General features: G+C 67.7%; 52 protein-coding genes and 1 tRNA gene (1 of these 53 cut by a window edge). 25 read left to right on the top strand and 28 right to left on the bottom strand.

The window, feature by feature from the left end; genetic code table 11:
- The 4 genes from RLN94_RS02235 to RLN94_RS02220 all read right to left on the bottom strand — a co-directional run.
- Positions 1–231: the start of a serine/threonine protein kinase gene (locus tag RLN94_RS02235; protein WP_350130518.1), read on the bottom strand. The gene continues 810 nt to the left of window position 1, outside the view; the window shows 231 of its 1,041 coding nt (coding positions 1–231); it begins with the start codon at positions 229–231; its stop codon lies off the left edge, out of view.
- Positions 232–456: 225 nt separating this feature from the next.
- Complete coding sequence (locus tag RLN94_RS02230; protein WP_350130516.1) at positions 457–1,308, bottom strand: alpha-1,2-fucosyltransferase; 852 nt, start codon at positions 1,306–1,308, stop codon at positions 457–459.
- Complete coding sequence (locus RLN94_RS02225) at positions 1,305–2,060, bottom strand: glycosyltransferase family 25 protein (RefSeq protein ID WP_350130514.1); 756 nt, start codon at positions 2,058–2,060, stop codon at positions 1,305–1,307. The genes RLN94_RS02230 and RLN94_RS02225 overlap by 4 nt, the downstream gene beginning before the upstream one ends.
- A gap of 10 nt (positions 2,061–2,070) precedes the next feature.
- Positions 2,071–3,513, bottom strand: coding sequence for an aldehyde dehydrogenase family protein (locus RLN94_RS02220; protein ID WP_350130512.1), 1,443 nt, complete (start codon positions 3,511–3,513; stop codon positions 2,071–2,073).
- Positions 3,514–3,685: 172 nt separating this feature from the next.
- Here RLN94_RS02220 and RLN94_RS02215 point away from each other — a divergent pair, with 172 nt between their 5' ends.
- The 7 genes from RLN94_RS02215 to RLN94_RS02185 all read left to right on the top strand — a co-directional run bounded on the left by RLN94_RS02215 (position 3,686) and on the right by RLN94_RS02185 (position 12,206).
- Positions 3,686–4,339, top strand: a complete 654-nt coding sequence (locus RLN94_RS02215; protein WP_350130510.1) for a peroxiredoxin — start codon at positions 3,686–3,688, stop codon at positions 4,337–4,339.
- Between the two features lie 243 nt (positions 4,340–4,582).
- On the top strand, positions 4,583–5,776 hold the full coding sequence (locus tag RLN94_RS02210) for a class I SAM-dependent methyltransferase (protein ID WP_350130508.1): 1,194 nt from the start codon (positions 4,583–4,585) through the stop codon (positions 5,774–5,776).
- 90 nt (positions 5,777–5,866) lie between these two features.
- Entirely contained in the window at positions 5,867–7,501 is a 1,635-nt protein-coding gene (locus tag RLN94_RS02205; RefSeq protein WP_350130506.1) for an MFS transporter, read from the top strand.
- Between the two features lie 42 nt (positions 7,502–7,543).
- Entirely contained in the window at positions 7,544–8,305 is a 762-nt protein-coding gene (gene modA, locus RLN94_RS02200) for a molybdate ABC transporter substrate-binding protein (RefSeq protein ID WP_350158574.1), read from the top strand.
- A 5-nt stretch (positions 8,306–8,310) separates the two neighbouring features.
- A complete protein-coding gene (gene modB, locus RLN94_RS02195; RefSeq protein ID WP_350130502.1) occupies positions 8,311–9,003 on the top strand; it encodes a molybdate ABC transporter permease subunit in 693 nt (230 codons plus the stop codon).
- Positions 9,000–10,082, top strand: a complete 1,083-nt coding sequence (modC, locus tag RLN94_RS02190) for a molybdenum ABC transporter ATP-binding protein (RefSeq protein ID WP_350130500.1) — start codon at positions 9,000–9,002, stop codon at positions 10,080–10,082. Before modB ends, modC begins: the two co-directional genes overlap by 4 nt.
- A gap of 213 nt (positions 10,083–10,295) precedes the next feature.
- A complete protein-coding gene (locus RLN94_RS02185) occupies positions 10,296–12,206 on the top strand; it encodes an elongation factor G (RefSeq protein ID WP_350130498.1) in 1,911 nt (636 codons plus the stop codon).
- Between the two features lie 51 nt (positions 12,207–12,257).
- On the opposite strand, the gene hisA is transcribed toward RLN94_RS02185, so the two are convergent.
- A complete protein-coding gene (hisA, locus tag RLN94_RS02180; RefSeq protein WP_350130496.1) occupies positions 12,258–12,980 on the bottom strand; it encodes a 1-(5-phosphoribosyl)-5-[(5-phosphoribosylamino)methylideneamino]imidazole-4-carboxamide isomerase in 723 nt (240 codons plus the stop codon).
- 136 nt (positions 12,981–13,116) lie between these two features.
- Between hisA and RLN94_RS02175 the strand changes: the two genes are divergently transcribed.
- On the top strand, positions 13,117–13,509 hold the full coding sequence (locus RLN94_RS02175; RefSeq protein WP_350130494.1) for a DUF2147 domain-containing protein: 393 nt from the start codon (positions 13,117–13,119) through the stop codon (positions 13,507–13,509).
- A 148-nt stretch (positions 13,510–13,657) separates the two neighbouring features.
- Here the strand turns inward: RLN94_RS02175 and hisH are convergent, their stop codons facing one another.
- From hisH to RLN94_RS02140, 7 genes are all read right to left on the bottom strand, one after another.
- Positions 13,658–14,296, bottom strand: coding sequence for an imidazole glycerol phosphate synthase subunit HisH (hisH, locus tag RLN94_RS02170; protein WP_350130492.1), 639 nt, complete (start codon positions 14,294–14,296; stop codon positions 13,658–13,660).
- A gap of 4 nt (positions 14,297–14,300) precedes the next feature.
- Complete coding sequence (gene hisB / locus RLN94_RS02165) at positions 14,301–14,888, bottom strand: imidazoleglycerol-phosphate dehydratase HisB (protein ID WP_350130490.1); 588 nt, start codon at positions 14,886–14,888, stop codon at positions 14,301–14,303.
- Between the two features lie 78 nt (positions 14,889–14,966).
- Positions 14,967–15,974, bottom strand: a complete 1,008-nt coding sequence (locus RLN94_RS02160; RefSeq protein ID WP_350130489.1) for an LLM class flavin-dependent oxidoreductase — start codon at positions 15,972–15,974, stop codon at positions 14,967–14,969.
- A gap of 131 nt (positions 15,975–16,105) precedes the next feature.
- Positions 16,106–16,180, bottom strand: a tRNA-Gly gene (locus tag RLN94_RS02155).
- 95 nt (positions 16,181–16,275) lie between these two features.
- A complete protein-coding gene (locus tag RLN94_RS02150) occupies positions 16,276–16,665 on the bottom strand; it encodes an MAPEG family protein (RefSeq protein WP_350130487.1) in 390 nt (129 codons plus the stop codon).
- 69 nt (positions 16,666–16,734) lie between these two features.
- On the bottom strand, positions 16,735–20,178 hold the full coding sequence (locus RLN94_RS02145) for a pyruvate carboxylase (RefSeq protein ID WP_350130485.1): 3,444 nt from the start codon (positions 20,176–20,178) through the stop codon (positions 16,735–16,737).
- A 211-nt stretch (positions 20,179–20,389) separates the two neighbouring features.
- Positions 20,390–21,571 carry an alpha-hydroxy acid oxidase gene (locus RLN94_RS02140; RefSeq protein ID WP_350130483.1) on the bottom strand — a complete coding sequence of 394 codons (1,182 nt, stop codon included), beginning with the start codon at positions 21,569–21,571 and terminating at the stop codon, positions 20,390–20,392.
- 659 nt (positions 21,572–22,230) lie between these two features.
- Here RLN94_RS02140 and RLN94_RS02135 point away from each other — a divergent pair.
- Positions 22,231–24,576 carry an ATP-dependent helicase gene (locus tag RLN94_RS02135; RefSeq protein ID WP_350130480.1) on the top strand — a complete coding sequence of 782 codons (2,346 nt, stop codon included), beginning with the start codon at positions 22,231–22,233 and terminating at the stop codon, positions 24,574–24,576.
- Positions 24,577–24,869: 293 nt separating this feature from the next.
- Here the strand turns inward: RLN94_RS02135 and RLN94_RS02130 are convergent, their stop codons facing one another.
- The 3 genes from RLN94_RS02130 to yghU all read right to left on the bottom strand — a co-directional run bounded on the left by RLN94_RS02130 (position 24,870) and on the right by yghU (position 26,972).
- Complete coding sequence (locus tag RLN94_RS02130) at positions 24,870–25,121, bottom strand: DUF7218 family protein (protein WP_350130478.1); 252 nt, start codon at positions 25,119–25,121, stop codon at positions 24,870–24,872.
- Between the two features lie 124 nt (positions 25,122–25,245).
- The gene (locus RLN94_RS02125) at positions 25,246–25,956 is read right to left on the bottom strand and encodes an NYN domain-containing protein (protein ID WP_350130476.1); all 711 of its coding nucleotides are present in this window, start codon (positions 25,954–25,956) and stop codon (positions 25,246–25,248) included.
- A gap of 146 nt (positions 25,957–26,102) precedes the next feature.
- Entirely contained in the window at positions 26,103–26,972 is an 870-nt protein-coding gene (gene yghU / locus RLN94_RS02120; RefSeq protein WP_350130474.1) for a glutathione-dependent disulfide-bond oxidoreductase, read from the bottom strand.
- Positions 26,973–27,214: 242 nt separating this feature from the next.
- Here yghU and RLN94_RS02115 point away from each other — a divergent pair, with 242 nt between their 5' ends.
- The gene (locus RLN94_RS02115; RefSeq protein WP_350130472.1) at positions 27,215–27,580 is read left to right on the top strand and encodes a hypothetical protein; all 366 of its coding nucleotides are present in this window, start codon (positions 27,215–27,217) and stop codon (positions 27,578–27,580) included.
- A gap of 149 nt (positions 27,581–27,729) precedes the next feature.
- Positions 27,730–28,068 (top strand): hypothetical protein, encoded by a 339-nt coding sequence (locus RLN94_RS02110; RefSeq protein ID WP_350130470.1) that lies wholly within the window; start codon positions 27,730–27,732, stop codon positions 28,066–28,068.
- 76 nt (positions 28,069–28,144) lie between these two features.
- Here the strand turns inward: RLN94_RS02110 and RLN94_RS02105 are convergent, their stop codons facing one another.
- Positions 28,145–29,257, bottom strand: coding sequence for an S-(hydroxymethyl)glutathione dehydrogenase/class III alcohol dehydrogenase (locus tag RLN94_RS02105; RefSeq protein ID WP_350130468.1), 1,113 nt, complete (start codon positions 29,255–29,257; stop codon positions 28,145–28,147).
- Between the two features lie 133 nt (positions 29,258–29,390).
- Here RLN94_RS02105 and RLN94_RS02100 point away from each other — a divergent pair, with 133 nt between their 5' ends.
- Positions 29,391–29,648 (top strand): I78 family peptidase inhibitor, encoded by a 258-nt coding sequence (locus RLN94_RS02100; protein ID WP_350130466.1) that lies wholly within the window; start codon positions 29,391–29,393, stop codon positions 29,646–29,648.
- Between the two features lie 194 nt (positions 29,649–29,842).
- A complete protein-coding gene (locus RLN94_RS02095) occupies positions 29,843–31,498 on the top strand; it encodes a Y-family DNA polymerase (protein WP_350130464.1) in 1,656 nt (551 codons plus the stop codon).
- 10 nt (positions 31,499–31,508) lie between these two features.
- Here the strand turns inward: RLN94_RS02095 and RLN94_RS02090 are convergent, their stop codons facing one another.
- Positions 31,509–32,378 (bottom strand): DMT family transporter, encoded by an 870-nt coding sequence (locus RLN94_RS02090; protein ID WP_350130462.1) that lies wholly within the window; start codon positions 32,376–32,378, stop codon positions 31,509–31,511.
- An 11-nt stretch (positions 32,379–32,389) separates the two neighbouring features.
- Entirely contained in the window at positions 32,390–33,067 is a 678-nt protein-coding gene (mnmC2, locus tag RLN94_RS02085; RefSeq protein ID WP_350130460.1) for a tRNA (5-methylaminomethyl-2-thiouridine)(34)-methyltransferase MnmC2, read from the bottom strand.
- Positions 33,068–33,151: 84 nt separating this feature from the next.
- Here mnmC2 and RLN94_RS02080 point away from each other — a divergent pair, with 84 nt between their 5' ends.
- The 5 genes from RLN94_RS02080 to gbd all read left to right on the top strand — a co-directional run bounded on the left by RLN94_RS02080 (position 33,152) and on the right by gbd (position 37,235).
- Positions 33,152–34,189, top strand: coding sequence for an NAD(P)/FAD-dependent oxidoreductase (locus tag RLN94_RS02080; protein WP_350130458.1), 1,038 nt, complete (start codon positions 33,152–33,154; stop codon positions 34,187–34,189).
- 11 nt (positions 34,190–34,200) lie between these two features.
- Entirely contained in the window at positions 34,201–34,797 is a 597-nt protein-coding gene (locus RLN94_RS02075; protein ID WP_350130456.1) for a hypothetical protein, read from the top strand.
- A 102-nt stretch (positions 34,798–34,899) separates the two neighbouring features.
- Entirely contained in the window at positions 34,900–35,565 is a 666-nt protein-coding gene (locus tag RLN94_RS02070; protein ID WP_350130454.1) for a helix-turn-helix domain-containing protein, read from the top strand.
- Entirely contained in the window at positions 35,562–36,047 is a 486-nt protein-coding gene (locus RLN94_RS02065) for a cupin domain-containing protein (RefSeq protein ID WP_350130452.1), read from the top strand. The genes RLN94_RS02070 and RLN94_RS02065 overlap by 4 nt, the downstream gene beginning before the upstream one ends.
- A 57-nt stretch (positions 36,048–36,104) precedes the next feature.
- Positions 36,105–37,235, top strand: coding sequence for a 4-hydroxybutyrate dehydrogenase (gene gbd, locus RLN94_RS02060; protein ID WP_350130450.1), 1,131 nt, complete (start codon positions 36,105–36,107; stop codon positions 37,233–37,235).
- Between the two features lie 6 nt (positions 37,236–37,241).
- Here the strand turns inward: gbd and RLN94_RS02055 are convergent, their stop codons facing one another.
- A complete protein-coding gene (locus RLN94_RS02055; protein WP_350130448.1) occupies positions 37,242–38,033 on the bottom strand; it encodes an HTD2 family dehydratase in 792 nt (263 codons plus the stop codon).
- Between the two features lie 46 nt (positions 38,034–38,079).
- Here RLN94_RS02055 and RLN94_RS02050 point away from each other — a divergent pair, with 46 nt between their 5' ends.
- Positions 38,080–38,478: a VOC family protein gene (locus RLN94_RS02050; RefSeq protein ID WP_502949435.1), complete on the top strand. Its 399-nt coding sequence runs from the start codon at positions 38,080–38,082 to the stop codon at positions 38,476–38,478.
- Here the strand turns inward: RLN94_RS02050 and amrA are convergent.
- Positions 38,469–39,806 carry an AmmeMemoRadiSam system protein A gene (gene amrA, locus RLN94_RS02045; RefSeq protein ID WP_350130444.1) on the bottom strand — a complete coding sequence of 446 codons (1,338 nt, stop codon included), beginning with the start codon at positions 39,804–39,806 and terminating at the stop codon, positions 38,469–38,471. The two genes, RLN94_RS02050 and amrA, sit on opposite strands and share 10 nt — an antisense overlap.
- A gap of 95 nt (positions 39,807–39,901) precedes the next feature.
- Between amrA and amrS the strand changes: the two genes are divergently transcribed.
- Positions 39,902–40,969 carry an AmmeMemoRadiSam system radical SAM enzyme gene (gene amrS / locus RLN94_RS02040; RefSeq protein WP_350130442.1) on the top strand — a complete coding sequence of 356 codons (1,068 nt, stop codon included), beginning with the start codon at positions 39,902–39,904 and terminating at the stop codon, positions 40,967–40,969.
- Here the strand turns inward: amrS and RLN94_RS02035 are convergent.
- Positions 40,966–41,505, bottom strand: a complete 540-nt coding sequence (locus tag RLN94_RS02035; RefSeq protein WP_350130440.1) for an NADPH-dependent FMN reductase — start codon at positions 41,503–41,505, stop codon at positions 40,966–40,968. The two genes, amrS and RLN94_RS02035, sit on opposite strands and share 4 nt — an antisense overlap.
- Positions 41,506–41,679: 174 nt before the next feature.
- Positions 41,680–42,585 carry a LysR family transcriptional regulator gene (locus RLN94_RS02030; protein WP_350130438.1) on the bottom strand — a complete coding sequence of 302 codons (906 nt, stop codon included), beginning with the start codon at positions 42,583–42,585 and terminating at the stop codon, positions 41,680–41,682.
- 195 nt (positions 42,586–42,780) lie between these two features.
- Between RLN94_RS02030 and RLN94_RS02025 the strand changes: the two genes are divergently transcribed.
- Positions 42,781–43,224 carry a DUF4399 domain-containing protein gene (locus RLN94_RS02025; RefSeq protein ID WP_350130436.1) on the top strand — a complete coding sequence of 148 codons (444 nt, stop codon included), beginning with the start codon at positions 42,781–42,783 and terminating at the stop codon, positions 43,222–43,224.
- Positions 43,225–43,233: 9 nt separating this feature from the next.
- On the opposite strand, the gene RLN94_RS02020 is transcribed toward RLN94_RS02025, so the two are convergent.
- The 3 genes from RLN94_RS02020 to RLN94_RS02010 all read right to left on the bottom strand — a co-directional run bounded on the left by RLN94_RS02020 (position 43,234) and on the right by RLN94_RS02010 (position 48,363).
- Positions 43,234–45,261 carry an FAD-dependent oxidoreductase gene (locus RLN94_RS02020; RefSeq protein WP_350130434.1) on the bottom strand — a complete coding sequence of 676 codons (2,028 nt, stop codon included), beginning with the start codon at positions 45,259–45,261 and terminating at the stop codon, positions 43,234–43,236.
- 199 nt (positions 45,262–45,460) lie between these two features.
- The gene (locus RLN94_RS02015) at positions 45,461–47,494 is read right to left on the bottom strand and encodes an oxidoreductase (RefSeq protein WP_350130432.1); all 2,034 of its coding nucleotides are present in this window, start codon (positions 47,492–47,494) and stop codon (positions 45,461–45,463) included.
- 5 nt (positions 47,495–47,499) lie between these two features.
- A complete protein-coding gene (locus tag RLN94_RS02010; RefSeq protein WP_350130430.1) occupies positions 47,500–48,363 on the bottom strand; it encodes a branched-chain amino acid aminotransferase in 864 nt (287 codons plus the stop codon).
- Between the two features lie 170 nt (positions 48,364–48,533).
- On the opposite strand from RLN94_RS02010, the gene RLN94_RS02005 reads away from it, so the two are divergent.
- From RLN94_RS02005 to map, 3 genes are all read left to right on the top strand, one after another.
- Positions 48,534–49,457, top strand: coding sequence for an endonuclease/exonuclease/phosphatase family protein (locus RLN94_RS02005; protein ID WP_350130428.1), 924 nt, complete (start codon positions 48,534–48,536; stop codon positions 49,455–49,457).
- A 73-nt stretch (positions 49,458–49,530) separates the two neighbouring features.
- Positions 49,531–49,833: a DnaJ family domain-containing protein gene (locus tag RLN94_RS02000; protein ID WP_350130426.1), complete on the top strand. Its 303-nt coding sequence runs from the start codon at positions 49,531–49,533 to the stop codon at positions 49,831–49,833.
- Between the two features lie 39 nt (positions 49,834–49,872).
- Positions 49,873–50,622 carry a type I methionyl aminopeptidase gene (map, locus tag RLN94_RS01995; protein WP_350130424.1) on the top strand — a complete coding sequence of 250 codons (750 nt, stop codon included), beginning with the start codon at positions 49,873–49,875 and terminating at the stop codon, positions 50,620–50,622.
- Between the two features lie 39 nt (positions 50,623–50,661).
- On the opposite strand, the gene RLN94_RS01990 is transcribed toward map, so the two are convergent.
- The 3 genes from RLN94_RS01990 to RLN94_RS01980 form a co-directional block, all read right to left on the bottom strand.
- Positions 50,662–51,693 (bottom strand): agmatine deiminase family protein, encoded by a 1,032-nt coding sequence (locus RLN94_RS01990; protein ID WP_350159075.1) that lies wholly within the window; start codon positions 51,691–51,693, stop codon positions 50,662–50,664.
- A gap of 80 nt (positions 51,694–51,773) precedes the next feature.
- Positions 51,774–53,126 (bottom strand): ParB N-terminal domain-containing protein, encoded by a 1,353-nt coding sequence (locus RLN94_RS01985; protein ID WP_350130420.1) that lies wholly within the window; start codon positions 53,124–53,126, stop codon positions 51,774–51,776.
- Between the two features lie 48 nt (positions 53,127–53,174).
- The gene (locus tag RLN94_RS01980; RefSeq protein ID WP_350130418.1) at positions 53,175–53,660 is read right to left on the bottom strand and encodes a VOC family protein; all 486 of its coding nucleotides are present in this window, start codon (positions 53,658–53,660) and stop codon (positions 53,175–53,177) included.
- A gap of 199 nt (positions 53,661–53,859) precedes the next feature.
- Here RLN94_RS01980 and RLN94_RS01975 point away from each other — a divergent pair, with 199 nt between their 5' ends.
- On the top strand, positions 53,860–54,939 hold the full coding sequence (locus tag RLN94_RS01975; protein WP_350130416.1) for a PLP-dependent cysteine synthase family protein: 1,080 nt from the start codon (positions 53,860–53,862) through the stop codon (positions 54,937–54,939).
- The last annotated feature ends 160 nt before the right edge of the window (positions 54,940–55,099 follow it).

The raw sequence follows: 55,099 nt of genomic DNA, 5'->3' as shown, positions 1-55,099 counted from the left end.
GACGGGGCAGCCTTCGATGCCCTGCACCGCACGAAGGCCGCGGATTTCGCGGCGGGCGAGGGCCCAGGCGATGGGTTTCGCCCAGAGCGGCACGCCGTCGAGCTTGCGCAGGACCACGGGGAAATCCTCGATGTCTTCGAGGGTGCCCGAGACGGTTTCCGAAAAGACATCGCGCTTGTGCACGGTGTCGGGGCGGAAACGGGCCTGCGATATGTCGGGGGTGGGGCTCATGCTGGGGGGTTTAGAGATTTTTGGTGGCGTGGGAAAGCGTGCTCGCCAGCCCTTGCGGGCTGTCTCGCGTTTGGTGGGTGTGGCGCGAGGTCCCGGGTCAAGCCCGGGACGGGGAGGGATTGGGGGGCGAGGTCCCGGGTCGGGCCCGGGACGGGGAGAAGAGGGGCGCGAGGTTCCGGGGCAAGGCGCGCCCCGGGCTTGACCCGGGGCCTCTGGCGGGAGGGTTCAGAGGCGGACCCAGTCGGGCGGGCAGAGGTCGGCGTTGCCGGGTTTGCCGGGGGCGAACCAGTTCTTCGGTGCGATGACGGTCTTGGAGGGATTGTCGTTGAGCCATGCGCCCCACCACGAGAAGGTGGAATTGGCGATGATGTTGTGGTCGCAGAGCGATTGCAGGTGCATGTCGAAATGGCCCTTCGTCTCGTCATTGATGTCGACGACGATGGTGTCCTGCCCAAGGGAGAGGTTGTCGCGCGCCCAGGCGGGATCATTCGAGAAGACGAAGCAGGTGAGGGGCTGGCCCAGCTTTTGCGTCAGGTGGTCGACGGCGGCGCTGTAATATTCCGGCGGGCAGGCAGCGAAGCCGCCACCCGAGAGGTAGTCGCCGCGGCGGACATGGACCGAGACGGCGACGGGGGCGGCGACGATGCTGTCGGCCATGTCGGCATTGGCGGCGTCGAGCGGGGTGGTCAGTTTCAGGTCATGGCGCAGGCGCTCGGCGGAGGCGCCGAAATAGCGGGGCGATTGCCAGTAGCCGTGCAGGTAGGTGTTGTCGGGGAGGTCGAAGAAATCCTCGTTGAAGCCGAGATCGCCCTCGCGGTGGAAGCGGGGATTACGGCCGAACCAGCGCCAGAGGGCGTAGCGCGGAAGGCTGTCCATCTTGGTGGGGGGCAGGCTGGCGGCCTCGATGAAGCGGGTGTTTTCGTAATGCGGGAAGCAGTCGCCACGGGTCTCGTCCCACAGCACCATGTAACGGCGGTCGAGGGCGAGGTCGGTGCCGAGATGGTCGGCGAGCGCGCGGCCGGCGGCGTATTGGAACATCTGGTTCCCGGCGCCGCCGAAGAGACGGGTGACGATCATTCCGTGCCCTCCGGCAAGGGCGCCGCGCTTTGCTGCGCGTGGCGGGCGAGGGCGCGGCGGTAGCGGAAGCGGGCGGCTTCGCGCCAGAGCTTCTCGGTGAGGGATTTGCGGCCGCCCTGAATGGTGGAGCCGTCGAGCTGGTCGGCGATGGTGCGGATGCCCGCCGGGTGGATGGCGGCGGGGCGCAGGCCGGTCTGCCAGTGGCATTGCAGGAAGGCGTCGATCGGGCGGTCGATGACGTCGCTGGCGTCGAGCAGGCGGCGGGCGGCGTCGCGGCTGACGAGCTGGGCCGAGGTGCGGAGCTGGGGAATGTCGGCGAGGGTCAGGCGGCAGGGGCCGGACTGGTCGAGCAGGCGGGGGCTGTCCTTGGGGGGCCTGTCCTGAAGCTGGATGTAGCCGCAGGCGGCGATATTGGCGGTGGCGAGGGCCAGGGCGCGCGGGAAGGTGGCGGGGTCGAGCGTCACGTCATCCTCGAGGATGAGGGCATGATCGAGGTCGCGGCGGAGGATCTCGGCCCAGATCTGCCGGTGGCTGAGGAAACAGCCGATCTCGCCCGGTTTGAGGGGGAAGGGGTAGGCGGGCGCGAAAAGCCGCGTGCCGGTTTCGGCGGCGATGTCGGCCGGATCGCGCGCCGCGCCGTCGACGGCTGCCCAGAGTTCACCGGGCAGGCCGCAATCTTCCTTGAGCGCATGCGCATTGTCCCGCCGTTTCCGCGCGCGGGTCAGGTGCAGGACAAAGGCATGCGCCTGCATCGATCCGCGCTCAGGCGTCCGGGGTCCACCCGGAGACGGCCTTGACCTCGAGGAAATCCTCGATGCCCCATTTGCCGCCTTCGCGCCCGTTGCCCGACTGTTTCATGCCGCCGAAGGGGGCGCCCATGCCGCGCGACTGGCCGTTCATCTCGACCATGCCGGAACGCAGGGCGCGGGCCACGCGGTTGGCGCGGGCGCTGTCCTGGGTCTGGACGTAGTTGGTGAGGCCATAGGGGGTGTCGTTGGCGATGCGGATGCCGTCTTCTTCCGAGTCGAAGGGCATGATCGACAGGACCGGGCCGAAGATCTCCTCGCGCGCGATGGTCATGTCGTTGTTGACGTCGGCAAAGACCGTGGGGCGGACGAAGAAGCCGCGGTTGAGGCCATCGGGGCGGCCGGTGCCGCCGGCGACGAGGCGGGCGCCTTCGTCGATGCCCTTCTGGATGAGATCCTGGATCTTGTTGAACTGGGTCTCGTTGACCACGGGGCCGATGTGGCGGCCTTCCTCGTGCGAGGAACCGACGGTGATCTTGTTCGCGACTTCCGCGGCGGTTTCGACGGCCTGGTCGTAGACCTCGCGCTGGACGAGCATCCGGGTGGGGGCGTTGCAGGACTGGCCGGAGTTGTTCATGCAGTGCAGCACGCCGCGCTTGACGGCTTTCTCGTCGGCGTCGGCGAAGATCAGGTTGGCGCCCTTGCCGCCCAGCTCGAGGCTGACGCGCTTGAGGGTGTCGGCGGCGGCCTTGGAGATGAGCTTGCCGGCGCGCGAGGAGCCGGTGAAGGAGATCATGTCGATATCCGGGTGCGCCGACATCTGCGAACCGACGCCTGCGCCGTCGCCGTTGACGAGGTTGAAGACGCCCTTGGGCAGGCCGGCCTCGTCGATCATTTCGGCGAAGAGCATGGAGGAGAGGGGGGATTCCTCGGAGGGCTTGAGCACCATGGTGCAGCCGGCGATGAGGCCCGCGATGACCTTGAGCGTGACCTGGTTCATCGGCCAGTTCCACGGCGTGATCATGCCGACGACGCCGATGGGCTCGTGGATGATCCGGTCATTGGGAGCGTGGTCGCCCAGCGGTTCGTCGAAGTGGAAGGTCTTGGCGGTTTCGAGGAAGGCCTTGATGTGGCCGATGCCGGCGCCGACCTGCTGTTGGCGGGAGAGGTCGATGGGGGCGCCCATCTCGAGGCTGATCGCCTTGGCCATGTCCTCGGACCGGGCCTTGTAGGCCTGGTAGAGCTTCTCGACATAGGCGATGCGCTCGGCCGGGGGCGTGGCCATCCAGGCGGGGAAGGCGGCCTTGGCGGCGGCGACCGCGGCGTCGGTGTCGGCCTGACCGCCGAGGCTGATGATGGCGCAGGGATCCTCGGTGGAGGGGTCGATGACGTTGTGGTCTTTCCCGTCTTTCGGGTCGACCCAGGCCCCGTCGATGTAGAACTGGCGTTTCTCGATCATGGTCTCAGGCTCCGTTCCTTCAGAATGGCGGACGGCCGGAGCAGCGCACGCCCCGGCCGGATTCGGCGTTACATTGTCACCGGCGCATGGCCGCTGCAAGGGAGAGGGCTTCAAATTCGCCGGACAGAGCGTATCTTGCTGGCGAATCCCGAAGCTCGAAAAGGAGATCACCATGGGACTTCGCATCAACGACACGATCCCCGACCTGATGGTCGAAACCGACCAGGGTACCTTCTCGCTGCATGAATGGATCGGCGACAGCTGGGCCATCCTGTTCTCGCATCCGAAGGATTTCACGCCGGTCTGCACCACCGAGTTCGGCGCCGTGGCACGGCTGACCGATGAGTGGGAGAAGCGCGGCTGCAAGGTGATCGGCGTGTCGGTGGACGGCGTCGAGGACCACAAGAAGTGGAAGGGCGATATCGAGAAGGTGGGCGGCGCCAAGGCCGGCTTTCCGATCATCGCCGATGCGGGGCTCGAGGTGTCGAAGGCCTTCGACATGCTGCCCGCCGAGGCCTACCTGCCCGACGGACGCACGCCCGCCGACAGCGCCACGGTACGCAGCGTCTTCATCATCGGGCCGGACAAGCAGCTCAAGCTGAGCATGACCTACCCGATGACCGTGGGCCGCAATTTCGGCGAGGTGATGCGGGCGCTCGACGCGCTGCAGATCAGCACGGGCAAGGGCGTAGCCACCCCCGCCGACTGGCAGGTGGGCGAGGACGTGATCATCCCGCCGTCGGTAAACGACGAGGACGCCAGGGCCAAGTTCGGTGAATTCGAGGCGGTGCTGCCCTACCTGCGGAAGACCAAGCTGCCGGGCTGAGCCTGGCTTCGGAGCCCGCGCCAAGGCGGGCGGGGCCCGGAGGCGATGTCTTCGCCTCCGGATATCCGAAGGCTCCCGCCCGCATCCCTTTTCGTACAATCTCGAGGGACCGGATGGTTCCGGCCGGAAGACGCGCGGGCCGGGCGCTGTCTTGACGTGGTCGGGGGTGAGGCATGGATGTCTTTGCATCCATGCACCGAACCGGCCTATCCTGTGGCAAAGCTTGGATAATCCGGGGGGCAGATGAGCAAGGTCAGGGAACAGTACGAGGCGTTTCCTTATCCCGAGAGGGACCCGGAGGAGGAGCGCAGGCGGCTGATCACCGGCTCGCCCTCGCTGCCGCAGGAGATCGACCATTTCGTCTTTGGCGGGCAGAGGGACTGGTCGCGGCCCCTGCGGGTTCTGGTGGCCGGGGGCGGGACGGGTGACGGCCTGATCCAGTTGACCGCTTTGCTGACGCAGTATGGCAAGCCCTACGAGGCGGTTTACGTGGACCTGTCGGAGGCCTCGCGCCGGGTGGCGGAGGCACGGGCCGAAGTGCGGGGGCTGAAGAATATCCGCTTCGTCACCGGGAGCCTGCTGGACGCCGCCGAGTACGGCGAATTCGATTACATCGACTGTTGCGGGGTGTTGCATCACCTGCCGGAGGCGGAGGCGGGTTTCGAGGCGTTGCGGGCCGCGCTGGCGCCCGGGGGCGGGATGGGGTTCATGGTCTATGCGCCCTATGGCCGGTCGGGGGTCTACCCGTTGCAGGCGGCGTTCGGGACGCTTTACGGCGACCTGCCGCCGGGGGAGCGGATCGCCAAGGCGCGGGAAGTATACGAGCGGCTGCCGGAGGGGCATCCGTTCAAAGCGAACCGGAACGTCAACGATCACAAGAGCGGGGATGCTGGGTTTTACGACCTGCTGCTGCACACGCAGGACCGGGCCTATGACGTGCCCGATCTGCTGGACGTGCTGGAGCGGACGGGCTGGGCGCTGAGCGGGTTCACGGTGTCGGCTTTGTATGATCCGAGCCGGCTGGCGGAGGTGCCGGAGGGGCTGGACAAGGCGGCGCGGATGGCGCTGGCCGAGCAGTTGCTGGGCACGATCCGGACGCATACGGGCTATGCCGTGCCGAAGGCCGAGGCGCGGGGACCGGCCAGCGGCCGGAACCGGGCGCTGGTGCCGCAGATCAAGGGCGTGCAGGCGGCGCAACTGGCCCGGGCCGTGGCGCAGGGGCAGACGGTGACGCTGGGCTCGGACGGGCTGACCGAAGCGCTGGTGCTGCCGAAGGAGGCGGCGCCGCTGATCGGGGCGGTGGACGGGCGGCGGACCCTTTCGGAGATCGCCCAAGCCTGCCGAGCCGATCCGATCGGGTTCGGGGCGCTTTGGGGGAAGGTCGAGGCGAAGCTGATCCCCTGGGGAATGCTGCTTTATTCCTCGGTGCTGCGGTAAGGAGCTGCGGTCACGCGCTCGTGCGGGAGTGTTTGTTGATAGGGCCGGGGGTGGGCCCTTAGGCTGACCGGATCGACAGAAGGAGAGCCGATGACGGACAGCAGGGCGCGCAAGGGCTGGATCGACGCCATCATTTTCGACCTCGGCCGACAGGTGCGATGGTCATTCCTGCCGCCGCTGATGGTCTATTTCGCGTACGGGTTCACCGGGCTGACGGCGATCGTGGGCACCTTCTTCGTCAAGGATTATCTCGACCTGTCGGCCGCCTACCTGGCGGGGCTCGCCTTCTGGGCGGGGTTGCCCTGGGCGCTGAAGATGCCGCTGGGGCACCTGGTGGACATCATCTGGAAGTGGAAATGGCTGCTGGTCTGGATCGGGGCCGGGTTGCTGGCGGTGAGTGTCTTCATCATGTACCTCGTGCTGACCGAGCGCGAGATGATGGTGGCGGTGATGCCGCTGAGCTCGTGGTACGTGACCAGTTTCCTGCTGGCGCCTTGCGGCGTGGTGCTGCAGGACGCGGTGGCCGATGCCATGTCGGTCGAGGCGGTGCCCAAGGTCGACGAGGCGGGCAACCCGATCTCGGACGAGGACGAGAAGGCGATGCATGTGACCATGCAGACGCTGGGGCGCTTCGCGCTGATTTCCGGCACGGTCGTGGTGGCGGCGCTCAACATCTACATGTTCCGGGATATCGGCGGGCTGAGCCCGGCGGCCAAGGCGGAGATCTACGCGGATATTTACTTGGCCGCGCTGGCGATCCCGGTGATCTCGGTCTCGGGCGTGGTGCTGGCCGGGGTGCAGAAGGCGGTGAAGAGGCGGCGGCTGGAACGGCAGGGGCTGGCGCGCGAGGAGGTCGAGGCGGCCTTTGCCCGGCCCGACGAGGAGACCACGCCCAATATGTGGTACTTCATCGGCGGCGGTGCCTTCGTGGCGCTGACGCTGATCTTCGGGCTGGGGCAGGTGCCCTACGGGCAGGAGATGATTTTTGCCGGGTCGCTGATCATCGTGATCCTGCTGATGCGGCAGTTGGTGGCGGTCCTGCCGGAAGCGCAGGCGAGGACGCTGATCGGGACGGCGGTGATCATCTTCGCCTTCCGCGCCGTGCCGAGGCCGGGCGACGGGGTGACATGGTTCAATATCGACGTGCTGGGCTTCGACCAGCAGTTCCTGTCGGTGCTGTCGCTGATCACCTCGGTGCTGACGCTGGCGGGGATGGTGGTGCTGCGGCCGCTGATGGCGCATCGGTCGATCGTCTATATCGTGGTGCTGCTGGCGCTGGCGGCGGGGGTGCTGACCCTGCCGAATATCGGGCTGTATTACGGGATACAGGACGTGACCGCGCCGCTGACTGGCGGGGTGGTGGACGCGCGGTTCATCGCGATCCTCGATACGGCGATCGAGTCGCCGCTGGGGCAGATCGCGATGATCCCGATGCTGGCGTGGATCGCGAAGAACGCGCCGGGGGACCTGAAGGCCACGTTCTTCGCGGTGATGGCGTCGTTCACCAACCTGGCGCTGTCGGCGAGCACGCTGGGGACCAAGTATCTCAACCGGGTCTACACCATCCGGCGCGAGGTGACGGACCCGGAGAGCGGGGCGGTGACCGTGCAACAGGATTACTCGGAGCTCGGCTGGTTGCTGATCACGGTGGCGGTGGTGACGGTGGTCGTGCCGCTGGTGGTGGTGGCGGTGATCCAGCGGAGCCGGCTCAGAAGCGTGGATTAGCGCTTGCGGACGGACCCGTGGTGTCAATACTCCGTCGGCATGATGGGATTGTTGAGACAATACGTGGGACTTGCGCTGGCGGCCCTGCTGGCGGGGCCGGTGGCGGCGGACGAGATCACGGTTTTCGCGGCGGCGAGCCTGAAGACCGCGCTGGACGAGGTGGCCGACGGGTTCGAGGCGGCGGCCGGGCACGAGGTGACGGTGTCCTATGCCGGGTCGTCGGCGCTGGCGCGGCAGATCGAGCTGGGGGCGCCGGCGGATGTGTTCATCTCGGCCAATCCCGACTGGATGGACCGGCTGGAGGAAGCCGGGACGATCGAGCCGGAAACGCGGATCGACCTGCTGGGCAACCGGATCGTTCTGATCGCCCATGGGCAGGGGGAGCCGGTGGAGATCGGGGCCGGCATGGACCTTGGCGCGATGCTGGGCGAGGGGCGGCTGGCGATGGCGCTGGTCGATGCGGTGCCGGCGGGGATCTATGGCAAGGCGGCGCTGGAGAGCCTTGGGCAGTGGCAGGCGGTCGAGGGCCGTGTCGTGCAGTCCGACAACGTGCGTGCCGCGCTGAAGCTGGTGGCGATCGGCGAGGCGCCGATGGGCGTGGTCTATGCCACCGATGCGGCGGCGGAGGCGGGCGTGAGCGTGCTGGGTGAGTTCCCCGAGGACAGCCACCCGCCTATCGTCTATCCGGCGGCGGCGATGAACGGCCGGGTCGGGCCGATGGTGGCCGAGTTCCTGGGCTACCTGCAAAGCGGCGCGGCGCGCGAGGTGTTCGAGCGGCACGGGTTCACCGTGCTGGCGGACTGACCGGCATGGCATGGCTTGGCCCCGAGGAGTGGCAGGCGGTGGCGCTGTCGCTGAAGGTGTCGTTCTGGGCGACGCTGGTGGCGCTGCCGCTGGGTATCTTCACCGCCTATGCGCTGGCGCGGTGGCGGTTTCCGGGCAAGCAGGTGGTCAACGGGCTGGTGCATCTGCCGCTGATCCTGCCGCCGGTGGTGACGGGGTACCTGCTTTTGCTGACCTTTGGCACGACGGGGCCGGTGGGGGGCTTGCTGGAACAGGTGGGGATCGTCTTTGCCTTCCGCTGGACCGGGGCGGCGCTGGCGGCCGGGGTGATGGCCTTTCCGCTGATGGTGCGGGCGATAAGGCTGTCGATCGAGGCGGTGGACCCGAAGCTGGAGGAGGCGGCGGCGACACTGGGGGCGCCGAGGGCGTGGGTGTTCGTGACGGTGACCTTGCCGCTCATCCTGCCGGGGGTTCTGGCCGGGGCGATATTGGCGTTCGCCAAGGCGATGGGGGAGTTCGGGGCGACGATTACGTTTGTTTCCAACATTCCGGGGCAGACGCAGACGCTGCCATCGGCGGTCTATGCCTTCCTGCAGGTGCCCGGCGGCGAGGGGCCCGCGATGCGGCTGGTGATCGTGTCGGTGGTGATCGCGATGGGCGCGCTGTTGTTGTCCGAAGTGGTGGCGCGGCGCGCGGCGGCACGGGTGGCGGGCGGATGACGCTGGCGGTGGATATCGGGCATACGCTGGGCGGGTTCCGGCTGGACGTGGCGTTCGAGGCGCCGCCGGGGGTGACGGTGCTGTTCGGGCGGTCGGGGTCGGGGAAGACCTCCGTGGTCAATGCCGTGGCGGGGTTGTTGAAGCCCGATCGGGGCCGGGTGACGGTGGACGGCGCGGTGCTGGTCGATACGGACGCAGGCCGGTGGCTGCCGCCGCATCGGCGCAGGCTGGGCTATATCTTCCAGGAGGGGCGGCTGTTCCCGCACATGACGGTGAAGCAGAACCTGTCCTACGGCCGGTGGTTCGCCGGGGATGGCGCGACCGAGAGCATGGATCACGTGATCGACATGCTGGGGATCGGGCATTTGCTGTCGCGGCGGCCGGGGGGCCTGTCGGGCGGCGAGAAGCAGCGGGTGGCGATCGGGCGGGCCTTGCTGGCGGGTCCGCGGCTGTTGCTGGCGGACGAGCCTTTGGCGGCGCTGGACGAGGGGCGGAAGGCGGAGATCCTGCCATACTTTGAAAGGCTGCGCGACGAGGTATCGGTGCCGATCCTCTATGTCAGCCACTCGGCGGCGGAGGTGGCGCGGCTGGCGACCACGGTGGTGGTCTTGCAGGACGGCAGGGTCGTGCGGCAGGGGCCGGCGGGCGAGGTGCTGAGCGATCCGGAGGTGATGCCGACGGGCGTGCGGGGCGCCGGGGCGCTGCTGGTGGCGAAGGTGGCACGGCATCACGAGGATGGGCTGACGGAGCTGGAGGCGGGGGGTGCTGCGCTGTTCCTGCCGCGGATCGCGCAGGAGGCGGGTCGCGAGGTGCGGGTGCGCGTGGCGGCGCATGACGTGATCCTGTCGCGGGAGAAGCCGGTGGGGCTGTCGGCGCTGAATCTGTTGCCGGGGGTTGTCTCGGCGATAAGGGCCGGGGAGGGGCCGGGGATGCTGGTGTCGCTGGACACGCCCGCCGGCATGGTGCTGGCGCGGGTGACGCGGCGCTCGGCACAGGCGCTGGGGATCGAACCCGGGGCGGAGTGCTACGCGGTCATCAAGACGGTGGCGATTGCGCCCGAGGATGTGGGCGGGCTTTGACCGGCAGGGCGGGCGCCGCACAGATTTCTTGACGCGTGCCGCCGCGATGGCCGACAGTGGCAGGACCGAGACCGTCGAAACAGGGGCCGACTGCCATGTCAGGCCGTGACCGGCGGGAAGGGCAGATTGCAGGCGAGACAGGGTCGCGGTGGCGATGGCCACCTCTCCTTTGTTCGGGCAGCGCAACGCTGGCTTGAAACAGGGAGGAACATCATGCGGGTCTTTACGGTTCTCGGACCATCGCAATCCGGTAAATCGACATTGGTGGAGGGGCTGATCGGGCTGGAGGAGCAGCGCGCGCAGGTGCTCGACATTCCCGGCGTGGCGAAGGTGAGCCAGTTCGGTTTCATGGGCGATGACTGGACGGCGGTGGATATCGCGGGCGGCGCGGAAAACCTGTCGACGGCGGGGCCCGCGCTGGCGGGGAGCGATGCGGCGGTGCTCTGCGTCGGGGCCGATCCCGAGGCCGCGGTGCTGGCGGCCCCCTATTTCCGGGTGATCGAAGAAGCAGGGGTTCCCTGCTTTCTTTTTGTGAACCGGGTCGATGCGGCGGCGGGCCGGATGAGCGAGGTGATCGCGTCGTTGCAGGTCTATTGCCGGCACGGGATTGCGTTGCGGCAGGTGCCCATTCGTGTGGATGGGCAGATCGTGGGGGCCGTGGACCTGATATCAGAACGGGCCTGGCAGTACCAGGAGGGCAAGCCCTCGGCGCTGGTGGAAATCCCCGACAGCGTGGCCAGCCGCGAGCAGGAGGCGCGGGAGCATTTACTGGAGGCGCTGGCGGATTTCGATGACGGGCTGATGGAGCAGCTGATCGAGGACAAGCAGCCGCTGACCGAGGATGTCTATCACACGGCGACGAGCGTGTTGCAGCATCACGATCTGGTGCCCGCGCTGATGGGCTCGGCCGAGCATCGCAACGGGATGCTGCGGCTGATGAAGTCGCTGCGGCACGAGGCCCCGGGGGTCGAGGTGGCCTGCGAGCGGCTGTCGGAGGGCGCGAAGCCGGTGGCCGTGGGGCTGCTGGCTGATCACGTGAAGCACCTGGGCAAGACGGTGATGATACGGGCGCTGGGCGATGGCGTGGGCAATGGCAAGAGCCTTGGGGGCAAGGCGGTGGGGAGCATCACCGGGCTCGATGCAAAGTCGCCCCTGCCGGAGCTGGCGCCGGGGGAGGTGGGGCTGACGATGAAGTCGGATCACCTGAAGGCGGGGGAGGTTTACGAGGCCGGCGCGGCGCATCCGTTGCCGGCGTGGGCCAGCGCGCATGAGCCGGGGTACCGGCGGCTGATCGAGCCCGCGCATGAGCGGGATGAGGCAAGGCTGTCCTCGGCGCTGGAGCGGTTGTCGGAAATCGATACCGGGATACGGGTCGAGCAGGATGCGCAGTCGGGTCATGCCGTGCTCTGCGGGCAGGGGCCGCAGCATTTCCGGCGGCTGGCCGCGAAGCTGGCGGACGGGTTCGGGATCGAGGTGACGGAGCATCACGTGCCCCCCGCCTATCGCGAGACGATCCGCAAGCCGGTCTCGTGCCATCACCGGCACCGGAAACAGTCGGGCGGGGCGGGGCAGTTCGCCGACGTGGTGATCGACGTGGCACCGCTGGCCCGCGGCGGGGGGGAAACCTTCGACGAGGTGGTGAAGGGCGGCGCCGTGCCGCGCAACTATATCCCGGCGGTGGAGGCCGGGGTGCGCGATGCGCTGAGCGAGGGGCCGAACGGGTATCCCGTGGTCGATGTGAGCGTGACGCTGAAGGACGGCAAGCACCATTCGGTCGACAGTTCCGACTTTGCCTTTCGCACCGCGGGGAAGAACGCGATGAAGGAGGCGATGGCGGAAAGCGGGGCGACGGTGCTGGAGCCCATTGCGCAGGTGCTGATCCATGTGCCGTCGGTCTATGCCGGGGGCTTGGTGCCGACGATCTCGGGGATGAAGGGGCAGGTGATGGGGTTCGAGGGTCACCCGACCGCTGCCGGGTGGGACGTGTTCCGCGCGATGCTGCCGATGACGGCTTTGGACGAGCTGACGCAAACGCTTGCGAGTGCGGCAAGGGGGACGGCTTGGTTTACGGCGGAGTTCGACCACTACACGGAAGTGCGGGCGGAGGAGTTGGCGAAGGCTTGATCGGCTTGGGCTGATTGTGGCGCGAGGCCCCGGCTCGGGGGCCGGGGCGGGTTACGGACTGAGGGCGGCGAGGGCTTCCTTCAGGTCGAGCGCGCCGTCGTAGAGGGCGCGGCCGGAGATGGCGCCGTCGAGCGGTGCGCCGCAGTCGCGGAGGGCCAGCAGGTCGTCGAGGCTGGAGACGCCGCCGGAGGCGATGACCGGGATCGAGACGGCATTGGCCAGTGCTGCCGTGGCCTCGATGTTCGGGCCCTGCATGGCGCCGTCGCGGTTGATGTCGGTGTAGATGATCGCGGCGACGCCGGCGTCTTCGAAGGAGCGGGCGAGGTCGGTGACCTGCACGTCGGTTTCCTCGGCCCAGCCGCGGGTGGCGACGAGGCCGTTGCGCGCGTCGATGCCGACGGCGACCTGGCCGGGGAAGGCGCCTGCCGCTTCACGCACGAGGGCGGGGTTTTCCACCGCCACGGTGCCGAGGATGACGCGCTTGAGGCCCTTCTTCAGCCAGCGCTCGATGGTGGCCATGTCGCGGATGCCGCCGCCGAGCTGGGCGGGGACGTTCACGCGCTCGAGGATCGCCTCGACCGCCGCGGCGTTCACCGGCTCGCCCGCGAAGGCGCCGTTCAGGTCGACGAGGTGCAGCCATTCGCAGCCCGCCTCGACGAATTGCGCGGCCTGGCTGGCCGGGTCGTCGTTGAAGACGGTGGCCTTGTCCATTTCGCCTTTGAGCAGGCGGACGGCCTGGCCGTCCTTGAGGTCGATCGCGGGGTAGAGGATCATCGGTCGGGCCTTCCCTGAAGTGTCGCGCGGGCTTTGGCATGACGCTGCGAAAAATGCAACGCGACCCGACGTCAGACTTGATCGGTCGCGGGATGGGCCCTCAAGCTGGGGCCATGTTTTCAAGGGAGGAGAACCTATGCGAAAACTCGGAATGATGATCGGCGCGCTTTGCGTGAGCGCGGGCGCGGCCTTCGCCGACCCGGTGGAAGGCACGTGGAAGACCGAGCCGGGCGACACCGGCGGCTATCTGCATGTCAACGTCTATGCCTGCGGCGAGGCGATCTGTGGCGCGATCCGCAAGGCATTCGACGCGCAGGGCCAGTCGAACGACAGTTACGAGCACCTCAACAAGCGGATGCTGTGGGACATGGAGGCGGAAGGCGGCGGCCAGTATGGCAACGGCAAGATCTGGGCGCCGGACCGGGGCAAGACCTACAATTCGAAGATGTCGCTGAACGGGAACACGCTGACCGTCGAGGGCTGTGTCGCGGTGTTCTGCCGGGGGCAGACCTGGACGCGGGTTCAGTGATCTGACTGGGGTTTGGGGGCGCTGCCCCCGCCGCCGCAAGCGGCGACTCCCCCGGAGTATTTGGACCAAGAAGAAGCCGGGGCGGTGTGCTCCGGCTTTCACTTTTCCGGAAATACTCCCGCCGGAGGCATAGAGTCTCTTTTGGGGCTCAGGGTGCCCAGCGGAGGAAGTTCGCGATCATGCGCAGGCCGGTGGACTGGCTTTTCTCCGGGTGGAACTGGGTGCCGACGATGTTGTCGCGGCCGATGACGGCGGTGACGTCGCCGCCATAGTCGCAATGGGCCAGGCGGTGGGCCGGGTCTGCGACCTCGAACTGGTAGGAATGGACGAAATAGGCGTGGTGGCCGGTGTCGATGCCCTCGAAGATCGGGTGGGGGTGGTCGATCACGAGGTCGTTCCAGCCCATGTGAGGGATCTTGAGCGAGGGGTCCGAGGGCGCGATGGCGGCGACGGTGCCGGGGATCCAGTCGAAGCCGGCGGTCTCGGTGTATTCGAGGCCGCGCGTCGCCATCATCTGCATGCCGATGCAGATGCCCATGAAGGGGCGGCCGCCTTTGATGACCGCTTCCTCGATCGCCTCGAACAGGCCACGATGGTCGTAGAGTTCCTTCTGGCAGGCCGGGAAGGCGCCGTCGCCGGGCAGGACCACGCGGGAGGCGCGGCGCACGGTGTCGGGGTCGGAGGTGACGGCCACGGCGCCGGCGCCGGTCTCGGCCGCCATGCGCTGGAACGCCTTCTCGGCCGAGTGCAGGTTGCCGCTTTCGTAATCGACGATGACGGTGGTCATGGGGCTACAGCGCGCCCTTGGTCGAGGGGATCGCGTCGGCCTTGCGCGGGTCGGTCTCGACCGCGTCGCGCAGGGCGCGGGCGACGGCCTTGAACGCCGCCTCGGCGATGTGGTGGCTGTTGAAGCCGTGCAGCGCGTCGACATGGAGCGTAATGCCGCCATGGGTGCTGAGCGCCTGGAAGAATTCGCGGACGAGCTCGGTGTCGAACGTGCCGATCTTGGGGGTGGGCAGGTCGACGTTCCAGACGAGGAACGGCCGGCCCGACAGGTCGAGCGCGGCGCGCACGAGGGCGTCGTCCATCGGCAGGAGACAGGCGCCGTATCGGGTGATGCCTTTCTTGTCGCCCACGGCGTCGCGCAGGGCCTGGCCAAGGGCGATGCCCACGTCCTCGACGGTGTGGTGGTCGTCGATATGCAGGTCGCCGGAGCAGCGGATCTTCATGTCAATCAGCGAATGGCGCGCAAGCTGATCGAGCATGTGGTCGAAGAAGCCCACGCCCGTTTCGTTGTCATACTGGCCGGTGCCGTCGAGGGCGACGGTGACGTCGATCTCGGTTTCCGCCGTCTTCCGGGTGATCTGGCTTGTGCGCATCGTTGAATCCGTCAGTGGTTTCGCGCCCTTATAGGGGCGCGGGAGGCGCAGGCCAAGGGCGAGTTCGGGCGGCGGAGGTCAGGCGGCGGCGGGTTGGGCGCGCATGTCGGTCAGGATCTCGGCGGCGATCTCGAAGGAGCGGAGGCGGGCGGCGTGATCGTGGATCATGCCGGTGACCATCAGCTCGTCGGGCTGGAAGGTGTCGATCAGGGTGCCGAGCTGTTGCCGCACGCGGTCGGGGGAGCCGGTGGCGGAGCAGGAGAGCGCCTCGCGGACCTGGGCGAGGACCGGCGCGGGGATTTCCGCTTCGACATTCTCGACCGGGCGGGGCAGCTTGCCCGGCTTACCGGTTCTGAGACGGGCGAAGGCGAGGATCTGGGAGGAGCGGTGAAAGGTGGCCTCCGCATCGGTATCGGCCGCGCAGACGCCGGCGGCCATCATCAGGTGGGGTTTGTCGAGGAATTCCGACGGGCGGAAGGTCTGGCGGTAGGTCTCGATCGCCTGTTCCAGCATGGCGGGCGCGAAGTGGGAGGCGAAGGCGTAGGGTAGACCCAGATAGGCCGCGAGCTGTGCGCCGTAGAGGCTGGAACCGAGGATCCAGACGGGCACATGGGTGCCGGTGCCGGGGATGGCGCGGACGGTGGCATTGTCGGGCATGTCGCCGAGATAGGCGATCAGCTCCTGCACGTCCTGGGGGAAGCTGTCTTCGGGGGCCATGTGGCGGCGGAGCGCGCGGGCGGTGGCCATGTCGGTGCCGGGCGCGCGGCCGAGGCCCAGGTCGATGCGGTTCGGGTAGAGGGTGGCGAGCGTGCCGAATTGCTCGGCGATCACCAGAGGGGCATGGTTGGGCAGCATGATGCCGCCCGCACCGATGCGCATGGTGCTGGTGGCGGCGGCGACGTGGCCGATCACGAGGGAGGTGGCGGCGCTGGCGATGCCGGGCATGTTGTGATGCTCGGCCAGCCAGTAGCGGTGGTAGCCGAAGCGCTCGGCATGTTGGGCGAGATCGACCGTGCCCGCCAGCGCGTCGGCGGCGGTTTTCCCCTCGGGGACGGGGGAGAGGTCGAGGAGCGAGAAATTCTGCATGAGGGGGCCTCCGTTCCCGGTGAAGCTAATCATCGCGGGGGGAGAGGCCAAGGGTGGAGGTGGGGAGAAATCCGGCGACCCCACGGCACACGGGCCGGGGTGGGCCTAGTCTGATCTGTGGGAAGAAGAATTGGAGCGGGTGATGAGATTCGAACTCACGACATTTACCTTGGCAAGGTAACGCTCTACCCCTGAGCTACACCCGCATCCTTGAGTGAGGCGTGAGATATAAAGACTCGGGCGGCGCTGCAAGGGGAAAATGCAGCGGGGGGCAGGATTTTTCGGCGGAAAGCGGCGGGTTTCAGAAGAGGGCGTGGCCGATCAGGCCGAGGGCCGTGACGATGAACGTGGTGAAGGTGAGGACCATGCCGGCCTGGCGCAGGCGCGGGATCTGGGGGGTGGACCCCATGCCGTAGGCGTGGAGGAGGCGGCCGGCGAGAAGGGCCAGCCCGAGCAGGTGCAGTATCCAGAGCGGGGCGCCCTGCAGCTCGGCCAGCAGCAGGAGGATCACGCCGAAGGGGGCGTATTCGACGCAGTTGGCCTGTACCCGGATGCGTTTCTGGAGGGCCTTGTCCTCGCCGTCGCCGAGGGAGATGCGGGCCGAGACGCGGTAGAAGATGACCCGGAAGCTGAGGAAGACCAGCAGGAGGGCGAGAAGGCCGGCGTAGAGGGGGGTGGCGGTGAGGGGCAAGGGCGCGGTCTCCTGTCTCGGTTTCCGGCCGAGGGTAGCGCGCCCCTGCGCAGGTGCAAGTGGGCGTGGTTATTCCAGCTCGATCATCAGGTCCTTGGCGTCGATCTGGCTGCCGGGCTGGACGTGGATGGCCTTTACCGTGGCGTCATGCTCGGCATAGATGCCGGTTTCCATCTTCATCGCCTCGATGGTCAGCAGCGCGTCGCCATCCTTGACCTTCTGGCCGACCTGCACGGAGACGGAGGCCACGACGCCCGGCATCGGCGCGCCGACATGGTTGGCGTTGCCCGCCTCGGCCTTGGGGCGCTGGGTGGTCTGGGACTTGACCATGCGGTTGGGCACGCGGATCACGCGGGGCTGGCCGTTGAGTTCGAAGAACACGCGCACGTCGCCGTCTTCGTTGGTCTCGCCCACGGCCTGAAGCAGGATCTCCATGGTCTTGCCCGGGTCGATCTCGACGCTGATCTCCTCGCCCGGTTCCATGCCGTAGAAGAAGGTCTTGGTGGGCAGGGTGCGGACCGGGCCATAGGTGCGGTGGCGGCCCATGTAATCGAGGAAGACCTTGGGATACATGAGATATCCGTTTAAGTCCTCGCTGTCGACGGACTTGCCTTCCAGCTCCTTGACCAGCTTGTCGCGGGTTTCCTCGAAATCGACCGGTTCGAGGTGCTTGCCGGGGCGCTCGGTGTTGGGTTTCTCGCCCTTGAGCACCTTGTCGACGATCTTGTCGGGGAAGCCGCCCGGGGGCTGGCCGAGATTGCCGCGCATCATGTCGATGACGGAATCGGGGAAGGCCACGTCGGTGTCGGGGTCTTCGACCTGGTCGCGGGTGAGGCCCTGGCTGACCATCATCAGGGCCATGTCGCCGACGACCTTGGAGGACGGGGTGACCTTGACGATATCGCCGAACATCTTGTTCACGTCGGCATAGGTCTGGGCGACCTCGTGCCAGCGTTCCTCGAGGCCGAGGGAGCGGGCCTGGGCCTTGAGGTTGGTGAACTGGCCGCCGGGCATTTCGTGGAGGTAGACCTCGGAGGCGGGCGCCTGAAGCCCGGCTTCGAAGGCCACGTACTGGGCGCGGACATGTTCCCAGTAGTTCGACAACGCCCGGACATGGGCGATGTCGAGCCCGGTGTCGCGCTCGGTATGGGCCATCGCTTCGACGATGGAGCCGAGGCAGGGCTGGGAGGTGCCGCCGGAGAAGGCATCCATCGCCGCATCGACCGCATCGACGCCGGCATTGGCCGCCGCGAGGATGGTGCCGCCGGCGATGCCGGAGGTGTCATGCGTGTGGAAGTGGATGGGGATCGAGACCTCGTCCTTGAGCGCGGTGATGAGCTGGCGGGCGGCGGCGGGTTTCAGCAGGCCCGCCATGTCCTTGAGCCCGAGGACGTGGGCGCCGGCGGCCTCCATCTCCTTGGCCATCGAGACGTAGTACTTGAGGTCGTACTTGGCGCGGTCGGGGTCGAGGATGTTGCCGGTGTAGCAGATCGTGCCTTCGCAGATCTTGCCGGTGTCGATGACCGCGTCCATGGCGACGCGCATGTTCTCGACCCAGTTGAGGCTGTCGAAGACGCGGAAGACGTCGACGCCGGTTTCGGCCGCCTGGCGCACGAATTCCTGCACCACGTTGTCGGGGTAGTTGGTGTAGCCCACCCCGTTGGAGGCGCGGAGCAGCATCTGGGTCAGCAGGTTGGGCATGGCGGCGCGCAGTTCGCGGAGGCGTTGCCACGGGCATTCCTGCAGGAAGCGGTAGGCCACGTCGAAGGTCGCGCCGCCCCAGCATTCGACCGAGAAGAGCTGCGGCACGTTATGGGCATAGGCGGGCGCCACCCGGATCATGTCGATCGAGCGCATGCGCGTGGCCAGCAGCGACTGGTGCCCGTCACGCATGGTGGTGTCGGTCAGCAGCAGGCGATCCTGCGCCAGCATCCAGTCGGCCACCGCCTTGGCGCCCTGCTCTTCGAGCAGGGTCTTGGTGCCGGGCGGCGGCGTATCGGTGTCGAGCTTCGGCGCTTTCGGCACCGGCGCGTCGGCCTTGGGCTTGGCCCGGCCTTGGGTTTCCGGGTGACCGTTCACCGTGATGTCGGCGATGTAGGTCAGCACCTTGGTGCCCCGGTCGCGCCGCTTGGCGAACTGGAAAAGCTCCGGTGTCGTGTCGATGAACTTGGTGGTGTATTCGTTCGACAGGAAGGTCGGGTGCTTCAGCAGATTCTCGACGAAGGCGATATTGGTGGACACACCCCTAATACGGAATTCACGCAACGCACGGTCCATCCTGGCGATGGCGGCCTCGGGGGTTTGCGCATGGGCCGTGACCTTGGTCAGGAGCGAATCGTAGTACCGCGTGATGACCCCGCCGGAATAGGCGGTGCCGCCGTCGAGCCGGATGCCCATGCCGGTGGCCGAGCGGTAGGCGGTGATGCGGCCATAGTCGGGTATGAAGTTGTTGAGCGGATCCTCGGTGGTGATCCGGGTCTGGAGCGCGTGACCGTTCAGCGTGATCTCTTCCTGGCTGGCCTTGCGGGTGGCCTCGGCCAGGGTCTTGCCCTCGGCGATCATGATCTGGGCCTGCACGATGTCGATGCCGGTCACCTCCTCGGTGACGGTGTGTTCGACCTGCACGCGGGGGTTCACCTCGATGAAGTAGAACCGGTCGGTTTCCATATCCATCAGGAACTCGACCGTGCCGGCGCATTCGTAGTTCACGTGCTTGCAGATCTTGTAGCCAAGCTCGCAGATCTCGGCGCGCTGGGCGTCGGTGAGATAGGGGGCGGGGGCGCGTTCGACGACCTTCTGGTTGCGGCGCTGGACCGAGCAGTCGCGCTCGAACAGGTGGTACATGTGGCCGTGCTTGTCGCCGAGGATCTGGACCTCGACATGGCGGGCGCGGGTGATCATCTTTTCGAGATAACCCTCGCCGTTGCCGAAGGCGGCGAGCGCCTCGCGGCGGCCTTCGAGCACCTTTTCCTCAAGCTCTTCGGGCTTGGTCACGGGCCGCATGCCGCGGCCGCCGCCGCCCCAGGAGGCCTTGAGCATCATCGGGTAGCCGATCTCCTCGGCCTGCTTGCGGATCTTGTCCATATCCTCGCCCAGCACCTCGGTGGCGGGGATGACGGGCACGCCGGCCTCGACCGCGACGCGGCGGGCGGAGGCCTTGTCGCCAAGGGCGCGCATGGTTTCGGCCTTGGGGCCGATGAAGGTGATGCCGTTCTCGGCGCAGGCGTCGACGAAATCGGGGTTTTCCGACAGGAGGCCATAGCCCGGGTGGATGGCGTCGGCGCCCGAAAGCTTGGCGACGCGGATGATCTCGTCGATGGAGAGGTAGGCCTGGACGGGGCCCAGCCCTTCGCCGATGCGATAGGCCTCGTCGGCCTTGAAGCGGTGGAGGGAGAGCTTGTCTTCCTCGGCGAAGACGGCGACCGTGCGCTTGCCCATTTCATTGGCCGCGCGCATCACGCGGATCGCGATTTCGCCGCGGTTGGCGATGAGGATTTTCTTGAAGTCAGCCACCGGCCCGCCCTCCTGACATGCAGTCCATTTCCGGTGGTGCCGCCCCCGCGCGCAATGAAATTGCCGCAGTGCAGCACCGCTTTGCGCATCTTGTAAGATTTGTGAAAGCTTTGCGCAATGGTGGTGCGCGGCGAATTACCCTTTCGCGAGAAATCCTGCCCGTTCGGGGAGGGGGAATTACCCGGTGTGTGGCTAGGTAAAGGGCCTGTTATCAGTCGGTTGGCCTGGGGGTACAGGCCGGGGCTATGGGCGTGGCGGGCCGGGCAATGACCCGGTCGCGCACCTCTGTCAGGGTGCGGATGCCGAGCTGGCCCATGTTGGCCTGAAGGTCGGATCTGAGGATCTGGGCGAGGTGGTCGGGGCCGGCGGGGCCGAGGGCGGCGAGCGCATAGTGCCAGCCGCGGCCCATCATCACGTAATCGGCGCCAAGGGCGATGGCGCGGAGGATGTCGAGCCCGCCCTCGACGCCGCCGTCGAAGACCAGCGGCAGGGAGGTGGCGGCGCGGACCAGCGGCAGGGCGTCGATGGTGGCCGGCGCCGCGTCGAACTGGCGGCCGGCATGGTTGGAGACCCAGAGCGCGTCGACGCCTTCTTTCTCAAGGCGCTGGGCGTCGTCGGGGTTGAGGACGCCCTTGACGATGAAGGGGCCATCCCACGCGTCGCGGAGCCAGCGCAGGTAGTCCCAGTCGGGGGAAGTTCGGAGCAGGTAGCCCGCGTGCTTGTTCGACGGCAAGCCCTTGGTATTGGGGGCATAATCGTCGATCATCCGCATCCTTGGCATGCCGCGTTTCGCCATGCCGAGGGCCCAGGCGGGGCTGGTGGCGATGTGGGCGAGGAGGCGGGGGGTGATCCGGGGCGGCTGGGTCAGGCCGGAGCGGACCTGGCGTTCGCGGCGGGAGCCCACGGGGACGTCGACGGTGAGGATGAGGGTGCGGAAGCCGGCGGCTTTCGCGCGTTTCAGCATGTCGATGCGGATCTCGGGGTCGCGGGGCGGGTACATCTGGAACCAGCCGTGATCGCCCAGCACCGGCTGGACGTCTTCCGGGGTCTGGCTGGCGACGGTGGAGAGGCCGTAAGGGATGTTGGCGGCGGCCGCGGCGCGGGCGAGGTGGCGCTCGGCATCGGGCCAGACGAGGCCGGACATGCCGACCGGCGAGATGCCGACGGGAAGGCCGTAAGTTGTTCCGAGGAAAGAGATTTCCGTGGAGCAGTCCATCTCGCCATGGAGGATGGAGGGCATGAGCTGGACCGCGTCGAGGCCGGTGCGGTTGCGGCGGGTCGTGGCCTCGGTGCCGGTGCCGCTGTCGAGGAATTCCCAGACGAAATGCGGCAGGCGGCGGCGGGCGCGGGCGCGCAGGTCGGAGAGGGCGGGATATGCGGTGTCGAGGCTCATGGGAGAGAGCGATAGCAAGCGGCGGCGGTGGGCGGAAGAGGGGAAGTGGAGGGGGCCGGTTTCTGCGATGCGGCGCGAATCAGGGTTAACGGCGTTGTTTTGAAGGGATTTGGACGTCGGTATCACGTCGGTATTTTGTCGGTATCGCGTCGGTGCGGGGGGCTGGGACGGCGATGGTTGATGTGGCGTACCGGGCGCAACGGGCGAGATGTTGTGTGGGGCGCAAGGGGGGTGGGCGGAATTTGCGCAAATTCCGGGGCAAGAAAATGCGAATTTTCTTGCCCGTTTCCGCGTGGAAAACGGGGGCGGAGGCTCGGTGGGGTGGCGCGAGGTCCCGGCTCGGGGGCCGGGACGGGTGGGCGTGTGTTGCGGGCGGCGGGGGTACGGATTGGCGCTGGTCCGGCGCGTGTTGCGCGGGGCCGGGGGCGGGGGATCGAGTATTTTGGGAACAGTGAATGTGCGGGGGGTGTGGGGGGTCGCGGGTGTGGTGTGTGGGGGGAGCGGGGGGTTGAGTATTTCGGGAAAGGTGAAGCGGGGATGGGGTTTGGAGTTGCGAGCGCAGGAGGGGTGATGTGCGGGGTGGAAAAACTTGTCGGCGGGTCGGAACACTTGCAGAACATCGGCTTTCCCTCGGTGGCGTTGCGCGCTATTCTGGGAGCATGAGCAGTTTCGACGAGTCCGACGCCTTCGAGGGCGCTTCGCTGGCCGCCCGCGCGATGGCGGCGCGGCCTGCGCCGTACCTGGATGATCTCAACCCCGCGCAGCGGGAGGCGGTGGAGGCGCTGGACGGGCCGGTGCTGATGCTGGCGGGCGCCGGGACGGGGAAGACCAAGGCGCTGACGACACGGCTGGTGCATTTGCTGAACACCGGGCGGGCAAGGCCCAACGAGATATTGTCGGTGACCTTCACCAACAAGGCGGCGCGGGAGATGAAGAGCCGCGTGGGCCGGTTGCTGGGCGAGACGGTGGAGGGGATGCCGTGGCTGGGCACGTTCCACTCGATCTGCGTGAAGCTTCTGCGGCGGCATGCGGAATTGGTCGACCTGAAGTCGAACTTCACGATTCTCGATACGGATGACCAGTTGCGGCTGTTGAAGCAGCTGGTGCAGGCGGCGGGGATCGATGACAAGCGCTGGCCGGCACGGCAGCTGGCCGGGGTGATCGACCACTGGAAGAACCGGGCGTGGACGCCGGAGAAGGTGCCGGCCGGGGAGGCTTCGGCCTATGACGGCAAGGGCGTGGCGCTGTACCGGCAGTACCAGGCGCGGCTGCGCGAGCTGAACGCGGTCGATTTCGGCGACCTGCTGTTGCACATGGTGGTGATTTTCCAGACCCACGAGGACGTGCTGAAACAGTACCAGCGGTGGTTTCGGTATATCCTCGTCGACGAGTACCAGGATACCAACGTGGCGCAGTATTTGTGGCTGCGGCTGCTGGCGGGGGGGCACAAGAATATCTGCTGCGTGGGCGATGACGACCAGTCGATCTATGGCTGGCGCGGGGCCGAGGTGGGCAACATCCTGCGGTTCGAGAAGGATTTCCCGGGTGCCACCGTGGTGCGGCTGGAGCAGAATTACCGCTCGACGCCGCATATCCTGGCCGCCGCGGGGGGCGTGATTTCCGGCAACAAGGGGCGGCTCGGCAAGGAGCTTTGGACCGAGGTCGACGAGGGCGAGAAGGTGCGCCTGATCGGCCATTGGGACGGTGAGGAGGAGGCGCGCTGGATCGGCGAGGAGATCGAGTCGATGCAGGGCGGGACGCGGGGGATGCGGCCGTTTTCGCTGGACGAGATGGCGATTCTCGTGCGGGCGAGCCACCAGATGCGGGCGTTCGAGGATCGGTTCCTGACGATCGGGTTGCCCTACCGGGTGATCGGCGGGCCGCGCTTCTACGAGCGGATGGAGATCCGCGATGCGATGGCCTATTTCCGGCTGGTTGTGAGCCCGGCGGATGATCTGGCGTTCGAGCGGGTGGTGAACACGCCGAAGCGGGGGCTGGGCGACAAGGCGCAGCAGAAGATCCAGCTGACGGCGCGGCGGAATGGCGTGTCGTTGGTGGAAGGGGCCGCGATCCTGCTGGAGGAGAAGGGGATTTCCGGCAAGGGGGCGGCGGAGCTGGGCCGGCTCATCGAGGGCTTGCGGCGCTGGGGCCGGATGGCGGGCGACCCGAGCATGAGCCATATCGAGCTGGCCGAGGTGGTGCTGGACGAGAGCGGCTACACGGAGATGTGGCAGAACGACAAGACGCCTGAGGCGCCGGGGCGGCTGGAGAACCTCAAGGAGCTGGTGAAGGCGCTGGAGGGGTTCGAGAACCTGCAGGGGTTTCTGGAGCATGTCAGCCTGATCATGGACAACGAGAGCGAGGAGCAGGGCGAGAAGGTGTCAATCATGACGCTGCACGCCGCCAAGGGGCTGGAGTTTCCGGCCGTGTTCCTGCCGGGCTGGGAGGACGGGTTGTTTCCGTCGCAGCGGTCGATGGATGAAAGCGGGCTGAAGGGCGTCGAGGAGGAGCGGCGGCTGGCCTATGTGGGGATCACGCGGGCCGAGGAGCTGTGCACGATCTCCTTTGCCGGGAACCGGCGGGTCTACGGTCAGTGGCAGAGCCAGATGCCGTCGCGGTTCATCGACGAGTTGCCGGAGGATCACGTCGAGGTGCTGACGCCGCCGGGGCTTTATGGCGGGGGCTATGGCGCCGCCGGGCTGGGCGGCAGCGGGATCGAGACGCGGGCGGCGGAGGCGGACGGGTACAACTCGCCCGGCTGGCGGCGCTTGCAGGCGCGGGCCGGGCAGAGGCCGCTGAGCCAGCCGAGGGAATCGAAGGCGAGCGTGATCGACGCGCAGGCGGTGAGCAGCCACACGGTGGGCGAGCGGGTGTTTCACCAGAAGTTCGGATACGGGGCCATCATCGCGATCGAGGGCGACAAGCTGGAGATCGATTTCGAGAAGGCGGGGGTGAAGAAGGTGGTGGCGAAGTTCGTCAGCGGGGCGGACGATATTCCGTTTTGAGTTGATGGTTTGCGCGAGGGGCGAGGCCCCGGTTCGGGTGGTGTTTGCGGGCCCGGTGGTGGGTTTCATCCACCCTACGCGACATGAGTATTTCCAGAAAGATGAAAGCGCGGGGCGTGGTGGCGCGCGCCCCGGCGCGAGGCCCCGGCTCGGGGGCCGGGGCGGGGTGGTTTTGGGTGGCTCGGTGGTGGGTTTCACCCACCCTACGGGACATGGGTATTTCCGGAAAAGTGAAACGGGCGGGGAGCGGTGGTGTGGACGCTCCCCGGGCCTCGTCTCGGTGCGGGTGAGGGTCAGCCGCGGAGGGCCTTGATCAGCTCATCCTTGCTCATGTCGCTGCGGCCCTCGATGCCGATCTCCTGGGCCTTGTCGTAGAGCTCGTCCTTGGTCCAGTCCTCGTAGGGCGGGTTCTTGCCGCCCTTCTTCGAGGGTTTCTGCTTGTCGTTGGCCTGGGCGTTGGCGATGCGGGCGGATTTTTCCTTGGAGTAGCCCTGGTCGCGCAGTTCCTTGTACGTGTCTTCGTCCTTGATGCTCGGGTTGGGCATGGGGTGGCTCCTGTGACGGTGGGTTCGTAGGGAAACGCGCCGCCGGGCGAAGCGGTTCCGCCGGGAGGCGTGGCCGGCGGGGGACGGCCGGGCGTGTCCTTTCGGTATCTACCGTCGCGGCGTCTCAGTCGACCCGGCGGACGAGGAGCTGATTGCCGGGGCCGGTCTTGGTCTCGAACACCTTCAATTCCTTCACCAGGTCGGAGAGCTTCTTCTTGCCGTAGGTCCGCGTGTCGAAATCGGGCTTGTCGGCCTGGATCTGCTGGCCGATGCGGCCCAGGGGGAACCAGTCGTCGTCCTGGTCGATCTTTTCCATCGCGTCGGTGATCAGCTTGCGGGCCTCGCCCACGCGGCGGTTGTCGAGGCTCTGCTCCTTGCCGCGGGTGGAGGCGGTGTCGTCGGCGATGTTCTCGATCGCGACGAAGCGGTTGCAGGCGTTCTTGAGCGCGTCGGGGGCCTTGGCCTCGCCGATGCCGATCACGGTCAGGCCCTGTTCGCGGATGCGGCTGGCGAGGCGGGTGAAATCGCTGTCGGAGGAGACCAGCACGAAGCCGTCGAAATGGCCGGCATGCAGGATGTCCATCGCGTCGATCACCAGCCCGATATCCGAGGCGTTCTTGCCCTTGGTGTTGGCGGTCTGCTGGTGCTGGACGAGGCCGAGCTTCTGGGCGGTCTTGGTCCAGCCCGAAAGCTGCTGGTTGGACCAGTCGCCATAGACCCGGCGCAGGCCCGGCTCGCCGTAGGAGGTGACCTCTCGCAGGATCGCCTCGGCGTATTTCGAGGGGACGTTGTCGGCGTCGATGAGGACGGCGAGGAGCTGGGATTTCTCGGGCATGGGGGGCCTCCTTTACCGGGGACCATGCCCGATTGCGGCGTCGGCGGAAACCGGAAACCTTGGGGCAGGCCGATAGCGGGGGGTGAAATGCGACCGGCCACCGCCGGGGAGGGCGGTGGCCGGGGCGTGATGGTCCGGGGGCAGGATCAGGCGTTTTCGCCGATCTTGTCCTGTGTCTTCGTGTCGAAATCGCTGGCGTCGTGGCGTTCGTGCAGTTGCTCGTGCGGCTCGCCGAAGGTCCGGTTGACCATCCGGCCGCGCTTGACCGCCGGGCGGGCGTCGATCTTCTTGGCCCAGGCCATCACGTTCTCGTATTCATGGGTGCTGAGGAAGGTCGCCGCGTCGCCATAGGCCCGGCCAAGGGTCAGGTTGCCGTACCAGGGCCAGATCGCCATGTCGGCGATCGAGTATTCGTCGCCGGCGATGAAGGGTTTCTCGGCAAGTTCGCGGTCGAGCACGTCGAGCTGGCGCTTGGCTTCCATGGCGTAGCGGTTGATGGGGTATTCGTATTTCTCGGGCGCGTAGGCGTAGAAATGGCCGAAGCCGCCGCCGAGGAAGGGGGCGCTGCCCATCTGCCACATCAGCCAGTTGATCACTTCCGTGCGTTTCGGCCCGCTTTCGGGCAGGAAGGCGCCGAACTTCTCGGCCAGGTGCATCAGGATCGAGCCGCTTTCGAAGACCCGCAGGGGCGTGTCGCCGGTATGGTCGACCATGGCCGGGATCTTGGAGTTGGGGTTGATCTCGGTGAAGCCGCTGCCGAACTGGTCGCTTTCGCCGATCTGGATCAGCCAGGCGTCGTACTCGGCGTCGTGGCCGGCCTCGAGCAATTCCTCGAACATGATCGTGGTCTTCACCCCGTTGGGCGTGGCGAGCGAGTAGAGCTGGAACGGATGCTTGCCGACCGGCAGTTCCTTGTCGTGGGTCGGGCCGGCGATGGGGCGGTTGGTCGAGGCGAATTTTCCGCCGTTCTCCTTGTCCCAGGTCCAGACCTTGGGCGGGGTGTAGGTATCGGTCATCTTTCGCTCCTTCGGATGTGGGTTTCCCCAGAGGTAACCGGTTGAGGACCCGATGCAAGGTGCATGAATGCACAGCTACCGCTGCACGGGCTGCGGTTTGCCGCCGACAGGGTGGGCCGGTTCCCGCCCATCACGCAATAACGATCAACTCACACAAGCGTGTCATTGGCCCTTCCGGGCGGTGACGCGCGGGCCCATTTCAGACACCCGGGCCACCCCCATCCCGGAGATAGGAGAGTGTCATGAACATCATTCGCAAACGCCTTCTGGCCGGTGTCACCGCGTCCGCAGTGGGTGTGGCCGGTCTCGTCGGCCTGTCCGCCGCGCCGGCCCATGCCGATAACGATACGGCCAAGTACATCGCCGGCGCTGCCGCCGTGGCGATCATCGGTGCCGCCATCGCCGATTCCAGCAATGACCGGTATTACGATCCGGGTTACGCGACCCGCGACCGGTATTATGGCGGCCACAACCGGTACAGCCGGCACCACGGCTATAACCGGCACCACCGCAATGGCTATCAGCGGGCCTACAACCAGGGCTATCGCGACGGCGCCAACCGCCATCGCAGCTATGGCTATGGCAGCCACAAGGTCTACGACCGGTAAACCCAATGCACCGGGGCCGGGCGAGCCGGCCCCGCAGCATCCTGCCGATCCCCCGGCCTATCCTTGCCGGGCTTGGCTGGCCGCGATGGTGGCTCATATGATCGTTTACGCGGGGTGTACCCGCGCCATTCGCCGAATGGGAGACCACCATGAAATTCACGATACGGAAGACGTTTCTCGCTGCGGCCGCCGCAGCTTTCGTCGTGTCGGCAGGGCCGGGCGCCACGCCGGCCATGGCCGACCCGAACTTTTCGAACATCGTCAATCAGTTCATCGGCCACGCCATCGATCGGCACGACCGTCGCGGGTTCGACCGCGGCTATCGCCGGGCCGAAAGGGTGTACCGGCATCGCGGGTATGACCGCCACCACCGCCACGTGCGGCGGCATTACGAGACGCCCTACGAGCGCCAGCTTCGCGGCATTTACAACCCCCGCTATGACATCAACCCCATGATGCAGAACAATTACTGGGGCAACCGCCACTGACGCCTTGTAGCGAAACGAGATGGGCGCCCCGGTCTCCCGGCGCGCCCGCTGCGATTGTCGGGTCGCGTCCCGCTGATCAGTAGACCACGACGCTGCGGATCGACTCGCCCGCGTGCATCATGTCGAAGCCCTTGTTGATTTCGTCGAGCTTGAGGGTGTGGGTGATCATCGGGTCGATCTCGATCTTGCCCTGCATGTACCAGTCGACGATCTTGGGCACGTCGGTGCGGCCGCGGGCGCCGCCGAAGGCGGTGCCTTTCCAGACCCGGCCGGTGACGAGCTGGAACGGGCGGGTGGAGATTTCCGCGCCGGCGGGGGCCACGCCGATGATGATGCTTTCACCCCAGCCCTTGTGGGCGGATTCCAGCGCCTGGCGCATGACGGTGACGTTGCCGGTGGCGTCGAAGGTGTAATCGCCGCCGCCGCCGGTCAGTTCGACAAGGTGGCCGACGATGTCGCCCTTCACCTCGTTGGGATTGACGAAATCGGTCATGCCGAACCGCTTGGCCATCTCGACCTTGCCGGGGTTGAGGTCGACGCCGACGATCTGGTCGGCGCCGGCCAGCCGCAGGCCCTGGATCACGTTGAGGCCGATGCCGCCCAGGCCGAAGACGATGCAGCGCGAGCCGAGTTCCACCTTGGCGGTGTTCATCACCGCGCCGATGCCGGTGGTGACGCCGCAGCCGATATAGCAGATCTTGTCGAAGGGTGCGTCCTTGCGGACCTTGGCGAGCGCGATCTCGGGCAGGACGGTGTGGTTCGAGAAGGTGGAGCAGCCCATGTAATGCAGGATCGGGGTGCCGTCGGTCATCGAGAACCGGCTGGTGCCGTCGGGCATGACGCCCTGGCCTTGCGTCGAGCGGATCGCCTGGCAGAGGTTGGTTTTCGGGTTGAGGCAGTATTCGCATTCGCGGCATTCGGGGGTGTAGAGCGGGATCACGTGATCGCCCGGCTCGAGCGAGGTGACGCCGGGGCCGACCTCGACCACCACGCCCGCGCCCTCGTGCCCGAGGATCGCCGGGAAGGCGCCTTCGGGGTCGGCGCCCGAGAGGGTGAAATCGTCGGTATGGCACAGGCCCGTCGCCTTGATCTCGACCAGGACCTCGCCGGCTTTCGGGCCGTCGAGATTGACCTCCATGATTTCCATCGGCTTGCCCGCTTCGAGGGCGACGGCGGCGGTGGTGCGCATTGATTGTTCTCCCAATTCGATCTGCCGCGACTTTGGGCGAAAGCCGGGCGGTTTTCAATAACGTGCGGGCGGTCTTGAAAGCGGCCAGCCCCGTGACGACTTCAGTCTTGCACAGAAATGGAAGGACGGCACCATGCGCTTCGCGACACTCATACTGGCACTTGCGGCATTGGGCGCCTGCATGCCCGAAGGCGGGGAGGACGACACCGCCTCGGCCTGCGGCGCGGACGCGCTTCAGCCGCTGGTCGGCACCCAGGTGGAAGAGCACGATTTCGCCGACGGCACGCGGATCATCCCGCCGGGTACGGCGGTGACGATGGATTTCCGCGCCGACCGGCTGAACGTGGAAACCGATGAAGGCGGGACGATCACGCGGATCTACTGCGGCTGATTTTCTGGCCGGCGTTGCGCAGTGAGTATTTCCGGAACAATGAAAGCGGGGTGCGCGCCCGGCTTTCATTGTTCCGGAAATACTCATTGCGCGCCGCTTACCTCGCGCGGTGCCGTGAGGGGAGGACTCGACTCGGGGCGGGGTGCGGCCTAGGCTGGAACAAAACATGAACATGAGTGTTCGCCGCTGCCGCCATGCCTGTTCGCCGTATCCTTTCCGTCTGGTTTCCCCGGCTCGGGGCCGAGCGCCTGTTGCGGCGTGCGGCCCCGCCGGAGGAGGTGCCCTTTGCCGTGGTGCGCGATACCGGGCAGATGCAGGTCTTGTCCTCGCTGTCGGCGGCGGCCGAGGCGGCGGGGCTGCGCGTGGGCCAGCCGCTGCGCGACGCGCATGCGATCTGCGGGCAGCTGGCGACGCGGTTGCAGAACCCGCAGGCGGAGGCGGATTTCCTGAAGGCGCTGGGCCGCTGGGCGGGGCGGTTTTCCCCTTGGGTGGCGGTGGACGGGCCGGATGGGCTGATGATGGAGGTGACCGGCTGTGCGCATCTCTTCGGCGGGGAAGAGGCGATGGTGGCGCGGATGGTCGAGGAGGCCGGCGCCCTGGGGCTGAGCGCGCGCTGCGGGCTGGCCGACACGGTGGGCGCGGCCTGGGCGCTGGCGCGCTATGCCGGCGTGGCGCCGGGGCATGCGCGCTCGGGCGATGCCATCGACCAGGAGGCGCGGGCGACCCGGTCACGGGCGGCGAAGAAGCGGCATTGGGAGCGGGGCGGGGCCGCGCCGCTGCCGGGGGGCGGGGGGACCGAGCTGCCGGGGATCGCGCCGCCGGGCAAGGCCTATACGCTGCTGGCGCCGCTGCCGGTGGCCGCGCTGCGGCTGGAGCCGGGGGAGGCCGAGGCGCTGGCACGGGTCGGGCTGCGCCGGGTGGGCGACCTCTTGGGCCAGCCGCGCGCGCCGCTGGCGCGGCGGTTCGGGCGGGGGCTGGTGCTGCGGCTGGACCAGGCGGTGGGGGCGGCGCCCGAGCCGGTCTCGCCCGCGAAGGAGGCGCCGCGTTTCGCCACAAGGCTGACCCTGCCCGAGCCGATCGGGTTGACGGACGACATGCTGGCCGCGCTCGACCGGCTGGTGCCGCGGCTGTGCGAATTGCTGCGCGACAAGGGGCAGGGCGCGCGGCGGGTGAGGCTGCAGGCGTGGCGGGTGGACGACACGATGCAATGGCTCGATGCCGGGCTGGCCCGCGCCGCGGACGAGCCCGAGCGTATCCGCCCGCTGCTGGCGCACCGGATCGACGAGATCGACGCGGGGTTCGGGATCGACATGCTGCGGCTGGAGGCGGTGCAGACCGAGGCGCTGCATCCCCGCACCATGACCGGCCACGTGGAGGCGACCGCCGCCAACCGCGCCCGGCTGGAGGGTGGCGCGCGGATGGACGACCTGCTGGGCCGGATCGGCGGGCGGCTGGGGATGGAGGCGATCACCCGGCGCCACCCGGTGGGCAGCCACATGCCCGAGAAGACCGCGCAGGTGATGGCCGCCGCGTGGTCGGAGCCTGCCGGGCCGTGGCCCGCCCCGCCCGCGCCGCGCCCGCTTTTGCTGTGGCGGCCCGAGCCGGTGATGGCGCCGGATGCCCCGCGGCTGGCGGGGGAGTTCCGCTGGCGCGGGCGCACGCACCGGCTGGCCGAGGCGCGGGGGCCGGAGCGGATTGCGCCGGAATGGTGGCTGGACGATCCCGACTGGCGCAGCGGGCTGCGGGATTACTGGCAGGTGGTCACCGAGGGGGGCGAACGGCTGTGGCTGTTCTATGCCCATGGCGCCGCGCTGAGCTCCGGCTGGTTCTGCCAGGGGCGGTTCGCCTGAGGCCGTGGCGTCAGGCCTTGGAGCGGCGTTCGCGCCAGAGGGTGAAGAGCCCCGCCGCCACGATCAGCGCCGTGCCGAGCGCGACGTTCATGCGGACCGATTCGTTGAACACGAGGATGCCGAGGATGCTGGCGAAGACGAGCTGGAGATAGGCGAAGGGCTGGACCGCGCTGGCCTCGGCCAGTTCGTAGCACTTGATCAGCGTGTAATGCCCCAGCGCCCCGGTGATGCAGAGCAGGATCATCCAGGTCCAGTCGGAGCCCGTCATCGGTTCCCAGAACCATGCGCCGACGGCGGTCATCGCGACCATGCCGACCGTGCCGGTCCAGAAGAAGCTGGTGGCGGCGCTGTCGCGCAGGCCGACATAGCGGGTGAGCAGGCCGTAAAGGGCGAACATCAGCGCGGCGATGAGGGGGACGACCGCCTCGGGCTGGAAGACGCCGAAGCCGGGTTCGAGGATGATGAGGATGCCCAGGAACCCGACGCCGATGGCGACCCAGCGGCGCCAGCCGACGCGTTCGCCCAGCACCGGGCCGGAGAGCGCCGCGATCAGCAGCGGGTAGCACGCGAAGACCGCGTGGCTTTCGACCAGCCCCAGAAGGGTGAAGCCGAAGACCATGACGCAGATCTCGGCCACCAGCAGCAGCGCGCGGAAGCCCTGCACCCAGGGCACCGCGCTGGCCGCCGCCGCGCGCAGGCCGCCGGCCTTGCGGCTGGCCACGGAAATGACAAAGGCCGCGAAGAACCAGTAGCGGATCATCACCACCATGTAGACGTTGTATTCCGCCGCGAGGTGGCGCGAGAGCCCGTCCTGGGCCGCGAAGATGAAGGTGGTCGCGACCATGAACAGGATGCCGGCGCGGGTGTTCTGTTCGCTCATGGGAGACGCTTTCAGGATGCGGGTTTCACGGCACGGGTCATGTGCCTTTTTCGGCCATAGCCGGGAATGCGGGTGACTTCAAACCCTGCGGATTGCAGCCCGCGGCGGACGAAGCCAGCGGCGGTGTAGGTGGCCGCGGTGCCGCCGGGGGAGGTGTGGGCGAAGACCTGTTGCATCAGTGGCTCTTCCCAGAGTTCCGGGTTCCGCGCCGGGGAGAAGCCGTCGAGGAACCAGGCGTCGGCGCTGCGCTGCCAGTGGGGGAGCGTGGTGCGGGCATCGCCGGTGACGAGGCGGAAATCGAGGTCTGCCAGCGTGATGTACTCGGCGCCCCAATGGGGGGCGAGGTCGGCGGCAAGGGGGGCGAGTTCGGGGAAGGCGCCCTGAGCGCGGCGCATCTCTTCGGGGGTGATCGGGTAGGCCTCGAAGCTGGTGTAGCGCAGCATCCCCTCCTGCCCACTGGCGCGCCAGGCCTGAAGGGTGGCGAGCAGGTTGAGGCCGGTGCCGAAGCCCAGTTCCGCCACGTGGAAGCCGAAGCGGAAGCGGTCGGGCAGGTCGTTGCCCGACAGGAAGACGTGGCGGGTTTCCTCGAGCCCGTTCTCGAGGCTGAAATAGGGATCGTCGAAGCGCGTCGAGACCGGCACGTCGTCGCGCCAGTCGAGCGGTGTGGAAGGCTCCGGGGGCGGGGTCACGGGCGTCCTTTCATGGCCCGGGCGGATATACAGCGGTTGGCGCCCGTGCGATACTTGGGGCGACACTGCAAAGGAGCGGCGGAAATGGCAAGGCCGGACGTCACGGTGATGGGCGCGGGCATCTTCGGGCTGTCGATCGCGTGGGCCTGTGCGAAGGCCGGCGCGCGGGTGCAGGTGATCGACCCGCACGGGCCGGGGGCGGGGGCCTCGGGCGGCGTGGTGGGGGCGCTGGCGCCGCATGTGCCGGAGAACTGGAACGACAAGAAGGCGTTTCAGCTGGAGAGCCTGCTGATGGCCGGGGCGTTCTGGGCGGATGTGGCAGCGGCGTCTGGCATTTCGGCGGGGTATGGCCGGCTGGGGCGGTTGCAGCCGATCGCGGATGAGCGCGGGCTGGAGATGGCAAGGGCGCGGGAGGTGACGGCCAAGGCGTTGTGGGGCGATGCCGCGGTGTGGGAGGTGATCGCGCCGCCCGGGGATAGCTGGGCGCCGGTGTCGCCCACCGGCTACGTGATCCGCGATACGCTTTCAGCGCGGATGCATCCGCGGCGGGCCTGCCAGGCGCTGGCGGCGGCATTGCATGCGCGCGGCGCGTGGCTGGTGAAGGAGGGGGTGCCCGATGGCCGGGTGGTGCATGCCACCGGGGTGGCCGGGCTGGAGGAGCTGTCGCGAGAGACGGGGCGCGCCGTGGGCAACGGGGTGAAGGGGCAGGGGGCGCTTCTGCATTTCGCCGCGCCCAATGCACCGCAGCTTTTCGCGGACGGGATTCACGTGGTGCCGCACGAGGACGGGACGACGGCGATCGGGTCGACCTCGGAACGGGAGTTTGACGATCCGGTGTCGACGGACGAGAAGCTGGACGAGGTGATCGAGCGGGCGATGCGGGCGGTGCCGGTGCTGCATGGTGCAAGGGTCGTGGAGCGGTGGGCCGGGCTGCGGCCGCGGGCGAAGTCGCGGGCGCCGATGCTGGGGGCGCATCCGCTGAGGCCGGGGGAGTTCATCGCCAACGGGGGGTTCAAGATCGGCTTCGGGATGGCGCCGAAGGTGGCGCAGGTGATGGCGGCGCTTATATTGGACGGGAAGGACGGGATCCCGGAAGGGTTCCGCCCGGAGGCATCGCTTTGAAGGGGCGCCGCATGATCCGTTTCCGCGTTTTCTGTCTTGGCCTTGCGCTCGCGCTGCCCGGTGCCGGGATGGCGCAGGGGAGCGGGCCGACGGTCTGGGCGGCGGTGTCGGGCGACGCGGTGAGGCTGGATGGCGAGACCTACCGGCTGAGCGGTGTGAGCTGCCCCGATCCGGAGACCGAGGCGGGCCGGGCGGCGAAGGCGCTGCTGAACACCTTCCTGCGGGGCGGGTATATCGAATGCCGGGTGGAGAGCGGCCGGGCGAGTTGCAGCAAGGAAGGCCGCGAATTTGCCTCTGGGTTGATCCGGAGCGGCTATTGCGTGGGGACGGGCGAGGCGCCGGTGCCGGAGGGCGAGGACGTGCTGGCCCGGGATATGCGGCCCGGTTTCGTGGCGGGCGAGGCGCTCGGGGGAGATTGCGATCCGGGGCAGGCATCGGGGCGGTTCGTGGCGCAGTCGCAAGCCTTTGCCTGCGATGCGGGCGCGCCCTACAGCACCTGCGACGGGGTGACGGGCAAGCGGCAGTTCGGGCAGCATGTGGCCGGGTCGGACAATTTCAGGGCGACGGGGGAGACTCTGCCGTCCTTCCGGCCGGGCGGGTGTGACTGACGCTGTCCGGCGCGCGAGGGGTCAAGAAAATAGATCTGGACAGGAGAAATGTTCCTGTGTGACATTAATTGTCATGTGATTCCAGAATCGGGCAGGACACCCATGGACAGACCAGACGCGGCCGACGCGAACACCCAGATCGGCGCCTGCATCAAGGCGGCGCGGACGGCGGAGAAGATGACCCTGTCGGCGCTGGCGGAGAAATGCGGGCTGACCGAGAGTTTCCTGTCGAAGCTCGAGAGGGGCGTCGCCTCGGCCTCGATCGCCAACCTGCTGCAGATCTGCGCCGCGCTGAATATCGAGATCGGGTCGCTGTTCGACGGGCTGGGCGTGGCACCGGCGCGCACGCGGGTGTCGATTCACCGGCGGTCCGACGATTTCGCCTTCATCCCCTCGACCGGCTATTCGTGGAAGCGGGTCGGCGGCGGCAGCCCGAAGGACGAGATGGAGGTGTTCCACCTCGTCCTGCCCGAGACCGACAGGATGGAGGCCTATGTCTCGCATCCCGGGCAGGAGCATTGCTTCGTCATCAGCGGCGAGGTGCTGTTCGAGGTGGGCGAGGAAAGCTTTCACCTTTCCACCGGCGACAGCATCTTCATCGACTCGCAGCAGCCGCACCGGGCGCGCAGCGCGGGCGGGGCGGACGCGCAGATCCTGATGACCGTGGCGGCCGCCGATATCTCGCGCGTGGAGTTCGACTGGTGGCGCCCCTCAAGCGCCGCCTTGCAGGAAAGACCCCATAGCTCATCCAACGGGAGGACATCATGAGCAAGACCATTCCTGATACGGCCGAGAACAACGCCAAGCTGCAGGTCAGCAGGGAGGCGTCTCGGAAAGACCACCAGCCCTATATCGTGCGCAACCTCGACGACCTCGAGTGGGAGACCATCCGCTGGCCGGGGGAGACGGGCAAGATGGCGTTCCACCCCGAGCCGGAGAACCCGATGAACCCCAATGCCGGTATCCTGCGGCTGGAGCCCGGCGCGTACCATCCGGAGCATTACCACGGCTTCGCGCAGGTCTGGCACATCCTGAAGGGGGAGTTCGAGATCGGCGGCGAGATGTGCGGCGAGGGCAGCGTGATCTTCCATCCGGACCCGCATTACGAGGGCGAGTTCAAGACCGAGACGGGCGGCGATATCTTCATCGTGCAGTACCCGGGGCCGACCACGGGCGAGCGGCCGATCTATGCCGGGCGGTTCAACATGGAGAAACGCAACGCGGTTGAAGACGAACGGGTGGATGTGTGATCTGTTCCCTGCCCGCCAAGGCGGGCAGGGAAATCTATCGAGGACGGGCAGGCAAAGATGACAGTCGAGACGATTCAGTACCTTACGACGATCCGGTTTGGCGAGGGGGCATTGGCCCTGCTGGCCGATGAGCTTGCGGGCCTGTCGCTTCGCCGGCCGCTGGTGATCAGTGACGCGCCGCTGGTCGAGATCGGGCTGGTGGAACGGGTGACCGGTTCGCTGGGGGCGGGTGTGCCGGTGTTCGACGGCACGCCGTCGAACCCCACGGAAAGCGCGGCCGAGGCCGCGGCGGAGATGTACCGGGAGCATGGCTGCGATTGCCTCGTGGCCGTGGGCGGGGGATCGCCAATCGACCTGGCCAAGGCGGTGGCGCTTCGGGTGACGCACGAGGGGCCGCTTGCCGGGTATGCCGCGATCGAGGGCGGGGTGGCGAAGATCACCGACCGCTGCGCGCCGGTGATTGCCGTGCCGACGACCGCCGGTACCGGGTCGGAAGTGGGGCGGGCGGCGTTGCTGACGGTGGCGGACGGGCGGAAGCTGGGTCTGCTGAGCCCCTACCTGATCCCGGTGCGGGCGCTGTGCGATCCGGAACTGACCTACGGGTTGCCGCCGGGCCTGACGGCGGCGACGGGGATGGATGCGATCACCCATTGCATCGAGACGTTCCTGAGCCCGAAGTTCAACCCGGTTGCCGATGCCATCGCGCTTGACGGGCTGGTGCGCGGGTGGGGCCATATCCGGACGGCGGTGGCAGAGCCCGGCGACAGGGCCGCGCGGCGGGAGATGATGATGTGTTCGCTGCAGGGGGCGCTGACCTTCCAGAAAGGGCTGGGCGCGGTGCATTCGCTGTCGCATCCGCTGGGGGCGATCAAGTCGGTGAACCCGCATCACGGGACGCTGAACGCGATCCTGCTGCCGGAGGTTCTGAGGCATAATGAAGAGGCGGCGCGGGAGAAATACGCGCGGCTGCGGGATGCGCTGGGCCTGCCGGAGGGCGCCGATCTCGGCGCGGAGGTGCAGGCGCTGACGGCGGAGATCGGGTTGCCGGCCACGCTGGGGGAATTGGGGCTGCAGGAGGAGATCATCGACGGGATCGCCGAGGCGGCGATGCGCGACCATTCCACGCCCACCAACGCGCGGGAGATGACGGCGGAGGCGTTCCGGCAGATACTGGTGGCGAGTTTTTGACGTGTTTCAGGCGGCGGTGCCGGTGAGGCATTGCCGCCCGCCGGGCCCGCGCACCCAGACCGTGCCGTCGGATTTCCAGCAGACCTCCGCCGCCTCGAAATGCATCAGCGGCGCCGTGGCGCGGAAGGCGAAGCGGGTCAGGGTGCCGAGCTGGCGTTCGGCCAGCAGCATGGCGAGCTGGGCCAGCAGGGGGCCGTGGACGACAAGGCCGTCATAGCCTTCGACGCCCGTGGAGTAGGGCAGGTCGTAATGGATCCGGTGGCCGTTGAAGGTAAGCGCCGAGTAGCGGAAGAGCATGGTGGCGTCGAAGCCGGCGGGCTCGGCCACGTCCTCGTCGGTGGGCGCCTCGGGCGGGGCGGGGTTGGTGCCCGGCTTGGGGTCTTCGCGGTAGACGAGATCCTGCCATTCGGTGAGGCAAAGCCGGTCGGTCTGCCAGATTTCGTGCCGCATGGTGACGAAGCCCAGCGGCCCGGAGCGGCCTTTCTTGTGGGCGGTTTTCTCGACATGGGTGAGGCGTTTGGCGGGGGTTCCGGCAAGCAGGGGGGCCTCGAACTGCAATTGTCCGCCGGCCCACATGCGGCGGGGCAGGCCCATGTCGGGGATCACGCGACCCACTTTCGGGTGGCCGTCGCGGCCCAGTTCGGCGGGGCGTTGGGGATCCCAGAAATAGAGCTGGTGAAAGAAGGGCGGCAGGGGGTCGCCCGGTTCGATCTGCGGCTGGTGGCCGAGAGTGGCCTGCATCGCCCGGGCGCGGGCCGGGTCGATCATGTCGGTGAGGGTTTGCACGGGCTTGCTCATGCGGGCAAGCTAGGGGGGATTTCGGGCCGCCACAACAGGGATGACCATGCCGCAGCTTTCCTCACTCGATCATCTTGTCCTGACGGTGCGGGACATTGCGCGCACCTGTGATTTCTATCGCGAGGTGCTGGGGATGGATGTGGTGAGTTTCCGGCCCGCCGATGGCACGGAGCGCAAGGCGCTGGCGTTCGGGGCACAGAAGATCAACCTGCACCAGGCGGGGGCGGAGTTCGAGCCTAAGGCCGACAGGCCGCAGCCGGGGAGTGCGGACCTGTGTTTCCTGAGCGAGACGCCGGTGGGCGAGTGGGTGACGCATTTTGCTCGCCATGGCGTGGCGGTGATCGAGGGGCCGGTGCGGCGGACCGGGGCGACGGGGCCGATCCTGTCGGTCTATGTGCGGGATCCGGATGGCAACCTGATCGAGGTGTCGAACGGTCAGGAGTAGTCGGCCTCGGCGAAGCTTTCGGCGCAGAAGCGGCGGATTTGGAGCGTGTCGCTCCAGTGATCGCGGGGGAGGCCGGCCTTCTGCTTGAGGGCGGTGAGGAACGCCTCAGGCTCTGGCAGGCTGTCCCAGACCATCGGCAGGAAGACCCCGCGCCGGCCCTTGTCGGAGAGGATCAGGCCGTCGCGGCCGGGGCGCAGGCGGGCGAGGAGGTCGGGCTCGTCCGTGACCGGCATCGGCTCGGACGGGGAGAGGACGGCGATCTTGAGGGTGATACGGTCGAGCTCTTCGGCGGTGAGGGGCGGGAAGCGCGGGTCTTCGGTGGCGGATTTGCCGGTGTTCTCGATCACGTCGGCGATCAGCGGCTGATGCGCGGTGAGCGAGCCGATGCAGCCGCGGAGCTGGCCGTCTTTCTGCAGCGTGACGAAGGCGGCGGCGTGGCTGCGGAGGGGTTGGGCGAAGCTGTCGGTGTCGAGGTGGGGCGGTTTGCCCTTGGTGATGCGGGAGGTGAGGGATTGGCGCGCGGCTTTCAGGAGGGCGGTGCGGTGGTCGGGGAGGAGGATGGCGTCGGTCACGCCGAAGAGCGCCCAGGCGCCGTAGCCGACGGTGCGGGTTTCGTCCTTCGTGACCGCCGCGCTGTTGGCCAAGGCGAGGCGGAGGAGGCGGCTGCCCTGACCGTGGTCCGATAGCAGGAAGCCGCGGATGGCGGCGGCGCCGCAGGCATGGGCGCCGGTGAGGTCGCGGGGTTTGGCGGTTTCGATGAGGCGGGCGGTGGTGGCGTCGTGGTCGCGGGCGTCCGGGAGGGTCCGGAAATGGCTGAGGTCGCTGGACAGGACGAAGAGCGTGTCGCCGATGGCGGCCAGCGCATCAATGGCCGCAGCCACCTGTTCATCCGGCGCGCGACCGATCACCAGCGGGATGACGGGCGTGTCGGGGTGCACCTGGTGCTGGAAGGGGAGCTGGGTTTCGACGCCATGCTCGCGGTCATGGGCGGCGTTCTCGACATGGGCGAGGCCGCGGGAGATCAGCAGGTCGCGGGCGGCGGTGTCGAGCGGGAGGTCGAAGCCGGGCATGGCGTAGCGGTCCTGCGAGGGCAGGGCGATGCCGGTGAAGGCGTGCTGGTGCGAGGGTGAGAGGATGGCGATGCGGGCGGGCCGGGTGGTTTCGGTGGCGCGCCATGCCATGCCGGAGAGGCGGCCCGAGAAGGGGTAGCCGGCATGGGGCGAGATGATCGCTTTCGGCGGGGCGGCGGCGGGCGTCCCGTGGCTCAGGCAGTCGGCCACAATGCGGGCCAGTTCGTCTGCCTCGCCCGGGAAAAAGCGACCGGCCACAGCCGAATGTCGCGCCGTTATATCTGACTGCCGGTTCATCTTGGCCCTTTCGGAACCTACATATGAACCACACCGACGGAAGGAAAGACCACCCCATGCACCCCGCGCACCACTGGACCGAGGAAGAGGATGGCCGGCTGAAATGCACGCTTTGCCCGCGGTTTTGCACCTTGCGGGAGGGTCAGCGCGGCATGTGTTTCGTGCGGATGCGAGAGGGGGACCGGATGGTGCTGGACACCTACGGGCGGTCGACAGGGTTCTGCATCGACCCGATCGAGAAGAAGCCGTTGAACCACTTCCTGCCCGGCTCGCCGGTGCTGTCCTTCGGGACGGCGGGGTGCAACCTGGCCTGCAAGTTCTGCCAGAACCACGAGATTTCCAAGAGCCGGGAGGTCGACAGCCTGGCCCATAGCGCCAGCCCGGAGGCGATTGCGCGGGTGGCGCGGGAGAAGGGCTGTGCCTCGGTGGCGTTCACCTACAACGATCCGGTGATCTTTCACGAATACGCGCTCGATACCGCCGCGGCGTGCCGAGAGGCGGGGGTGCGCAGCGTGGCGGTGACCGCCGGCTACATCTGCGAGGCGCCGCGGGCGGAGTTCTTTCCGGCGATGGATGCGGCGAATATCGATTTGAAGGGGTTCTCGGAGGCGTTCTATCGCAAGCTGACCGGGGCGCGGATCGAACCGGTGCTGGAGGCGATCGAGTACGCGGTGCACGAGACCGGGTGCTGGGTCGAACTGACCACGCTGCTGATCCCCGGCGAGAATGACAGCCAGGCCGAGCTGGAAGAGATGTGCCAGTGGGTGGCCGAGCGCTGTGGGCCGGATGTGCCGGTGCATTTCACCGCCTTTCATCCCGATCACCGGATGCTGAGCCACCAGCGCACGCCGCTGGAGACGTTGCTCAGGGCGCGGCAGGTGGCGCAGGCGGCCGGGCTGCGGCATGTCTATATCGGCAACGTGCATCACGAGCCCGCGCAGTCGAGCTATTGCAGCGGGTGCGGGGAGAAGGTGATCGGGCGCGACTGGCACGAGCTGTCGGAATGGCGGCTGGATGATACCGGCCACTGCATGGCCTGTGGCACGGCATTTCCGGGCGTGATCGAGGGGCCGCCGGGCCGCTGGGGGCGCCGGCGGGAGCCTGTGCTGATGCGGGAGGGTTAGGACACGCGCTCGCGCAGGGCGGTCATCTTGGTGGTGAGCACCTTGAGGTAGCGTTCGTTGAGCAGGCGGTCGTTCTCGTCGAACTCGTCACCGGCAGAGGCGACGCAGAGCAGCGGGCCCTGCAGCACGTCGGGCTGATGCGGCACGAGGCAGTGCAGCACCATGTATTGCCCCGTCTCGCCGCCGGTGCGCCCGGCATTGGCCGACATCACCACCGTGGGCTTGTTCCTGAAAGCGCTGCCCGGCACGCGGCTGATCCAGTCGAGGGCGTTCTTGAGCACGCCGCTGATGCCCTTGTTGTACTCGGGCGAGGAGATCACCACCGCGTCGGCCGCCTTGATCTGCTCGACCAGTGTCTGAACGCTGGCCGGCACGCCCTCGGCCTCTTCGTGGTCGCCGTCGTAGAGCGGCAGGTTCAGGTCGGCCTCGGTCACCTCGGCCGGGCCGAAGGCGCGGATGGCCTCGGCGAGGAGCTTGCGGTTGTAGGACCCTTTCCGAAGCGAGCCGGAAATGGTGAGAAGCTTGGGGTCGGCCATGAGGGTGTTTCCTTCGGTCGGTGTCCTGTTGTCCCCCAATTTGCCATGCAGCGCACGGAAGGCAACCGGCAGGGGCGCACAATCGCTGTGTGACGGGGCGGCAGGCGCGAAAAAAGCCCCCGGATGCGCGGGGCACCGGGGGCGAGGCTGTCAGGTTGGTAACTTGGGAGCGGCTTACCAGTCGGTCGGGCCCTTGTCGGCGAAGGCGTTGACCAGGAAGTCGATGAAGGCGCGGACCTTGGGCTGGGTGAACCGGCCCGGCGGGTAGACCGCGTAGATGCCTTGCGTCTCGTAGGGCAGGTCGGGGATCACGTCGACCACCTGGCCGGCCTTCATGGCGTTGGCGTAGAGGAAGCTGGGCAGGTAGGCGATGCCGAGGCCCGAGATCGCGGCGTTCAGCAGCGACTGGCCGTCATTGACCGACAGCCCGCCCGCGGTGCGCACCTGCCGCTTTTCGCCCGAGGGGGCGGTCAGCTTCCAGACCGAGCCGTTCGACTGGCTGGAATAGTGCAGGAGCTTGTGTTCGTTGAGGTCGTCGATCTTGGCCGGCCGCCCGTACTTGTCGAGGTAGGCTGGGCTGGCGATCATCCGCTTGGTGGTGTCGGTCAGCTTGCGGGCGCGCAGGGTGCTGTCTTCGAGCTCGCCGATGCGGATGGCCATGTCGAAGCCTTCCGAGATCAGCTCGACATAGCGGTTGTTCAGCACCATGTTGACGGTGATGTCGGGGAATTCCTCGAGGAACTGGCCGAGCACCGGGCTCAGATGATTGACGCCGAAATCCGTGGCGACGGAGATGCGGAGCAGGCCCGAGGGATCGGACTGCATCGAGCTGACCAGCGCGTCGGCCTCTCCGGCGTCGTTGAGCACGCGCAGGGCGCGATCGTAATAGGCGAGGCCGATTTCCGTGGGGCTGACACGTCGCGTCGTCCGGTTCAGGAGGCGGGCGCCGAGACGTGCCTCGAGCGACGAGACATGCTTTGACACGGCGGATTTCGAAATCCCCATCTTGCGCGCCGCGTCGGTGAACCCGCCCTGGTCCACCACGGTCGCGAAAGCCTCCATTTCGGTAAGGCGATCCATACTCGATACCTCTGTGCGTTTTTCCCTTGAGGCCTTATCAATTCCAAATCGGGCACAACTGCGGCACATGGCAGACAATATCAGGGTTTTCCTTTGCATCGTTCGTGACGGGGAAACAGGGAAACAGGCGTTTCCGATCTGTGGAAGTCGGGCGGTTTGCGCTATCATGGCGCCCGGGTAAAAACGGAGGACCCGATGAAGGAATTTCTGTTAGGCACCGCGATGGCGGTGGGGCTGATGGCGGCCCCGGCGCTTGCCGGCGACACACCGGCGCCCGAGGGGGCGGAGGTGTATTTCGTCAATATCGAGGACGGGGCGACCGTGTCGTCGCCGGTCAAGGTGATCTTCGGGCTGAGCGGGATGGGCGTGGCCCCGGCGGGCACCGAGAAAGAGAATACCGGGCACCATCACATCCTTGTCGACCGGCCGCCGTTCGGCGACGGGCCGGAGGATGCGGATATGACGGAGGGCGGTCTTTACGCCGACGACAACCACGTGCATTTCGGCGGCGGCCAGACCGAGGTGACGCTCGAGCTGGCGCCGGGCGAGCATACGCTGCAACTGGTGCTGGGCGACCAGAACCACGTGCCGCATGATCCGCCCGTGACCTCGGAGCAGATCACGATCACGGTAGAATAGGCCGCCCGGTCAGAGCGTGGCGGCCAGCCGCGTGCCCTGGTCAATGGCGCGCTTGGCATCGAGCTCGGCGGCGACATCGGCGCCGCCGATCACGTGGACCTTGCGGCCCCTCTCTTCCAGCGCGTCGGCCAGGGTGCGCTGGCTGAGCTGGCCGGCGCAGAGCACGATGGTGTCGGCCTCGATCAGGGTGGGGTTCTCGCGGGCCTCGCCGAAGGTGATGTGCAGGCCGGTGTCGTCGATCTTCTCGTAATTGACGCCGGCGACCATCTCGACATCCTTCATCCGGAGCGAGGCGCGGTGGATCCAGCCGGTGGTCTTGCCGAGGCGTTTGCCGGGGCGCTCGGACTTGCGCTGCAGAAGCGTGACCTTGCGCGCGGCCGGGTCGGGCTGCGGGCCCTCGGGGGCGAGGCCGCCGCGGGTTTCGGCCGGGTCGCCGACGCCCCATTCCTCTTTCCATTCGGCGAGGTTCTCGGTGGGGCTTTCGCCGTCGTGGACGAGGAATTCGGCCACGTCGAAGCCGATGCCGCCGGCGCCGACGATGGCGACGCGCTGGCCCACCTTGGCCTTGCCGCGCAGGACGTCGATATAGCTGAGCACGTTGTCGCGATCCTGTCCGGGGATTTCCGGGTCGCGCGGGATGACGCCGGTGGCGATGATCGTCTCGTCGAAGCCGTCAAGCGCGTCGGCCGTGGCCTCGGCGCCGAGTTTGATGGTGATGCCAAGCTCTTCCACCATCGTCTGGTACCAGTGGACGAAGCCGTGGAACTCTTCCTTGCCGGGGATCTCGCGGGCCATGTTGAGCTGGCCGCCGATCCGGTCGTCGCGGTCGAAGAGGGTGACTTTGTGGCCGCGCTGGGCGGCGGTGATGGCGGTCGAGAGGCCGGCGGGGCCGGCGCCGACCACTGCGATGGATTTGGGTTGGCTGGCCGGTTCGATGGGCAGCTCGGTCTCGTAGCAGGCGCGGGGGTTGACGAGGCAGGTGGAGATCTTGCCGCTGAACGTGTGGTCGAGGCAGGCCTGGTTGCAGGCGATGCAGGGGGCGATGGTGGCGGCCTTGCCGTCCATGGCCTTCTGCACGAAATCCGGGTCGGCGAGGAAGGGGCGGGCCATGCTGACCATGTCGGCGGCGCCGCCGGCGAGGACGTCTTCGGCGACTTCAGGCGTGTTGATGCGGTTGGAGGTGATGACCGGGATGCCGACCTTGCCCATCAGCTTTTTCGTGACCCAGGTGAAGGCCGCGCGGGGGACGGAGGTGGCGATGGTTGGGATGCGCGCCTCGTGCCAGCCGATGCCGGTATTGATGATCGAGGCGCCGGCTTTTTCCACTTCCTGCGCCAGTTGAATCACCTCGTCGAAGGTGGAGCCATCGGGGACGAGGTCGATCATGGAGAGCCGATAAATAAGGATAAAATCGGGGCCGACGGCCTCGCGGACGCGGCGGACGACCTCGAGGGGGAGGCGCATGCGGTTCTCGTAGGAGCCGCCCCAGCGGTCTTCGCGTTTGTTGGTGTGGCGGACGAGGAACTGGTTGAGGAGGTAGCCCTCGGAGCCCATGATCTCGACCCCGTCGTACCCGGCCTGCCGGGCACGGGTGGCGGCGGTGACGATGTCGGCGATCTGCTTCTCGATCCCCTCTTCGTCGAGTTCGTTCGGGGGGAAGGGGGAGATGGTGGACTTGACCGGGGATGGGGCCACGCATTCCTTGCCGTAGGCGTAGCGGCCGGCGTGCAGGATCTGCATGGCGATGAGGCCGCCCGCGTCATGCACCCGGTCGGTGACGATGCGGTGGTTGGCGATGTCCTCTTCGGTGTAAAGCCCTGCGGCGCCTGGGAAAACCCCGCCTTCGCGGTTGGGGGCCATGCCGCCGGTGACCATCAGGCCGACGCCGCCGCGGGCGCGGGTGGCGTAGAATTCGGCGACGCGGTTCCAGTCTTTGTTCTCCTCCAGCCCGGTATGCATCGAGCCCATCAGGACACGGTTTTTCAGGGTCACGTGCCCGAGGTCGAGCGGGGCGAGAAGGTGGGGATATTGGGTCATGTACGGCCTCCCGTGTGTCGGGGCCAACATGGCGTGGGGCGGGCGGAATGTCACCCCGGAACGCTGCGTTAAAGATTGGGGTGGAAGGGGCCGATCCCAACGTCGGTATAACGTCGGTATTTTGTCGGTATTGCGTCGGTGCGGGGAAAGGTTAACGGGCGGCGGTGCTCGTCAGCCCTTGCGGGCTGCCTCGCTGGTGTCAGGCGTCCTTCATCAGGCGGAGCGCGTCGTAGATCGCGGCGTGGGTGTTGCGGGAGGCGACGGCGTCGCCGATGCGGAAGAGGCGGAAGCCTGACGGGCCGCCGGTGAGGGTTTGGGGTTTGCCGGAGACCAGCGCGTCGTAATCGACGGCGCCGAGGTTTTCCGACAATGGCTTCAGCTCGAAATAGAGCTCGTCCATGGGCGTGATGCCGTGGTTGACGACGACCTGGTCGACGGAGCGGTGCCGGGTGGCGTCGGAATAGTCGGAGCCGAGCGTGGCCTTGAGGCGGTTGCCGTCGCGGTCGATGGCGGTGAGGCGCCATGTGACGGTGAAGGTCACGTCCTTGTGCTGCAGCTTGCGGATGAAGGGGACGAAGGTGATGCCGGAGACGTCGACCGAGGCGCCCTGGTAGGGGCTGACGACCTCGACCGTGGCGCCGGCATCGGCGAGTTTTTCGGCGGCCTGAAGCGCGGCGTAGTCGCCGGTCTCGTCGTAGATCAGGACGTTTTCGCCGGGCTTCACGTCGCCCGAGAGGATATCCCATGTGGTGACCGCGAGGTCTTGCCCGTGTTTCACGATATCGGTGTTGGCAATCCCGCCGGTGGCGAGGACGACGATATCGGGGGAGAGGGCGAGGATGTCGTCTTTCTCGGCATAGGTGTTGTAGCGGAAGGTGACGCCGAGCTTCTCGCATTGGGCGACGCGCCAGTCGATCACGCCGATCATGTCGGCGCGGCTTCTGGTCTGGGCCGTCAGGCGGACCTGTCCGCCGGGCTGGTCGGCGGCTTCGAACACGGTGACGCGGTGGCCGCGTTCGGCGGCGACGCGGGCGGCTTCCAGCCCGCCGGGGCCGGCGCCGACGATGGCGATGGTTTTCGGTGCGTCGGTCTTGGCGACCTCGTGCGGGAGGAAGGTTTCGCGGCCGGTGGAGGGGTTGTGGACGCAGAGCGCGGCCTCGCCGTAATAGGCGCGGCCGAGGCAGTAGGTGGCACCGACGCAGGGGCGGATATCGTCTTCGCGGTTCTCGGTGATCTTGCGGACGATATGCGGGTCGGCCATGTGGGCGCGGGTCATGCCGACCATGTCGAGCTGGCCGGTGGCGACGGCGTGGCGGGCGGTGGCGACATCGGCGATCTTGGCGGCGTGGAAGGCCGGGAGGCCCACCTCGTGCCGGATGCGGCCGGCGAAATCCAGGTGAGGCGCGGAGCGCATGCCCTGCACGGGGATGACGTCGGCCAATGCCGCGTCGGTGTGGATGCGGCCCTTGATGATGTTGATGAAGTCGATGAGGCCCGCGTCCTTGAGGCGGCGGGCGAAGGTGACGCCTTCCTCGACCGGGATGCCGCCGGGTTCGCTTTCGTCGGCGACGTAGCGGATGCCGAGGATGAAATCGGGGCCCACGCGCTTGCGGCAGGCGGTGAGCACCTCGGTGGCGAAGCGGAGGCGGTTGTCGAAGTCGCCGCCATAGGGGCCGGTGAGGGCGTTGGTCAGCGGGCTGAGGAACTGGTCCGGCAGGTGGCCGTAGCATTCGTATTCTACGCCATCGAGACCGGCGGCCTTCATCCGTTCGGTCGCGTCGGCATAGTCTTCGACGATGCGGGCGATGTCCCAGTCCTCGGCCACCTTGGGGAAGGCGCGGTGGGCCGGTTCGCGGGAGGGGCCGGCGCCGATGGTGGGGAGCCAGTCGCCGGTGTCCCAGCGGGCGCGGCGGCCGAGATGGGTGAGCTGGATCATCACCGCACAGCCGTGATCGTGGCATTCGTCGGTGAGTTTCTTCATCCAGCCGACCACCTCGTCGTCATAGGCGAGGATGTTGCCGAAGGCCGGGGGGCTGTCGGGGGAGACGACGGCGGAGCCTGCCGTCATGGTCAGCGCCAGCCCGCCCTTCGCGCGTTCCACGTGGTAGGCGCGATAGCGGTCCTTGGGCATCCCGTCCTCGGTATAGGCGGGCTCGTGGCTGGAAACCATCAGCCGGTTCTTCAGCGTCAGGTGCTTGAGCGTGTAGGGCTGGAGGAGGGGATCTGTGCTCATGGATGTCAGGCCGAGGCGGCCCAGTCCCAGTACATGTCGCGCACGCGGCGGGTGACCGGGCCGACCTGGTAGCTGGTGTCGTCGAAGGCGGTGATGGGGGTGACCTTCATCATGTTGCCGGAGAGGAAGACCTCGTCGGCGTCGTGGAAATCGTCGAAGGACATGACGGTCTCGTGGACGGTGACGCCATCGGCGCGGAGGTTGGCGATGTGGCGCGCGCGGGTGATGCCCGAGAGGAACGTGCCGTTGGGCACCGGCGTGAAGACCTCGCCATCCTTGACGGCGAAGACGTTCGCGGTGGCGGCCTCGGCGACATTGCCGAGGGCGTCGGCGACGAGCGCGTTGGTGAAGCCGCGGTCGCGAGCCTCGGCCAGCATGCGGGCGTTGTTGGGGTAGAGGCAGGCGGCCTTGGCGTTGACCACGGCATCCTCGAGCACGGGACGGCGGAAGCGGGTGCGGGTGAGGGTGGCCGACGCGTCGGGGGCGGCCATCGGGATCTCCTCGAGCGAGATGGCGAAGCCGGTGCGGCTGTCGTCTTTCGGCACGATGGCGGCCATGCCGCCGTCGATCGCCCAGTACATCGGGCGGATGTAGACGGCGGCGTCCTTCGGGTACATCTTCAGCCCCTCGCGGACGATCTCGACCATCTCCTCGGCCGTGACGGTGGGGGTGACCATGAGGGCGCGGGCGGAGGCGTTGACCCGGGCGCAGTGCTTGTCGAGATCGGGGGTGAGGCCGTGGGCGAGGCGCGCCCCGTCGAACACGTTGGAGCCCAGCCACATGCCGTGATCGGCGGCGTTCATCACGGCGATGTCGGCATCGTGCCAGGTTCCGTTGAAATAGGTCTTGATGTTGGTGCCTGTCGGCATGGTTCTGCCCTCCCTCGGTCTTCGGGGCGCAGGTTATGCCGGGCGGGCGGTGGCGTCCAGTGGGGCGGGGGCGGAAAGGGGGCGAGGAAAGCGGGTGACAGGCCGGGCGCCGGGCGGGTATTGGTCGGGGCGAGGTTTCGGCCGTGGGCCGGGCGCGCGAAGGGTGAGCAATGGGACGAGGGACGGGGGGCCGGTCGGGCCTCGGATGGTGGCTGGCCGTGCTCGGGCTTGCGTGGCTGGCGGGCTGTGCCGGGGCGCCGCCGCAGGTGGCGGGCGCGGTGCCGCAGCGGGCGGATTTCCGGATGGCGACCTATAACGTGCATTACCTCGACCTTGATGCCGGGGCGGGGGACGAGTGGGGCCTTGCCGAATGGCAGGCGCGGCGCGGGCCGCTGGTGGCGCAGGTGCGGCAGATCGGGGCGGATATCGTCGCCTTCCAGGAGCTGGAGACGCGCGGGCAGGGCGCCGGGGCGGATGTGTGGGAGGCGTGGCTGCTGGCGGCGCTGCCGGAGTATCGCGCCGCCGCCACGGAGTTCGGGCGGGGCGTGGCGGTGGGGCAGCCGATCTTCTACCGGCCCGGGGCGTTCCGGCTGCTGGATGACGGGTTCGCCTTCTTCTCGCGGCCGGACGCGAGTTTTCGCTCGATCCGGGCGATTGCCGGCTATCCCGACGCGGTGACATGGGCGCGGTTCGAGCATCGGGAGAGCGGGCGGGAGGTGACGGTGTTCAACGTGCATTTCCATTTCATCGACACGACGCAGCGGCTGCGCTCGGCCGAGCGGGTGCGGCAGATGGCGGAGGTGGCACGGGCGCGGGGCGACGCGGTGCTGGTGGCGGGGGATTTCAACGCGCGGCGGAATTCGCGGGCGCTGAAGATCTTCTACGAGGCCGGGTTCCGGCGGGCCAGGCAGCGGGGGGCGACGTTTCACTTCAACACCGGGCTGCACCTGTTCGGGGCGATCGACCACGTGCTGCATGACGACCGCGCCGTGCCGCTGGGGCGGACGGGGACGGGCACGGCGAAGGTGGGCGAGACCTGGCCCTCGGACCATTACCCTCTGTGGACGGATTTCCGGTTGGGCCGGGGCGGGTGAGGCGCGAAGGGTCGCAGGGGCTTGAGTTGGACGTGGCGGGTGGCTAGCTGAGACGCAAGGAAAGGATCGGGCCATGTTCAACGCACTCATCGAGAATGCCTTCCGGCGGGCGCAGGAAAACGGCGATCTGGACGATCTGCCGGGGGCCGGCAAGCCGATTGCCGAGAGCAGCCTGAATGCCGATCCGTTCGCGCATGTCTATGCCGAGAGCGGGGCGATGACGCCGTTTTCCGAGCTGCGGCGGCAGATCGAGGAGGCGCGGGCGCGGCTGGCGGCGGCGAGTGATCCGGAGGAGCAGCGGGCGATCCAGACGGAGATTTCCGGGCTGGAGATGCGCAAGGCCATCGAGATGGAAACGTGGAAACGCTACGGGTGAGCGGCCCGGGATTTCGGCAATGCGACGGAGGGCCGTGCCATGACCATTACCCATGAAGACGAGTTGGAGGGCCTGCGGGTCATCGGCCGGATCGTGGCCAACACCATGCAGGCCATGGCGAAGGCGATGGAGCCGGGGATGACCACGGCGGAGCTGGACGGGATCGGGCGCAATTATCTCGACGCCCATGGCGCCGAGCCCGCGCCGGAGGCGGTCTATGGCTTTCCGGGCGCCACCTGTATCAGCGTGAACGAGGAGATCGCCCACGGTATCCCCGGCAAGCGGGTGATCGCGGCGGGGGACCTTGTGAATATCGACGTCTCGGCCTCGAAGGACGGGTATTTCGCCGATACCGGCGCGACCTTTCGGGTGAAGCCGGTGGCGGCGTCGCTCGACCGGCTGTGCCGGGACGGGAAGCGGGCGATGCAGATCGGCGTCGCGCAGGTGGGCGCGGGCCGGCCGCTGGCGGGGATCGGGCGGGCGATCGAGGCGTTTTCGTCGAAGCGGGGTTATACGCTTATCCGCAACCTTGCGAGCCACGGGGTGGGGCGGCCGTTGCACGAGTATCCCGAGACGATCCCCACATGGGCGGTGAAGGGGGAGCGGCGGCGGATCGACAAGGGGCTGGTGTTCACGGTGGAGCCGTTCCTGTCGACAGGCGGGCTGTGGGCCGAGGAGCGCGGCGATGGCTGGACGCTGTATGCCGAGCCCGCGGCGCCGGCGGTTCAGTATGAGCACACGGTGGTGGCGACGGAGCGCGGGGCGCTGGTGGTGACGCTGCCGGGGTGACGGGGGCGCATTCTTGAAAAGAATGCGGGACGAAATCTTTTAAAAATTTCGGGGCGTTGCGGGTTCCTGTTGGGTGATGCAGTGGATGCCGCCGCCGCCGGTGGCGAGCGTGGTGATGTCGACCATGCGGACGCGGTGGTTGGGGAGGTGTTCCTCGAAGAGTTCGCGGACCCGCCCGTCTTCGGGCAGGTTGTATCGCGGGACGATGACGGCGCCGTTGCAGATATAGGCGTTCACGTAGGAATCGCAGAAATTGTCGCTGTCGGTGTCGTAATCGAAGGCGTCGGGGCAGTGGACGAGTTTGAGGGGGCGGCCCTTGGCGTCGGTCTGGCCGTCGAGGGCTTCGAGGTTGGCGGCGTGGATGTGACGCCAGGGGTGGTCGGGGCGGTCGTTGCCCTGCACCATCAGCAGGCCGGGGGCGAGGAACATGGCGATTCCGTCGACATGGCCGTCGGTTTCGGTTTCCTCGACATTGCCGGGGAGCCAGATGACTTTCTCGGCGCCCAGCATCTCCTTCAGTTCGGTTTCGAGCTGGTCGAGCGTCCAGCCGGGATTGCGGTTGGCGTTGGGGAAGCAGCTGAGCGTGGTGATGATCGTGCCTTCGCCATCGGTGGTGATGCCGCCGCCCTCGGCGATGAGGTCGGAGGTGAAGGCACGGACGCCGGCGGCGGAGAGTATGGCGTCGGAGGCGCTGTCGTCACCGTCGAAGGGCGTGTATTTGCCGCCCCAGGCGTTGAAGCGGAAGCTTGTGCCGGCGCGGTGGCCTGTCGCGTCGGTGAGGAAGCAGGGGCCCGCATCGCGGGCCCAGCTGTCGTCGATCGGGTGCGGCAGCAGGTCGATGTCGGACCCGAGGAGGGCGCGGGCGCCGGCTTCGTCCTGGGGCCGGACCAGCATGGTGACGGGTTCAGATTCGCGGATGGCGTGGGCCACCTCGGCATAGTTGCGGCGGGTGGCCTCCATGTCGTCCCACACCTCGGCGCGGCAGGGCCACATCATCCATGTGCGGGCGTGCGGCGCCCATTCGGCGGGCATGGTGAAGCCCGCGGCACGCGGGGTTTCCGGGGGGGTCATCGGGGCGTGATCCTGGCGTGTCATCGGGCAAGGGTAGCCGGGGAAGGCGGGCTTGGCCATGGCGGTGACGGGCGAGGGCGCTATTCCATCAGCCGCCTTGCCCGTTTCCATGTCCTGCGCACCGTCGAGCGGACGCCGGGGCCCTGCGGGTCGGCGTGGTAGCGGGCCTCGTCGTCGGGGGTGACGGCGCCGGCATATTGCTGGATCGCGGCAAGCTGGGCGCGGATGGCGCGGCGCTGTTCCTCGGTCAGTTCGTCGACCTTCATGCCCTCCAGCTTCTTGTTGGCGTTGCGCAGGAGGTTGTGGAGCCGGGCGAAGCCGAGGAGGCGTTCCTGGTTGCCCTTGAGCGTGTCCATCAGCGCCATCGCGGCAAGCGCCGTGGTCTCGGCCTGTGCCGGGTCGCTGACCAGAGGGAGGAGACGGTTGGCGTCGGGCTTGTCGAGGGGGCGGTTCTCGCCCTCGGGCTGGCGCTCGGCGATGCCGTTATCCTCGGCCAGCGAGCGAGGCACCCAGTTGCGGGTGACGGGCGGCACCGGGTCGGTGAAGGGGAAGTAGTGGAGGATGTTGCGGTCGAGCATGTCGCGGGCGCGGATCATGGCAAAGCCGATGCGGCGCCAGAGCTGGGCGAGGTGGGTTTGCTGGACCGAGGCGAGCTGGGTCTGCAGGGCGGTGAAGGTTTCCTCCTGCGCGGCGAGGCGCTGGAAGCGGCCGGGCTCGCCCGCCCAGTCGAGATACGCCTCGGCGAGGGCAAGTTCGGCCAGTTCGCGGTCGATCGCGTCGGGGCCGGGGAAGCGGTAGGCCTCGACCACCCGGTCGGGGCCCATGTCGGCGGCGTGCTGGCGGAGCTTCAGGCGGCGGTTGATCCAGCCGTAATCGAGCTTGAGGTCGGGGGCCATCTGGAGGGCGGCCTCGATGAACTCGATCTCCTGTTCGGTGAGCCCCTCGGGGAGGACGGCGGCGCGGACGGTGGAGAAGCCGCCGTAGCGGTCGGGGTCGGTGGCGACAAGCTGGCGCATGGAGGCGAGGCGGCGGTTGCCGTTGAGCACGGTGCCGTCCTCGCGGATCAGGAGGGGATCGGTCTGGCGGCCGAAGCGTTCGAGCTCGGCATAGATCGGGCCGCCGGGGTCGCGGGCCTTTTCGATCAGGAGGTCATGCAGGAGGTGCTGGATGTCGCCGGTGTCCGCGTTCGACTTGAGGGTGTCGAGCGGGGTGTCGCGGGCCCGGGCGGCGTCGGTCAGCTCCGACAGGACGCGGCCGTTGTCGGCGCGGTAGACGAGGGTTTCCTGGTCGAGCTCCACGACAGGCACCTCGAGATAGCCGGACTCGGCGGGCACGAAATGGGTGGCGTCGCCGGCCCCGGCCACGGCCTTGGCGATGCGGGCCGTGCGCTCGGGTTTGGGGGCGGGGCTCAGGTCGGGCTGTTCCGGGCTCATGCCGTGGGAGATAGGGCCGGGCCGGCGGTTCTCAATGGAAGGCGAGGGTCAGGGCGCCTCGGCCAGCAGCGCCTCGAGGTCGAGCGGGGCGTTGGTCATGGCAAGGTTGCCCTCTGGGTCGCGGGGCCATTCCGCCTCGGGCCGGTCGCGGTAGAGTTCGACGCCGTTGCCGTCGGGATCGTTGAGGTAGATGGCTTCGCTCACCCCGTGGTCGGCGGCGCCGGTCAGCGGAATGCCGGCGGCGACCACGCGGCGGAGCGCGTCGCCCAACTGCGCACGGTCGGGGTAGAGGAAGGCGGTGTGGTAGAGGCCGGTATGGCCCGGGGGCGGGGGCGTGGCGCCCGCGCTCTCCCAGGTGTTGAGGCCGATATGGTGGTGGTAGCCGCCGGCCGACAGGAAGGCGGCGGAGCGGCCGAAGCGCTGTTGCACCTCGAAGCCGAGGACGCCGGAATAGAAGCCGATGGCGCGTTCGAGGTCGGCGACCTTGAGATGGACATGGCCGATGCGGGCGGCGGGATGGACGGGGGCTGTCATGGGTGGGGCCTTTCGTTTCGCGGTTGTCAGACAATAGGTTCGGGCAGGCGAGGCGCGCAATTGCCGGAATACGATCCGCCCCTGTGCATGGTTGCACGGAACGCTGTTCCGGGCCCGGGGCGGAGAAAAGGCAGCATGGCGGGCGGTGGCGTGGTAGGCTGCGGCGGAGCGAGACGGCATTTTCCAGATGGAGGCGATCATGGCCAAGGACGGAACGCGGACGACGAAGGGCCGCGGCAAGCTCTATGACAGCGCGGTGGACACGATCGGCGATACGCCGGTGATCCGGGTCAACAATCTCGCCCCCGAGGGGGTGGAAATCTACGTGAAGGCCGAGGCGTTCAACCCGGCCGCGTCGGTCAAGGACCGGCTGGCGATCTCGATCATCGAGGCGGCGGAGAAGGATGGCTCGTTGAAACCGGGGCAGACGGTGGTGGAGGCCACGAGCGGCAATACCGGCATCGGGCTGGCGATGGTCTGTGCCGCGAAGGGTTATCCGCTGGTGGTGACGATGGCCGAGAGCTTCTCGATCGAGCGGCGGCGGCTGATGCGGATGCTGGGGGCGAAGGTGGTTCTGACGCCGAAGGCGCAGAAGGGGTTCGGCATGTACCAGAAGGCTGTGGAGCTGGCCGAGAAAAACGGCTGGTTCCTGGCGCACCAGTTCGAGACGGAGGCCAATGCCGACATTCACGAGACCACCACGGCGCGCGAGATCATGGGCGATTTCGAGGGGCACCGGCTGGATTACGTGGTGACGGGCTATGGCACGGGCGGCACGGTGAGCGGTTTGGGCCGGGTGCTCAAGAAGGAGCGGCCGGAGACGAAGATCGTTCTGTCGGAGCCTGCCAATGCTGCGCTGCTGTCGAGCGGCACGGCGCAGGAGCGGGACGGGCAGGGCCAGCCTTCGGCAAGCCACCCGGCGTTTGAACCGCACCCCATTCAGGGCTGGACGCCGGATTTCATTCCGCTGGTTTTGCAGGAGGCGATCGACAACGGGTATTACGACGAGCTGATCCCGGTGCCGGGGCCGGAGGGGATCGAGTGGGCGAGGAAGCTGGCGGCGAAGGAGGGGATTTTTACCGGCGTGTCCGGCGGATCGACTTTTGCCATTGCCATGCGGCTGGCCGAGACGGCGGAGCCGGGGACGGTGATATTGGCGATGCTGCCGGATACCGGGGAGCGGTACATGACGACGCCCTTGTTCGAGGGGATCCCGGAGGGGATGTCGGAGGAGGAAGAGGCGATTTCGAAGTCGACGCCGGGGTACCAGATGGGGTGATCGGGTTTCGTGGGGTGTCGTGTGGTGGGTTTGCACCCACCCTTGTCTCTTTGATCTGTGTGATATTCGGTATCGGCAGGCGAGACCCCGTCCCACCCTTGGTCCTTGAGACCGTCGCGTAGCCTGGGGCTCGTCTGCCGACCGTTGTCAAACCTGAACA

The organism is Roseovarius sp. (assembly GCF_040223625.1).
Taxonomy (GTDB): Bacteria; Pseudomonadota; Alphaproteobacteria; order Rhodobacterales; family Rhodobacteraceae; genus Roseovarius.
This window is presented reverse-complemented; position numbering and strand designations above follow the sequence as displayed.

Bases quoted from the DNA above. Each gene is read 5' to 3' on its own strand.
- RLN94_RS02230 (WP_350130516.1), bottom strand. From the start codon at position 1,308: ATGATCGTCACCCGTCTCTTCGGCGGCGCCGGGAACCAGATGTTCCAA.
- RLN94_RS02225 (WP_350130514.1), bottom strand. From the start codon at position 2,060: ATGCAGGCGCATGCCTTTGTCCTGCACCTGACCCGCGCGCGGAAACGG.
- RLN94_RS02220 (WP_350130512.1), bottom strand. From the start codon at position 3,513: ATGATCGAGAAACGCCAGTTCTACATCGACGGGGCCTGGGTCGACCCG.
- RLN94_RS02215 (WP_350130510.1), top strand. From the start codon at position 3,686: ATGGGACTTCGCATCAACGACACGATCCCCGACCTGATGGTCGAAACC.
- RLN94_RS02210 (WP_350130508.1), top strand. From the start codon at position 4,583: ATGAGCAAGGTCAGGGAACAGTACGAGGCGTTTCCTTATCCCGAGAGG.
- RLN94_RS02205 (WP_350130506.1), top strand. From the start codon at position 5,867: ATGACGGACAGCAGGGCGCGCAAGGGCTGGATCGACGCCATCATTTTC.
- modA (WP_350158574.1), top strand. From the start codon at position 7,544: ATGGGATTGTTGAGACAATACGTGGGACTTGCGCTGGCGGCCCTGCTG.
- modB (WP_350130502.1), top strand. From the start codon at position 8,311: ATGGCATGGCTTGGCCCCGAGGAGTGGCAGGCGGTGGCGCTGTCGCTG.
- modC (WP_350130500.1), top strand. From the start codon at position 9,000: ATGACGCTGGCGGTGGATATCGGGCATACGCTGGGCGGGTTCCGGCTG.
- RLN94_RS02185 (WP_350130498.1), top strand. From the start codon at position 10,296: ATGCGGGTCTTTACGGTTCTCGGACCATCGCAATCCGGTAAATCGACA.
- hisA (WP_350130496.1), bottom strand. From the start codon at position 12,980: ATGATCCTCTACCCCGCGATCGACCTCAAGGACGGCCAGGCCGTCCGC.
- RLN94_RS02175 (WP_350130494.1), top strand. From the start codon at position 13,117: ATGCGAAAACTCGGAATGATGATCGGCGCGCTTTGCGTGAGCGCGGGC.
- hisH (WP_350130492.1), bottom strand. From the start codon at position 14,296: ATGACCACCGTCATCGTCGATTACGAAAGCGGCAACCTGCACTCGGCC.
- hisB (WP_350130490.1), bottom strand. From the start codon at position 14,888: ATGCGCACAAGCCAGATCACCCGGAAGACGGCGGAAACCGAGATCGAC.
- RLN94_RS02160 (WP_350130489.1), bottom strand. From the start codon at position 15,974: ATGCAGAATTTCTCGCTCCTCGACCTCTCCCCCGTCCCCGAGGGGAAA.
- RLN94_RS02140 (WP_350130483.1), bottom strand. From the start codon at position 21,571: ATGAGCCTCGACACCGCATATCCCGCCCTCTCCGACCTGCGCGCCCGC.
- RLN94_RS02135 (WP_350130480.1), top strand. From the start codon at position 22,231: ATGAGCAGTTTCGACGAGTCCGACGCCTTCGAGGGCGCTTCGCTGGCC.
- RLN94_RS02130 (WP_350130478.1), bottom strand. From the start codon at position 25,121: ATGCCCAACCCGAGCATCAAGGACGAAGACACGTACAAGGAACTGCGC.
- RLN94_RS02125 (WP_350130476.1), bottom strand. From the start codon at position 25,956: ATGCCCGAGAAATCCCAGCTCCTCGCCGTCCTCATCGACGCCGACAAC.
- yghU (WP_350130474.1), bottom strand. From the start codon at position 26,972: ATGACCGATACCTACACCCCGCCCAAGGTCTGGACCTGGGACAAGGAG.
- RLN94_RS02115 (WP_350130472.1), top strand. From the start codon at position 27,215: ATGAACATCATTCGCAAACGCCTTCTGGCCGGTGTCACCGCGTCCGCA.
- RLN94_RS02110 (WP_350130470.1), top strand. From the start codon at position 27,730: ATGAAATTCACGATACGGAAGACGTTTCTCGCTGCGGCCGCCGCAGCT.
- RLN94_RS02105 (WP_350130468.1), bottom strand. From the start codon at position 29,257: ATGCGCACCACCGCCGCCGTCGCCCTCGAAGCGGGCAAGCCGATGGAA.
- RLN94_RS02100 (WP_350130466.1), top strand. From the start codon at position 29,391: ATGCGCTTCGCGACACTCATACTGGCACTTGCGGCATTGGGCGCCTGC.
- RLN94_RS02095 (WP_350130464.1), top strand. From the start codon at position 29,843: ATGCCTGTTCGCCGTATCCTTTCCGTCTGGTTTCCCCGGCTCGGGGCC.
- RLN94_RS02090 (WP_350130462.1), bottom strand. From the start codon at position 32,378: ATGAGCGAACAGAACACCCGCGCCGGCATCCTGTTCATGGTCGCGACC.
- RLN94_RS02080 (WP_350130458.1), top strand. From the start codon at position 33,152: ATGGCAAGGCCGGACGTCACGGTGATGGGCGCGGGCATCTTCGGGCTG.
- RLN94_RS02075 (WP_350130456.1), top strand. From the start codon at position 34,201: ATGATCCGTTTCCGCGTTTTCTGTCTTGGCCTTGCGCTCGCGCTGCCC.
- RLN94_RS02070 (WP_350130454.1), top strand. From the start codon at position 34,900: ATGGACAGACCAGACGCGGCCGACGCGAACACCCAGATCGGCGCCTGC.
- RLN94_RS02065 (WP_350130452.1), top strand. From the start codon at position 35,562: ATGAGCAAGACCATTCCTGATACGGCCGAGAACAACGCCAAGCTGCAG.
- gbd (WP_350130450.1), top strand. From the start codon at position 36,105: ATGACAGTCGAGACGATTCAGTACCTTACGACGATCCGGTTTGGCGAG.
- RLN94_RS02055 (WP_350130448.1), bottom strand. From the start codon at position 38,033: ATGAGCAAGCCCGTGCAAACCCTCACCGACATGATCGACCCGGCCCGC.
- RLN94_RS02050 (WP_502949435.1), top strand. From the start codon at position 38,080: ATGCCGCAGCTTTCCTCACTCGATCATCTTGTCCTGACGGTGCGGGAC.
- amrS (WP_350130442.1), top strand. From the start codon at position 39,902: ATGCACCCCGCGCACCACTGGACCGAGGAAGAGGATGGCCGGCTGAAA.
- RLN94_RS02035 (WP_350130440.1), bottom strand. From the start codon at position 41,505: ATGGCCGACCCCAAGCTTCTCACCATTTCCGGCTCGCTTCGGAAAGGG.
- RLN94_RS02030 (WP_350130438.1), bottom strand. From the start codon at position 42,585: ATGGATCGCCTTACCGAAATGGAGGCTTTCGCGACCGTGGTGGACCAG.
- RLN94_RS02025 (WP_350130436.1), top strand. From the start codon at position 42,781: ATGAAGGAATTTCTGTTAGGCACCGCGATGGCGGTGGGGCTGATGGCG.
- RLN94_RS02020 (WP_350130434.1), bottom strand. From the start codon at position 45,261: ATGACCCAATATCCCCACCTTCTCGCCCCGCTCGACCTCGGGCACGTG.
- RLN94_RS02015 (WP_350130432.1), bottom strand. From the start codon at position 47,494: ATGAGCACAGATCCCCTCCTCCAGCCCTACACGCTCAAGCACCTGACG.
- RLN94_RS02010 (WP_350130430.1), bottom strand. From the start codon at position 48,363: ATGCCGACAGGCACCAACATCAAGACCTATTTCAACGGAACCTGGCAC.
- RLN94_RS02005 (WP_350130428.1), top strand. From the start codon at position 48,534: ATGGGACGAGGGACGGGGGGCCGGTCGGGCCTCGGATGGTGGCTGGCC.
- RLN94_RS02000 (WP_350130426.1), top strand. From the start codon at position 49,531: ATGTTCAACGCACTCATCGAGAATGCCTTCCGGCGGGCGCAGGAAAAC.
- map (WP_350130424.1), top strand. From the start codon at position 49,873: ATGACCATTACCCATGAAGACGAGTTGGAGGGCCTGCGGGTCATCGGC.
- RLN94_RS01990 (WP_350159075.1), bottom strand. From the start codon at position 51,693: ATGACCCCCCCGGAAACCCCGCGTGCCGCGGGCTTCACCATGCCCGCC.
- RLN94_RS01985 (WP_350130420.1), bottom strand. From the start codon at position 53,126: ATGAGCCCGGAACAGCCCGACCTGAGCCCCGCCCCCAAACCCGAGCGC.
- RLN94_RS01980 (WP_350130418.1), bottom strand. From the start codon at position 53,660: ATGACAGCCCCCGTCCATCCCGCCGCCCGCATCGGCCATGTCCATCTC.
- RLN94_RS01975 (WP_350130416.1), top strand. From the start codon at position 53,860: ATGGCCAAGGACGGAACGCGGACGACGAAGGGCCGCGGCAAGCTCTAT.